General features: G+C 62.6%; 43 protein-coding genes and 1 pseudogene (1 of these 44 running past the window's edge). 11 read left to right on the top strand and 33 right to left on the bottom strand.

Going from position 1 to position 57,671, the window contains the following annotated elements:
• Positions 1-997 carry the 5' portion of a vWA domain-containing protein gene (locus ACW9IB_RS11370; protein WP_457413688.1) on the bottom strand. 665 nt of this gene lie to the left of the window's left edge, so 997 of the gene's 1,662 nt are visible here — the first part of the coding sequence; it begins with the start codon at positions 995-997; its stop codon lies off the left edge, out of view.
• Between the two features lie 395 nt (positions 998-1,392).
• Here ACW9IB_RS11370 and ACW9IB_RS11365 point away from each other — a divergent pair, with 395 nt between their 5' ends.
• On the top strand, positions 1,393-2,895 hold the full coding sequence (locus tag ACW9IB_RS11365; protein WP_457413686.1) for a M10 family metallopeptidase C-terminal domain-containing protein: 1,503 nt from the start codon (positions 1,393-1,395) through the stop codon (positions 2,893-2,895).
• Positions 2,896-2,943: 48 nt separating this feature from the next.
• On the opposite strand, the gene pgaD is transcribed toward ACW9IB_RS11365, so the two are convergent.
• From pgaD to ACW9IB_RS11275, 18 genes are all read right to left on the bottom strand, one after another.
• On the bottom strand, positions 2,944-3,426 hold the full coding sequence (gene pgaD / locus ACW9IB_RS11360; protein ID WP_457366554.1) for a poly-beta-1,6-N-acetyl-D-glucosamine biosynthesis protein PgaD: 483 nt from the start codon (positions 3,424-3,426) through the stop codon (positions 2,944-2,946).
• 2 nt (positions 3,427-3,428) lie between these two features.
• Entirely contained in the window at positions 3,429-4,769 is a 1,341-nt protein-coding gene (gene pgaC, locus ACW9IB_RS11355; RefSeq protein ID WP_457366555.1) for a poly-beta-1,6-N-acetyl-D-glucosamine synthase, read from the bottom strand.
• Between the two features lie 2 nt (positions 4,770-4,771).
• Positions 4,772-6,769 (bottom strand): poly-beta-1,6-N-acetyl-D-glucosamine N-deacetylase PgaB, encoded by a 1,998-nt coding sequence (pgaB, locus tag ACW9IB_RS11350; RefSeq protein WP_457413684.1) that lies wholly within the window; start codon positions 6,767-6,769, stop codon positions 4,772-4,774.
• Between the two features lie 12 nt (positions 6,770-6,781).
• A complete protein-coding gene (pgaA, locus tag ACW9IB_RS11345) occupies positions 6,782-9,262 on the bottom strand; it encodes a poly-beta-1,6 N-acetyl-D-glucosamine export porin PgaA (RefSeq protein ID WP_457413682.1) in 2,481 nt (826 codons plus the stop codon).
• A gap of 298 nt (positions 9,263-9,560) precedes the next feature.
• Complete coding sequence (locus ACW9IB_RS11340; protein WP_457413680.1) at positions 9,561-11,057, bottom strand: YdgA family protein; 1,497 nt, start codon at positions 11,055-11,057, stop codon at positions 9,561-9,563.
• A 148-nt stretch (positions 11,058-11,205) separates the two neighbouring features.
• Entirely contained in the window at positions 11,206-11,838 is a 633-nt protein-coding gene (locus ACW9IB_RS11335) for an NADH:ubiquinone oxidoreductase subunit N (RefSeq protein ID WP_457366559.1), read from the bottom strand.
• An 81-nt stretch (positions 11,839-11,919) separates the two neighbouring features.
• Positions 11,920-13,362, bottom strand: coding sequence for an efflux transporter outer membrane subunit (locus ACW9IB_RS11330; RefSeq protein WP_457366560.1), 1,443 nt, complete (start codon positions 13,360-13,362; stop codon positions 11,920-11,922).
• Positions 13,359-14,249: an efflux RND transporter periplasmic adaptor subunit gene (locus ACW9IB_RS11325; protein WP_457413678.1), complete on the bottom strand. Its 891-nt coding sequence runs from the start codon at positions 14,247-14,249 to the stop codon at positions 13,359-13,361. Before ACW9IB_RS11325 ends, ACW9IB_RS11330 begins: the two co-directional genes overlap by 4 nt.
• Positions 14,246-14,455 carry a DUF1656 domain-containing protein gene (locus ACW9IB_RS11320; protein WP_457366562.1) on the bottom strand — a complete coding sequence of 70 codons (210 nt, stop codon included), beginning with the start codon at positions 14,453-14,455 and terminating at the stop codon, positions 14,246-14,248. The genes ACW9IB_RS11325 and ACW9IB_RS11320 overlap by 4 nt, the downstream gene beginning before the upstream one ends.
• Positions 14,452-16,530, bottom strand: a complete 2,079-nt coding sequence (locus tag ACW9IB_RS11315; protein ID WP_457366563.1) for an FUSC family protein — start codon at positions 16,528-16,530, stop codon at positions 14,452-14,454. The genes ACW9IB_RS11320 and ACW9IB_RS11315 overlap by 4 nt, the downstream gene beginning before the upstream one ends.
• Positions 16,527-16,937, bottom strand: a complete 411-nt coding sequence (locus ACW9IB_RS11310; RefSeq protein ID WP_457413676.1) for a MarR family winged helix-turn-helix transcriptional regulator — start codon at positions 16,935-16,937, stop codon at positions 16,527-16,529. Before ACW9IB_RS11310 ends, ACW9IB_RS11315 begins: the two co-directional genes overlap by 4 nt.
• Positions 16,938-17,081: 144 nt before the next feature.
• Positions 17,082-18,563, bottom strand: a complete 1,482-nt coding sequence (locus tag ACW9IB_RS11305; protein WP_457413674.1) for a Fic family protein — start codon at positions 18,561-18,563, stop codon at positions 17,082-17,084.
• Between the two features lie 88 nt (positions 18,564-18,651).
• Complete coding sequence (locus ACW9IB_RS11300) at positions 18,652-18,906, bottom strand: DUF2789 domain-containing protein (RefSeq protein ID WP_457413672.1); 255 nt, start codon at positions 18,904-18,906, stop codon at positions 18,652-18,654.
• Between the two features lie 9 nt (positions 18,907-18,915).
• The gene (cysC, locus tag ACW9IB_RS11295; protein ID WP_457413670.1) at positions 18,916-19,527 is read right to left on the bottom strand and encodes an adenylyl-sulfate kinase; all 612 of its coding nucleotides are present in this window, start codon (positions 19,525-19,527) and stop codon (positions 18,916-18,918) included.
• On the bottom strand, positions 19,511-21,025 hold the full coding sequence (locus ACW9IB_RS11290) for a TolC family protein (RefSeq protein ID WP_457366567.1): 1,515 nt from the start codon (positions 21,023-21,025) through the stop codon (positions 19,511-19,513). The genes cysC and ACW9IB_RS11290 overlap by 17 nt, the downstream gene beginning before the upstream one ends.
• Before the next feature lie 41 nt (positions 21,026-21,066).
• A complete protein-coding gene (locus ACW9IB_RS11285) occupies positions 21,067-27,042 on the bottom strand; it encodes an Ig-like domain-containing protein (protein WP_457413669.1) in 5,976 nt (1,991 codons plus the stop codon).
• Positions 27,043-27,156: 114 nt separating this feature from the next.
• A complete protein-coding gene (locus ACW9IB_RS11280) occupies positions 27,157-28,020 on the bottom strand; it encodes a sulfotransferase family protein (RefSeq protein WP_457413668.1) in 864 nt (287 codons plus the stop codon).
• A gap of 86 nt (positions 28,021-28,106) precedes the next feature.
• Positions 28,107-29,720, bottom strand: coding sequence for a glycosyltransferase family 39 protein (locus tag ACW9IB_RS11275; protein ID WP_457413666.1), 1,614 nt, complete (start codon positions 29,718-29,720; stop codon positions 28,107-28,109).
• 199 nt (positions 29,721-29,919) lie between these two features.
• Here ACW9IB_RS11275 and ACW9IB_RS11270 point away from each other — a divergent pair, with 199 nt between their 5' ends.
• Both ACW9IB_RS11270 and ACW9IB_RS11265 read left to right on the top strand, forming a co-directional pair.
• The gene (locus ACW9IB_RS11270) at positions 29,920-30,510 is read left to right on the top strand and encodes a phage tail protein (protein WP_457413665.1); all 591 of its coding nucleotides are present in this window, start codon (positions 29,920-29,922) and stop codon (positions 30,508-30,510) included.
• A 56-nt stretch (positions 30,511-30,566) separates the two neighbouring features.
• The gene (locus ACW9IB_RS11265; protein WP_457413664.1) at positions 30,567-30,875 is read left to right on the top strand and encodes a hypothetical protein; all 309 of its coding nucleotides are present in this window, start codon (positions 30,567-30,569) and stop codon (positions 30,873-30,875) included.
• Here ACW9IB_RS11265 and ACW9IB_RS11260 read toward each other — a convergent pair.
• The 4 genes from ACW9IB_RS11260 to ACW9IB_RS11245 are packed head-to-tail and all read right to left on the bottom strand — an operon-like array spanning position 30,851 to position 35,567.
• A complete protein-coding gene (locus tag ACW9IB_RS11260) occupies positions 30,851-31,366 on the bottom strand; it encodes a GNAT family N-acetyltransferase (RefSeq protein WP_457413663.1) in 516 nt (171 codons plus the stop codon). The genes ACW9IB_RS11265 and ACW9IB_RS11260 overlap by 25 nt on opposite strands.
• 15 nt (positions 31,367-31,381) lie before the next feature.
• Entirely contained in the window at positions 31,382-33,478 is a 2,097-nt protein-coding gene (locus ACW9IB_RS11255) for an HlyD family efflux transporter periplasmic adaptor subunit (RefSeq protein ID WP_457413660.1), read from the bottom strand.
• Complete coding sequence (locus tag ACW9IB_RS11250) at positions 33,478-34,797, bottom strand: efflux RND transporter periplasmic adaptor subunit (protein ID WP_457413659.1); 1,320 nt, start codon at positions 34,795-34,797, stop codon at positions 33,478-33,480. Before ACW9IB_RS11250 ends, ACW9IB_RS11255 begins: the two co-directional genes overlap by 1 nt.
• Positions 34,794-35,567 (bottom strand): efflux RND transporter periplasmic adaptor subunit, encoded by a 774-nt coding sequence (locus ACW9IB_RS11245; protein ID WP_457413658.1) that lies wholly within the window; start codon positions 35,565-35,567, stop codon positions 34,794-34,796. Before ACW9IB_RS11245 ends, ACW9IB_RS11250 begins: the two co-directional genes overlap by 4 nt.
• Positions 35,568-35,724: 157 nt before the next feature.
• Between ACW9IB_RS11245 and ACW9IB_RS11240 the strand changes: the two genes are divergently transcribed.
• The 3 genes from ACW9IB_RS11240 (at position 35,725) to ACW9IB_RS11230 (ending at position 39,357) form a co-directional block, all read left to right on the top strand.
• Positions 35,725-37,896 carry an outer membrane assembly lipoprotein YfiO gene (locus ACW9IB_RS11240; protein ID WP_457413657.1) on the top strand — a complete coding sequence of 724 codons (2,172 nt, stop codon included), beginning with the start codon at positions 35,725-35,727 and terminating at the stop codon, positions 37,894-37,896.
• Positions 37,893-38,597, top strand: coding sequence for a DUF3142 domain-containing protein (locus ACW9IB_RS11235; RefSeq protein ID WP_457413656.1), 705 nt, complete (start codon positions 37,893-37,895; stop codon positions 38,595-38,597). Before ACW9IB_RS11240 ends, ACW9IB_RS11235 begins: the two co-directional genes overlap by 4 nt.
• A 70-nt stretch (positions 38,598-38,667) precedes the next feature.
• Positions 38,668-39,357 (top strand): hypothetical protein, encoded by a 690-nt coding sequence (locus ACW9IB_RS11230; RefSeq protein ID WP_457413654.1) that lies wholly within the window; start codon positions 38,668-38,670, stop codon positions 39,355-39,357.
• 261 nt (positions 39,358-39,618) lie between these two features.
• Here the strand turns inward: ACW9IB_RS11230 and ACW9IB_RS11225 are convergent, their stop codons facing one another.
• The 8 genes from ACW9IB_RS11225 to ACW9IB_RS11190 all read right to left on the bottom strand — a co-directional run bounded on the left by ACW9IB_RS11225 (position 39,619) and on the right by ACW9IB_RS11190 (position 48,412).
• Complete coding sequence (locus ACW9IB_RS11225) at positions 39,619-41,064, bottom strand: efflux transporter outer membrane subunit (protein ID WP_457413652.1); 1,446 nt, start codon at positions 41,062-41,064, stop codon at positions 39,619-39,621.
• Positions 41,061-42,119 (bottom strand): HlyD family secretion protein, encoded by a 1,059-nt coding sequence (locus ACW9IB_RS11220; protein ID WP_457413651.1) that lies wholly within the window; start codon positions 42,117-42,119, stop codon positions 41,061-41,063. Before ACW9IB_RS11220 ends, ACW9IB_RS11225 begins: the two co-directional genes overlap by 4 nt.
• Before the next feature lie 15 nt (positions 42,120-42,134).
• Positions 42,135-43,670 (bottom strand): MFS transporter, encoded by a 1,536-nt coding sequence (locus tag ACW9IB_RS11215; RefSeq protein WP_457413650.1) that lies wholly within the window; start codon positions 43,668-43,670, stop codon positions 42,135-42,137.
• Positions 43,671-43,787: 117 nt separating this feature from the next.
• The gene (locus ACW9IB_RS11210) at positions 43,788-44,708 is read right to left on the bottom strand and encodes a LysR family transcriptional regulator (protein ID WP_457366582.1); all 921 of its coding nucleotides are present in this window, start codon (positions 44,706-44,708) and stop codon (positions 43,788-43,790) included.
• Between the two features lie 57 nt (positions 44,709-44,765).
• Positions 44,766-45,614: an ABC transporter permease gene (locus ACW9IB_RS11205; RefSeq protein ID WP_457413649.1), complete on the bottom strand. Its 849-nt coding sequence runs from the start codon at positions 45,612-45,614 to the stop codon at positions 44,766-44,768.
• Between the two features lie 11 nt (positions 45,615-45,625).
• Positions 45,626-46,477, bottom strand: coding sequence for an ABC transporter ATP-binding protein (locus ACW9IB_RS11200; protein ID WP_457366584.1), 852 nt, complete (start codon positions 46,475-46,477; stop codon positions 45,626-45,628).
• 1 nt (position 46,478) lies between these two features.
• Positions 46,479-47,504, bottom strand: coding sequence for an ABC transporter substrate-binding protein (locus ACW9IB_RS11195; protein ID WP_457413648.1), 1,026 nt, complete (start codon positions 47,502-47,504; stop codon positions 46,479-46,481).
• Positions 47,505-47,518: 14 nt separating this feature from the next.
• Positions 47,519-48,412 (bottom strand): TauD/TfdA dioxygenase family protein, encoded by an 894-nt coding sequence (locus ACW9IB_RS11190; RefSeq protein WP_457413647.1) that lies wholly within the window; start codon positions 48,410-48,412, stop codon positions 47,519-47,521.
• Between the two features lie 369 nt (positions 48,413-48,781).
• Between ACW9IB_RS11190 and ACW9IB_RS11185 the strand changes: the two genes are divergently transcribed.
• From ACW9IB_RS11185 to ACW9IB_RS11165, 5 genes are all read left to right on the top strand, one after another.
• Positions 48,782-49,480 carry a GntR family transcriptional regulator gene (locus tag ACW9IB_RS11185; RefSeq protein ID WP_457366587.1) on the top strand — a complete coding sequence of 233 codons (699 nt, stop codon included), beginning with the start codon at positions 48,782-48,784 and terminating at the stop codon, positions 49,478-49,480.
• A gap of 393 nt (positions 49,481-49,873) precedes the next feature.
• A complete protein-coding gene (locus tag ACW9IB_RS11180; protein WP_457413646.1) occupies positions 49,874-50,632 on the top strand; it encodes a DUF3050 domain-containing protein in 759 nt (252 codons plus the stop codon).
• Positions 50,629-51,576 carry a diiron oxygenase gene (locus ACW9IB_RS11175; protein ID WP_457413644.1) on the top strand — a complete coding sequence of 316 codons (948 nt, stop codon included), beginning with the start codon at positions 50,629-50,631 and terminating at the stop codon, positions 51,574-51,576. The genes ACW9IB_RS11180 and ACW9IB_RS11175 overlap by 4 nt, the downstream gene beginning before the upstream one ends.
• Positions 51,573-54,944, top strand: a complete 3,372-nt coding sequence (locus ACW9IB_RS11170) for an amino acid adenylation domain-containing protein (protein WP_457413643.1) — start codon at positions 51,573-51,575, stop codon at positions 54,942-54,944. Before ACW9IB_RS11175 ends, ACW9IB_RS11170 begins: the two co-directional genes overlap by 4 nt.
• A 19-nt stretch (positions 54,945-54,963) precedes the next feature.
• The gene (locus ACW9IB_RS11165) at positions 54,964-55,422 is read left to right on the top strand and encodes an SRPBCC family protein (protein WP_457413641.1); all 459 of its coding nucleotides are present in this window, start codon (positions 54,964-54,966) and stop codon (positions 55,420-55,422) included.
• Positions 55,423-55,453: 31 nt separating this feature from the next.
• Here ACW9IB_RS11165 and ACW9IB_RS11160 read toward each other — a convergent pair whose 3' ends face one another.
• Positions 55,454-56,239, bottom strand: coding sequence for a methyl-accepting chemotaxis protein (locus ACW9IB_RS11160; protein ID WP_457413719.1), 786 nt, complete (start codon positions 56,237-56,239; stop codon positions 55,454-55,456).
• Between the two features lie 69 nt (positions 56,240-56,308).
• Positions 56,309-57,334 (bottom strand): annotated as a pseudogene (locus ACW9IB_RS11155) (HAMP domain-containing protein); the annotation flags it as partial.
• Positions 57,335-57,671: the final 337 nt, after the last annotated feature.

Below are 57,671 nucleotides of genomic sequence, written 5' to 3'. Positions count from 1 at the left end.
CCACGCCAAACCCGAGGGTGGTCAGGGAAACCCCGCTTTTGCGCTGCCGGGCGGCCATCTGCTTGAGGCTGTCGAAGTCGCTGACCCCCACGTTGAAGTCGCCGTCGGTGGCCAGCAGAATGCGGTTGATGCCCTTGTCGATAAACCCTTCGCGTGCCATCTGATAGGCCAGTTCGATACCGGACGCACCCGCTGTGGCACCGCCGGCGGTCAGTTGATCGATGGCGTTGCGGATCACGGCCTTTTCGCGACCCGAGGTGGGTTTGAGCACTACCCGCGATTCGCCGGCGTACACCACCAGCGACACGCGGTCCTGGTCGCGCAGTTGATCCACCAGCAATTTCAGGGTGCTTTTCACCAGCGGCAAGCCTTCGCGACGATCCATGGAGCCGGACACATCCACCAGGAACACCAGATTGGCCGGTGCCAGGTCGGCCACGGCACGGTCGGAAGCCTTGATGCCAATGCGCAGCAGCCGGGTGTGCGGGTTCCAGGGCGTGGCGGCGACTTCGGTGGTCACGCCAAAGGGCGAGCCGTCGGTGGGCAATGCGTAGTGGTAGGGAAAGTAGTTGACCATTTCCTCCAGTCGCACAGCACCGTCAGGCGGCAGGCTGCCTTGGTTGAGGAAGCGTCTGACGTTGGCGTAGCTGCCGGTGTCGACATCCACGCTGAAGGTCGACACCGGCGTTTCGGCAACGCGATGAACCGGGTTGTCCGGCAGGTTTTCGTATTGCTCGCGAGGTTCGCTGCGATAGTCCATCGCCACCGAGTCCTGCGCCATCAGGCGCGCGGTCATCGGTGCAGGCATCGCCGTGCGCTTGGCCAGTGCGCCTTGCACTGGCACGCTGCTGAGTTCGTAGAGAGGCGCGGCAGGGGCCGGTTCGGCGGGCTTGGCTACATCGCGGGAAGATGACAGCCCGCAACCGGTGAGCGCCACGAGCAAACTAACGGCAAAGCCCTGGACGGCAGGACGCAGAAAGAGCAAGGAACGGGACATGGGCTGAACCTCGTGAATGAAGAGTCTGTTCATGGGTTCAGACGGAGGACGCTAAGACGGCGGGTTAACCGCGTGGATTTTTTCTGGTCAATGTCCGAGAAAAGCTCAGGCACTGTCGGACAGAAGAAAGAACCTTTCAAAACATAAGCAAGCCCATATTTCATGAGCGCCTGGCACTACCGCTCAATACACAGCCGTTGGAGGAAGCGGCCACGCGATGAACATTCCAGCGTCACATCAAAAAATTTCCACACCCTGCCGGTTTTTGCCTGAAAAACCTCTGTCGTTGCAGGCCCGAAGCTCGGGATGCCAGCCTTTCAACCCTGCAAACGGAGCTTGCCTGCACGACACCAACACAAGGAATGCCACGCTAAAAACAACAGGACAATCCTCGTATGTTCATACCCTTTCGGGCCTTCACGCCGTTTCTGCCCATCCTGCAACCCTTCATCCGACCGTTTATCAGCCATCCGGTCTTCCGGCCCTTTATTCAGCCGTTTATCAGCCACCCCTTTGTTCGCCCGCTCGCTCAACCTATAGCCGAGCGATTTAAAAGGGACATCAGTGCCGATCAACCGGCAGTGCGCAACTGGGACGGCCGAGACATCACCCTGCGCCCCGACGACCCGCACATCACCAAAGCCAACCGCAGGTCCTTCGATGAAGAGGGCGCAATCAGGCAGCTCTCGCCGTCACGCACCAAATGGCAGGACCACAATGGTGACGGCAAAACGAGCATTGCTTACTCGTTCCGCAACGGCGGTTTCAATCCTGAACAGCAACGGCAGGCGCGCCTGACGATGCAGTCATGGGCGGACGTGGCCAACCTTGAATTCAATGAAGGGAATGGGCGCGGTGAAGGCCGTCTGTCATTCGGTATTTCCAACTGGGTGCATTCTGCCTACGGAAATGGGCCGGGCAAACACCCTGACGCCGGCGATACCGTCTACAACCCCAACCGCGTCACCCGCCACGACATGGCCCATGAAATCGGCCATTCCCTGGGCCTGGCTCACCCGGGACACTACGATGGTCGGGCTAACGATAACGCCCGCGTCTATGCCCAGGACTCCGTCGCACATACCGTCATGAGCTATTTCAATCCTGAGGTCAGCGGCAAAAAGTGCGGGAATGGCTGGGCAAAACCCGACGCCCCAATGATGGATGACATCGCCGCCATCCAGCGGCTGTACGGCATCAACAAGCAAACCCGCAACGGCGACACCACTTACGGCTTCAATTCCAATACCGAGCGTGACTTTCTCTCGCTCAAAAGCCGCCAGGACCGGGCATTCTTTTGCGTGTGGGACGGCGGCGGCAACGACACCCTGGACTTCTCCGGCTACCACGCCAACCAGACCATCAACCTGAGGGCCGGCTCGTTCTCCGACGTGGGCGGGCTTGAAGGGAATGTATCCATCGCCAGGGGCGTGACGCTGGAAAACGCAATCGGCGGCAAAGGCAACGACGCGCTGATCGGCAATGAAGCGAATAACCGGCTAACGGGCGGTGGCGGCGCCGATCGATTACGCGGCGGCGGCGGCGCCGACACCTTCATCTATGAACAGGCCAGCGACTCGACGCCCGACAAGCCCGACACCCTCATGGACTTCACCAGCGGCACCGACAAGATCGATGTGTCAGGCGCGATGCAGCGCGCCAATACGTCCACCCTCACCTTCACTCAAGCACTGAGCGGCAAGGCCGGTGACAGTGTGCTGGCCTTTGACGCAAGTACAGGGCGCGGCAGCCTGTCCATCGACCTCACCGGAAACGGCCAGGCCGACCTGCTGATCCACACCCACGGGGAGGTGAAGGCCGAGGATATCATCCAGGCCAAAACCGCCTACGCGCGCTTTCGCAGCAGCTATCGATTGAGACGCCCTTGGTGGGCCTGAAAGGCTGACCCGCCTTTCGACGGTCAGGGCTGGGGGCGCAAGCCCGCCTTAGCTGGCATCCTTGTTGCGATCCGGGCCTGGGACCAGTGTCAAACCGGGCTTCTCCACGTCGCGGGACACATGGGATTTCACCTCCGCCACACCGCCCTCCTCGTCGTTGTGGATGACCAGCACACCCGGGCGGCGCAGTTGTTCAAGGTCGCCCTCACCCAGGCTGAAGCTTTCACTCAGGTGCTTGTCGCTGAGCGCCTTGGCCTCGGCACGCCGCTGGGCGAACTTGCGTCCCCGGCGTTGCTGGTAGCGCGCCCAGCTCACCAGGATCACGGCGTTGAGCAGCGCGATCCACAGGTACACCTGCAGGGTATTGAGCGCGGCGAAGATCGGCGCTTCGATGCGCGGGCCACCATGGGTTTCCAGCATCGAACCGATCCCGCGTACCAGCAGCCAGATGAGCCCGGCCCAGGCCATCAGGGTCAACAGCACGTCGATGAGCCACATCACCTTACGTTGGCGAGTTCTGACCAGTTTCATGATCACGCGTCCTCTTCAGCAGGTTTGATGCCACGGTCGGGGCTGACCCAGCGCGCGCGTTTCTGATGCTGGTTGAACAGCACCTTGGGAAAACTGACCAGGGTAGTAAACAGGCTGACCAGCCAGAACACCATCGGATACCACACGGTCCAGAACAGGGTTTTCCACAGGTCCTTTTCGTAACGCCGGTCAATCAGGATGCTCACCGCGAACTGCACCAGGCACACCATCGCCAACACCAAACCGGTGAACGCCGGCGGCACCAGCGAGTCCACGGCAATCGCCTGGGGCAGCGGGATGAATTTGCCCACGCCCCAGAAAATCACCGACAGCAGGAACGTGAAGGCCCACCCGGTGGACAGGCAGTATTCGAACAGCAGCGGCCACAGGTAACGGTGACGCCACTGCCAGATACCGCGAATGTTCTTGAACAGCACTTCGGCGCCGCCCTGGGCCCAGCGCAGGCGCTGTTTCCACAGGCCGCCGACGGTTTCCGGCATCAGGATCCAGCACAGGGCGCGCGGCTCATAGAAGATCGCCCAGTGATCGAGCTGCAGCTTCCAACTGACATCGATGTCCTCGGTGATCATGTCGGTGCTCCAGTAGTCGATGCGGTCCAGCGCCTTTTTACGGAACGCCACCACCACACCGGACACCGTGAAGATCCGCCCGAACACCCGCTGGGTACGCTTGATCAAGCCGATGATCGACGAGAATTCACCCACCTGCACCCGGCCGATCAGGGTCGAGCGCGTGCGGATGCGCGGGTTGCCGGTCACGGCGCCGAGGCGCGGGTTATCGAGCATCGGCGCGACCATATAAGCCGCCGCGTTTTTATCCAGCAACGCATCGCCATCGATGCACACCAGGTACTCGCTGCGCGCCGCCACCGCGCCCATGCGCAGGGCTACCGCCTTGCCCTGGTTCTGCGCCAGGTGCAACACGCGCAGGCGCGGATTCTCCAACGCCAGGGCATCGAGTACCGCAGCGGTGTTGTCCTTGGAGCCGTCGTTCACCGCGATCACTTCGACGTTCGGGTACAGCTGGCCCAGCGCTGCATGGATGGTGTCGGCGGCGTTATCGCCCTCGTTGTAGCAAGGGATGATGATCGAGATCAGCGGGTTGCCGGCCAGGGTCGGCGCCGGGGTGTCTTCTTTCCAGGGCCAGTGGCGCTCCCAGTGCAGCCAGAAGTACAGGCCACCGGCAATCCACAGCGCCGACATGAACAACGGGTAGAAAAACACGAAGTCCATCAGGAACTGCCCGGTCACCAGGAAGATCAGGCCCAGCGGCACACCCAACACCAGGGCCAACACGAATAAAGCCAGGATTCTGTCGAACATGGTCATGGGTTCCATTGGTTGGAAAGGGCCGGACGCACTGTCTTCAGGTCCGGGGAATTTTCCAGGAAGTTATCCGGGTAGTAGCCGAAACTCCTGACCCCCTGGCGTTTGAGCACACCCATCCATTCAGCCATTTGCCTGGCATCGATATCCGGCGCCGCTTGGGTCCGCCAGTCTTTGGCTTGCAGTTCGAAGACCGTACGTTCCATCGCGCCCGGACGCTGTTTGACCGTCGCCACCAGGCGCTCCAGCCAGGCATTGGAGTTGCTGTACTCCTGACCTTCCATCAGCGGCATGGCCATGGGCGCGGTCCAGTCGTAGGTCTGGAGGAAATCATCCAGGTTCTGCGCGAACCAGGTTTCGCTGCCGGGGTTGAGCATCGGCTCGGCGAAGATATTGCGCGCCGTCTGCACCTGCGGCCCACCGATGGCGCGGACCTTGGCGGTCAGCTCATTGGTGAAGTCGATCAGGTAGCGACTCTTGAAGCGGGTCCAGCGTTGCATCACGGCCGGGTCAGCGCGCAGGGCCTCGATGGTGCTCGGCAGGCCGTTGGCGGCATAGGCCTTGAGCGCCGCCGGGCTGGCATCTTCAAAGTCATTGAACACCGCATCGTCGTGGTACAGCACTCCGTCGATGGCGTTGTTGCGGGCCAGGTCCTCGTAGATCTCGCCGATGATCTTGCGCACCTGCGGATCAAACGGTGACAGGCGTTTGTACTGGTCCGGGTCGAGGCCGACCTGGCCGGTCTGCGGGTCCCAGCGCGTCACGCGTGGCAGCTTGGGGTCGAGGGCGAAACTGAGCACCGGCATCCAGGCATACACCGCAGCATGGGCGCGGGTGTGCAATTGCCAGGAGACGCGGTTGAACAGGTCGGCGCGTACCGGCAGATGGCGGTTGGGGAAGTACAGTTCATGCACCAGGCCATCCCCCTTGGGGTCGGCGAAGGCTTGCAGGAACACGGTGCCCGCGCCCATGTCCACCACGCGCTGCACCAGTACGTCCAGGTTGCGCGCCTGTTGGGCCGGGTCCGGATCGTAGACGTTGTCCAGGTCCACATGCAGCACGCGCAACGGGGCCTTGGCCTGTACCACCACCATGCTGTTGGCGAAATGCTCGCCATCCGGGTCGGAGGCCACCAGGAAGCGTGGGCTGTTCATCAGGTCACTGGAACTGTCGAGGCCGTCTTCCAGGGTCAGGGCCATCTGGTAGCCCTGCTCGCCCACGATCGCCAGCGACGTGCCCTTGGCGGCGCCGTAAGGCCATACCCACACGCGGGGTTTCTTGCCAGTGACGTTCTGGATTTTTTGAGTGATCGCCACCACATCGGCACGCATCCGCGCATCGAACTGGGCCTGGCTTTCATAGCGCCCCGTGGCCGGGTCAAACCGCAGCGACGTCGCCGCCGGTTCCAGGTTGCCCTGGGGGTTGGCCAGGATGCCGGTGTGACTGGCATCGGTGTGCGCGGCGATTTCCACCAGGCCCGACTGAGACACCTCGCGGATCTGCTGCCAGGTCAGGAACTCGCCACGGGGCCGAGGCTGGCCGGCGAAGTCCACGGGTTTGTTCAGGGGCGTGTCGATCCAGTACCCCACCGGCGCCAGCAAGGCCGGCCAGTGGTAGGCGCGCAGGATCGGCATCACCCGGGTGTAGAAGCTCGAATAGCCGTCGTCGAAGCTGAGCATGATGGCTTTGGGCGGCAGCGCCGGACCACCGTTGCGGGCCGCCAGGATCTGGTCGACGCTGACCGCCTGGTAGCCGTTTTCGCGCAACCAGGCCAGTTGCTCGATCAGACGCTCGGTGCGCACCGCTACCACCGCCTGATCGGGGTCGCGATCCTCGACGTCGTGGTAGGCAATGCCCAGGAAATGGTTTTTCGGCCACGCCAGTTCGTTGGCCGGTGTGGGCCGCTCGGCGGGAGGCGTGAAAGGCGCGGGCTGCTGGGCACAGGCACTGGCCAGCAATACGCCCAGAATCAACAAGCAACGGCTGAGGACGGTCATGGTCAGGCTCTTCTAGAAACGGTAAGTGAGGTCGACGAGCAGGCGCAGATCGCGTTCGCGATCACCGTCGTAGGGTCGGCTGATCAGGCTCAGGTTGGCGCCGGCTTCCAGTACATCGTTCCACCGGAAGCGCTGGCCGTAGCCCACCAGGCCAATGCCGCCCGTGGAGTAATCCTGCTGGCTATACGTCCCCGCGCCGATCTGGAACTGCTGACTCCACTGGGTCTCGTAGCGGTGATAAAGCACATGGTTGACGTTGATCACGGGCAGCACGGTGAAGTCCGACTTCGGATTGAAGTACACCGTGTCTTCCTTGCTGTTGCGGCTAGCCCCCACTTCCAGGCCCAGGTCCACCTGGACTTTCGGCGAGCTGTAGAGGCCCTCGCGGCCACTGAGCAGGGCTTCGAAGCGGTCGTTGCCGTCACTGAAATGGGAGGGGCTGAGGGTCAGTTTCCACTCGCGGCTTTCGTTGGCGCGCCAGCGGATGAAAGCGCTGCCGCCGTTGGCCGTGACACCGTCATTCAACGCCCGCAGCGGTGTGGTGGACAGCAGGTAGCCAAGGCTGCCGCCGTATTGCCAGTTGTCGTTGATGTCGCGGGCAATCGACACCGCAGCGCCTTGTTTGGAGCCATCGCCATAGGAGTGGTTGGACACCTCGGCTTCAATGGTCATGTCGCGGGTGCGCCGCTCCACGCCCACCGTCTGCCAACGGTGCTGGCCGGTGCCTTCTTCGAAATCGGCACGGGCATAACCGGCGCCGGCGAACAGGCGCCAGTCTTCGTCGATGGGCGGCGTGTAGATCCGGCTTTCGATGCCCCAGTCGCGGCTGCCCGAGACGGCGCCCGCATCGCCATTGTTGCCGCCGCCGAAGCTTTTGCCGGTGTAGGCCTCGACACGCAGCTCAGCCATGTCGTGCACGTCGCGCAGACGGCTGAGGCGTTGCACCTGGCGGTTGTCCGGGTTGCGGGCGAGCACGTCATCGGTGAGCAGGTCGAGTTGGCGCCACTCCTGCAGGTCCATGGCGGTGTAGGCCTGGTTCACTTCCAGGCCGATATCGCGCGGGGCCTGGGCTTCGGTTTCCTTGAGCACACCTTCGGCGCGCCGTGGCCAATCGCGGGCGCGGTACATGTCGGCCTGGGCCAGGCGCAGGCCAACGTTACCCGGGGCCTTTTGCACCAGCGCCTCCAGCCCCGCTTCGCTGGCGGGCAGGTCGGCGCCATAGGTGCCGGCCTGGGCGGCCAGTTGTTGGGCGTCCATCCAGTTGTCATTCGGGTTGCCGATGGGCAGGCCCTTGAGTTCGACGCGGGGTTGCTGCTCCTTGGCCAAATTGTTGGCCACTTCACGGGCCTGCTCCACCTTGTCGCTCTCCAGCAAGGCGTAGAACAACGCCGTGCTGTCATCGACCCGGTAACTGGCGTCGGCATCCGGGGCGGTCAGCACCTGGCGGTACAGCGGCTCGGCTTTTTCCGGTTGACGCTGGTCCAGATAGGACGCCGCCACCCAGCGCAAGGCGTACGTGGGCAATTGCACGCCTTCGCCGTTGAGGGTCTGGTACTCGCGAATCACCTCGGCAGTGCGCGCCCGTGCCTTGAGGGCGCCCAGGCGGTCGATGCGCCAGCGCACCACGTCGTCATGGGCGCTGGGGTCCGGGGTCCAGCGGGCGAGCAGCTTGTCGTAGTCTTGCAGGGCGCGGTCGGCGATCACATAGCGCTCCTGCTCGGTGCGCGTGGCGAACTCGGCCATGCGCACACGCTCGGCCGCCAGGTCGCCTTCCAGGCGGCGCTGGGTGACCGCATCTAGCAGGCCCGGGCGCTTGGCCGACAGGCGCAGCGCCGGTTCCGGCAGGCGGGCCTTTTGCAGCGCGACGATGTATTCACGGGCGACTTCGGGTTTATCGCCGGCCCGGATGAAGGCCTGGTCGAATTCGAACAGCGCGTCATAGTTCAGGCCCGCGCGGGTCAGGGCGTAGCCCAGGGCCATGCGCCGGTTGGGGTCGTTCGGGTTGGCCGCCACCAACGCACGGGTGCGTTGCACGGCTTCATTGGCCTGGCCGCCGTCGGCCTGCGTGAGGGCCAGGCCCAGTTGCAGGTCGACATTGTTCGGTTCACGCAACAGCGCCTGACGATAGACCGCCGAGGCCTGGGCCCACTGCTTCTGGTTGCGATAGGTACGCGCGACCGTGGCAAGCGCCTGGGTGCTCAAATTGCGATGTTTACCCTGGGCCTCGTACACCTTCAGCACTTCGGCGTCCTGGCCCGCCCAGCCGGCAATCACCAGATGATCGCTGATCTGGCCGGGCGTCTGGCGTTCCGGGGAGAGCTGGCGCAGTTGGGTCAGCGCGGGGGTGTAGTTGCCGTTGCGCGCCTGAATGATCAGGGCGTCATAGGCGGGATCGGCCGAAGCGAAGGCGGGCATCAGCAGCTGGCTGCACAAGGCTGCCCCGATGAGCAGTCGTAACCGGCCTGTCGCACTGAGTGGTAGGTTTCGCAGCATCGTGAGCTTCCTTACACACGGAAAGCTGTAACGATAGGTGGTCCTGAGCGATTTGCATCAGGGCGTCGGCGTCTCGTGACCCGACCCAGCTTTCCTGTAGGAACTATCCCCGATGAGCGTGCGAAAAAGGTCAATTCAGAACAATTGTTCAGAATTGACCAGCCGGACGAAAAAACCAATGCGGGAGCGCAGTTGCCGGCGATAACGGGGCTGCAACCGACGGCCTCGTCGGTTACTTGACCCTTATCGCAGGCAGCTGCGCTCCCGCATTATTTATTTCCGGAAGATGGCGAAATCCTTACTGCGCGCCGCCCACCGCACCCGCCTTGGCCATGACAAACCCGATGAATTGCTCCACGGTCATCTTCTGGCCGTTGAACGTCACCTCATTGTTGGCGTAGTGCAGCTTGGAGACGACATCGTTGCCGACCACGGTGGCCAACTGCGTGCCCACGGCAACACCGCTGACCATTTCACTGGCCATCTTCGATTGCTGTTCGATGGCTTTAGGGTCGGTGACGCCACCGGCCTGCGCTTGCAGGGCCGCCACGTCGGCGATCATCGGTTTGGACAGGGTCAGGTTGGCATCCAGCAACGCGATGACCTGCTTGCCCAGCTCGACCGGAGGCAGTTCCATGGTCGCCGGCTTGGTCAGGTCCACCACCAGGTTGAACTTGCTTTCACCGTGGGCGGTTTTCAGCGACAGGTTTTCCAGGTTCACCTGCGGCTTGGCGGCCAACAACTGGTTGATATTGGTCTCGGCCAGGGTCTGCTCGGCTTCGGTCAACTGCAATTCCGGCACCGGCTGACCCGCAGCGGCAGCGGCTTGCACCGGCTGCATCTTGTCCTGATAAAGCTTGGTCAGCACCAGGCCCGAGGGCACATCGATGTTCTTCACGCTGACCGACAGGGCGGCCGACCCGACCGGCTTGCCCTGGTAACCGATCTCGTCGATCTTGTAGTCGACGCGGCCAGCCATGGCGTTGTCTTTGGTTTCGCTGGAGTCCTTCTGTTCGAAGCCCTTGAGCGAAATCACGTCTTGCTTCACGCCGACGGTGAATTTGGCGTCGGTGAGTTCAACGGTGTTCTGCCCGGTGTAGAAGCCGAAGGTGGATTTTTCCAGGTTGCTGGCGATGGTCAGGCCGGCCAGGTCTGCGGCGAACGGCACACCTTCAGCATCGACCGCGCTCACTTTGAGGCTGTTCATGTAGCCGTCGGCCTTGACCTTCTGGCCTTCGGCGGTGCTGTCGAAGTCCAGGTTGGCGCCGGAGAAGCTCACGCTGGACTTGTCGTCCTTGAACTCCAGCGGCAGCAGTTCAACATTGCCGGTGACCGAGCGGCTGTAGCCGATATTGGCCACGCCCTTGAGCGGCGACACGTCTTTGCTGGCGGCGAACCATTTTTCGGTGGTGGCGTTCTTTTCCAGCGAATAGTGACTGGTAGCCATGACCGGCAGCCACTTCAGCGACACCAGACGCGAGAACGGCAGCGGACCGTGCTCGATATGGTCGACGAACAGCAGTTCCGGGTTCGGGTTATCTGCGCCGAACACCGACCCTTGCGCCTTCACCCGGTAGTGGGCAGTGCTGCTGAACAGGCCACGGTCCAGGGACACCAGTTCCAGGGTCACGCGGCCGTCGACACCGGCCATGGAGCGTTGCAGCTCCTTGTTGGCATCCTGAACCGCGTTTTGCAGTACCGGTTCCAGCTGCTTGCCGGTGTACCAGGCACCGCCTGCACTGACGACGCCCACGGCGACAACAAAACCCAAGAGAACAACGGCTGGCTTATTCATGAAGTGACCTGATCAAATCCTGTGAGAAGTGGGCTGTCTTCCTTGAACCCCCGAGGAGGTTGGCTCAAGCCCGCCAAAAGCGGAGGAAGATTAGCACTGGCAGCCGCGAACGGCCCAGCTTTTCAGAGGGGTCAGGTCTATCGTTGGTTCACGAGTATTCCAATTCGATTTCATCGAGCTGGTGATCGAAACTCTTCAGGCGCGCCGTCCAGGTGTACACCAGCACCTCAAACTCGCGGTGTATCACGGCATTGCCCGGGGTATCGGCCTTGGGGTCGCAGAAGTCGAGTTGATAGCGCTCGCGGGCCATTTGCGTGGCAACGTCAGACAACTCCCGCGCGTTATTCAGCCAATGCCTGCCGTCGGCGACTTGCTGGTCCAGGGCCACGCATTGTTTTTTCAGGGCTTCGAGACTCTTTTCCAGGGGCGTGCCGGTGAGCTCGCCCATGACTTCCTGGAAGGTGCGCCCAGGCTGCCAGTAACTGCCCCAGAAATAGCGGTCGAACACGGTTTCGACACGGCGCAGCGCGACCTTGGTGTCCCAGATCGCCACCCGCGTCTTGCCTTGTTCGAGGAGTTTTTTCTTCACCCGTTGGTTTTGGTACGACGCCCAGGCCACCACACCGATGGACAGGGTGCCGATCACTGCGCAGGCGCTGTCGAGAAACACCATCGCCTTGTCGATTTGATGCGCCAGCATGACGCCGTAGAAATAAGTCGCCGACAACAACACCAGTGCGAAGAACACGCACCAGAAAGCGGGAGCATAAGGGTTTTTCATTATTGGAATCCCCATGAGCAAACGCGAACGTTGACCGACGGGCCATCACGGGAGCCCGCCAGTCAAAGCATAGCCATTTGCTCAGGGTTTGCTGGCCGGTGCGGGTGGCGTTCGTCCGCTTTCCCAACCGCCGCCCAGGGCGAGGAACAAATCGATCTGGCTCATGGCGACCTGGGTGTTGGCCGCCGCCAGTTGCGCCCGCATGCTGGTGTGGGTGCCGGTGGCTTGCAGGTCGGCCAGGAATGAGGCGCGACCCGCCTGGTAGAAGCGGTGCGTCTGCTCGGAAGCCTGCTCGGCGGATGCTTCGGCCTCGGCCAATGCATCGCGGCGCTGCAACAATGCGCTGTATTGCGCCAGGCCGGTCTGGGTCTCGCGGATCGCGTTGAGCACCACCCCGTCGAAATGCGCCAGGGCGCCCTGGGTCGCGGCTTCGGCCTCGTGGATGCGCGCGCGGGCGCCGTTGGTCGGCACCGACCAACTGATCAGCGGGCCAAAGCCCCAGCGATTGGTCGGCGCAGTGCCCAGGTCATCGAGAATACCGACGGTCGCCACCGTGGCGCCGATGCTGATGTCCGGGTACAGCGCGCCGGTGGCTACGCCGATGCGCGCGGTGGCGGCGGCGAGCTGGCGTTCGGCCTGGCGCACGTCGGGGCGACGCTTGAGCAACGCGGCACCGTCGCCCACCGGCAGCAATTGAGCGATGTGGGGCAATTCGGCACACGCCCCGGTGCCCGCCGGCAACTGATCCACCGGCTTGGCCAGCAGCATCGACAAACGGAACAAGCCGGCCTGGCGCTCGGCTTCGTAGCGCGGCATATCGGCAAGCAGGGATTTGTATTGGGTCTGCGAGCGGGTGACCTGGGTTTCATCGCCCCGCCCGGCATCGCGCAGGCGCTGGGTGAGGCGCGTGCTTTCGGCTTGCAGGTCCAGGGAGTGCTGGGCGATGGCCCGCTCTTCGTTGGCCGCGCACACCTGGGTGTAGGCGCGTACGACATCCGCCACCAGGGTGATACGCGCTGTATCGGCGGCAGCCTGGGTCGCATCGGCACTCGCCTGAGCGCCTTCGATGCCGCGCTGCAAGGTGCCGAACAGATCGAACTGATAGGAGGTGGTGATACCGGCGCTGCCAATGTTGGTGACCGGGACTTTTTCCGAAAGCAAAAACGCCTCGCCGGATTCCTGCAGGCGCTGCACTTCGGCCTTGGCACCGGCGCTCCAGCCGCCGGCGGACTCGGCCTGCTGCACTTGGTAACGCGCGCGTTGCAGGTTGGCGGCGGCCACACGCAGGTCGGTGTTGGACGCCAGAGCCTGGCGCACCAGCTCATCCACACGCGGGTCGTTGTAAAGCTTCCACCAGTCCGCCGGGACCGGCGCCGACACCACGTTTTTGCCGTCGACCGTCAGTTGCCCTTGCAGGTCGCCGCGCTTCACGGCGGCCTGCTGCGGCAACTGATAGTCCGGGCCGACCACTTGGCACGCCGACAATAACAACCCCAGCGCGGCGGTTGCCCAGAGTTGTTTCATGGCTGGGCTCCGTCGTTGGCCTTGTCGCCGATGATCGACACGGTGGCCGTGCGCCCGGCAATCATGCGGAAGTCTGCCGGCACGTCGTCGAATGCGATGCGCACCGGAATCCGCTGGGCCAGGCGCACCCAACTGAACGCCGGGTTGACGTTGGGCAGCAGGTTGGAACCGCTGCTGCGGTCGCGGTCTTCGATGCCGGCGACGATGCTTTGTACGTGGCCGCGCAGGCGGGCATTGTCACCGATCACGCGGATATCCACGGCCATGCCGACGTGAATGCCGTCGAGCTTGGTTTCTTCGAAATAGCCGTCGATATGGAAGGAGTTGCTGTCCACCACCGACAGCACCGGGTGCCCGGCGGTGACGAACTCCTGGGCGCGCGGCGCACGATCGTTGACATAACCGTCCACGGGGCTGCGGATCACCGAGCGGTCGAGGTTGAGTTGGGCGGAATCCACAGTCACCTGGGCCTCGGCCAGGGCCGATTGTGCGCGGGCAACCCGCGACTGGCTTTCTTCCAGCTGCTCACTGGGCACCAGGTTGCCCAGGCCCCGGTTGCGCTTGTACTCACGCTGGGCCTGGGCCAGGGTTTCCTGGCGATCGGCCACGGCAGCCTGGACCTGACGCAGCGCCAGCTTGAAGCGGTCCTGGTCGACGGCGAACAGCACCTGGCCCTTGGTCACCGGCTGGTTGTCGCGCACGTCCACTTGCTGGATCAGCCCGGACACGTCCGGGGCGACTTGCACGATGTCGGCACGGATGTGCCCGTCACGGGTCCAGGGCGCGAACATGTAGTACATGACCATGCGCCACACCACGACCACCGCAAAGATCACGATCAGCAGCGTGAGGACCACACGGCCGATGGTCAAAAAAGGTTTTTTCATGTCATCAGGTATCGACTGAGTGAGTCCACGGCGCCCAGCAACAGCGCGTAGAGCCCCACATTGAACAATGCCCGGTGCCAGACCAGGCGGTAGAAGTGGACGCGGTTCAACAACCCGTGCACCACCAGGAACAACACGTACGTAATGCCCATCAGCACCAGCAGCGTGGGCAGGAACACCCCGCTGATATCCAGATCACCGATCATAAAGGCGCTCCATCGGGTAGCGGCGCTTGCACCTCGGCGCCGCCAATAAACTCCACGCCCGGCAACAACGACAGGCGCAAACCGGCCAGCGCGTGCAGCAGGTGCAGGCGGGTATCGTCTTCGTCTTGCAAGCCCTGGCCGTTGAGGGCGCGGCGTGTGCGGTCCAGGGTCATCAGCAGACCGCCAGGCGCGGGCAAGCGTTCGCCCGCCTTGAGGCACGCCTTGAAGTAGCCGCCCACCCCTTCCACCACCTGGTTGAGCAACACCCGGGGCACACCAAGGATACGAGGCGAGTAGGCCAGCAGGTCGAGCAGGTTCAGCGCCACGCGCAAATCGCGCAGGGCGGTGCCGGTGTCCTGGTTGATGAGGGCCAGGCGCGGCAAATGCTGCATCAGGCGGTCGAGCATCTGCGCGGCCAGGTGCCGGTGTTCGGCCAGGGTCGCAGGCTCGGTGAGGCCGACGATGTCGTGCCAGCTGAACCGGGTCAGGCGCTTGGCCGCCAGTTCGGCGCCGAAGGGCCGTGCGATGAGCGTCCACACGAAGGCGAACAACAGGCCCACCGGCCCGGCCAGGTTGACGTTGGCGAAGTTGAGGAAGTCCGCGTCATAGGCGCCCTGGATGCTGATGAACGACGAGGTGTTCACCAGCGTCAGCAGCATGCCCAGGTAAAAACGCGGCTGTACCGTGAGCGTGCCGATGCAGATGAACGGCACGGCGAACACCAGCACCAGCATCGGGAAATCGTGCAGGTTGGGCAGCACCAGGAACAGATACAGACTGGCGAATACCACTGACATCGCGGTCCAGAAAAAGAACCGGTAGATCTGCGGCGCGGGGTCGTCCATGGTCGCGAAAAAACTGCAGGCGATGGCGGCGAGGATCACGGCGCTGCCGCCGTCGGTCCAGCCCAACAGAATCCACAGCACCGAGGCGACGATGATGGCGCTGACCGTGGAGAACGCCGAATAGAACATCAGGCCACGGTCGAGAAACGGCGTGAGCCGGCCCAGCCGCCAGTGGCGATACACCGCGCGCCAGGTGTCCTGGCTTTCGCACTGGATGGCGGCTTGCAGGCTGCGGCAGTCCTGCCACAGGTCGATCCATTCGCCCAGGCGATAGAGCGCATTGGAGAACAACAGCGTGTGGCGATCATCCAGCGCCTCGCCCTCGGGTTGCAGGGCATCGACCTGGTCACGCAGGGCGCGCCAGCGCTCCAGAGGTGCTTGTTCAGTGGTGCTTTCCAGCCATTGGGCGGTCGCTTCCAGCAGCGGCGTGATCCGCTCCAGGAACTCCGGCGCGCGGTGCTCGATGGCGAACAGCGCATCGTCGAGCGCATCCACTACCGGCAGCAGGTGGATCATGCGCCCGCGCAGTTCCTTGGTGTTGCGTACCGTCTGGGGCCGCGCGCCTTCGTGGGGCAATTGGCCGATCATCAATTCGAGGGTGTTGAAGGTCGCGACCATGCCGCTGCGCAAGGTGCTGATCTCTTCGGGCGCCACATTGCGCGTGATGAAGCGTTGGCTGTAGACCTGGGCGTCGGCAAACCACTTGGTCACCGAGTCGTCGAACACCGGCATCAGGCGACGCGGCCAGAACATCGCACCGACCACCGCCGCCACGGCGATGCCGAGGAAGATTTCTTCGGTACGTGCTTCGGCCACATCCCACACAGCCAACGGGTTATCCACCACCGGCAAGGCAATCAGCGGCAAGGTGTAACCCGCCAGCATCAGGGCGTAGTTGTTGGCGGTGCGCAGGTGCATCGACAGGAACAGCAGGATGCCCGTCCACAACGCAATCACCACCACCAGCACGTAGGGCGACTGCACGAACATCGGCACGAAAAGCACCGCCGCCGCCGCGCCCATCAAGGTGCCGGCGGCGCGGTACAGCGCCTTGGAACTGGTGGGCCCGACAAACGGGCTGGAGACGATGTACACGGTGGCCATCGCCCAATACGGACGCGGCATTTGCATGAGCAGGGCGATATACAACGCGATCATCGACGCGGCGAATGTACGTACCCCGTAGAACCAGTCGCGGGCTGGCGGCATGCCGGTAAAAAATCCGTTCACAGCATTGCCGCCTCGAACGCACGCAGCACACGCAGAGCGGCTTCCAGATCGGCAGGTGCGATGTCCGCCAGGACGTCCTTGCGCAGGCGCACCAGCTGCACTTCCACCGCCTGCACCAACTCACGGCCACGTTCGGTGAGGCTCAAGGCCTTGGCGCGACGGTCGTGGATATCTTCGGTGCGGCACACGTAGCCGCCGGCGCAGAGCTGATCCAGCAGACGCACCAGCGACGGGCTTTCCATCCCCGACGCCTGCGCCACTTTCACCTGATGCACACCGTCGCCCAGGCGGCCGATCATCAACAACGGCACGGCGCAGGCTTCGGAGATGCCATAGCTCACCAGCGTGGTCTGGCAGATTTTGCGCCAGTTACGGGCGCCCACCACCATGCTGCTGCTGAGGTTCATCTGGAGTTGTTCGAGGGTCTGAGGCACTGGATAGTTCGCATACAGTTAGTTTGCTAACTATCAATATGGTGCATGGATCCAATGCCGTCAAGTTTTGAAACAAATTTGCGGATGGGTGGCTCGAGTGTAGAAAACGATTGGGCATCACGCCTTCTGCTCGCCAATCACTCGTGTGGCCTCACGCTCGATAAACTCAAAAACGTCTTGCGCCACGCTGTACTGAAACTGCTTGCGTCGGTGTTTCGAAACCTTGCCGTCGTTATCCAGGCACATCATCACCAGCTTCGACAGATCACTGCCGCGCACGTCATAGCTCTGGTTAACGGCCTTGATCACACGGTCGTAGCGGTCGAGAAATTCGGTTTCTTCACGCAGTTCCACTTCCAGCGCCCGGCGGGCCATTTGCAGAGTGAATTCGACGCAGCGGGTCGCATCCCAGTAGCGATAGATCGACGGATGGCCAGTGAAGTCAAACGCCATCTGATCGCCGTCCAGCCAAGTGACGTCCCAGAAATCCCGGGTCGGGCGAGAGAACGCCTTGAGCGTTTCCAGATAGGCCGGTTCTTCGTGTTTCATCGCAACCGAAACCGGCAGCAGCAGGCCGTTCGCCAAGGCGCCGTGATGGCAGAGCGTCTGATGGATCAGGAAACGCGACAGGCGCCCGTTGCCATCCATGAACGGGTGCAGGAACACAAAGCCGAAAGCAGTGACAGCTGCGGCAACAAGAGGGTCTATTTCCCGCTCCGGTTGATTGGCGAAAGCCATCAGCTCTTCCATCAATTCCTGACACAACTCGGGCGCCGGCGGTACGTAGCTGACGCCTGCCGCGCCACGCAGGCCATTGTGCAGATGGTTTTGCTCATGGCGGAACGCGACGGCCTTGTCGAAGGGATTGGAGACGGTACTGTTTTGTAGCTCGACCAGATAGTCCTCGGTCAACAAGCGGCCTTCGTGTGCCTGACGCAGCAGCTGGACGAACCGACGGGACTTTTCCTCACTGGGCTGTTCTTTTTCGATGGCAAATGAATCGCGGGTTTCGTGAAGGTAGGCCCACTGGATGGCACGGTCCATCATTTCGGGTGGGAGGGTGGCCATGAAGGATTTGGCGCGGCCCAGAATATCCAGGTTCAACAGAGCATCGATTTCAGGGGTTCGCTCGACGGTCGCGCAATACGCCAAAGAACCTAACCCGTTGAAGTCGATACGCCAACGGGAATTACGAGTAGACGGCCCCGTGACGTAGCGTTGGGGATCAAACAGGGGTGAAACGCGACTGTTGATCGACTTGTTGTAGTCCAACCTTTGAAGGGTCAAACCCTCCCATAGATAGCAAACCTTGCGGATGAATAGGCCGTTCGGAGCATTTTCCAGTTCTTTTAGCAGGTCCTCCGCGCTGACCGCTTCAAGTGCCGGAGCCAGAATGCCGAGATTGATACCTTCGTGTTTGAGTGCGAAAAGAATATGGTCGAGTACTGAATGGGCCGAAGGCGCAACGGCCTGAGGAACCGCCAGGCAGTCACCAATCATCGAGACTCGCGTCACAGGCTTGACCATGGCAGCCCGAACAGGAGGAATCGCTTTCAAGCCAAGAGATTGGTGGAGATAGGCATAACCAACCAGGGACATCGCGCCACCTCAGAAAAAGTTCACTTGCGCGATTAAAGCCCAGTTTTTTTCAACCAACATCTGTTTTTTTCAACTTTTCCCGTTTTTCCTAATTTTTTTGCACCCCTCTCCCGCTGTGCAGCAGGAGGTTCAACTCATCGACCACTTCAGCCCAATCCGCATCTTCCAGAATTTCATTACGCAAAAACTTCTTCTGGTTCTCTGTCCAAAAAAACGCATCAGCCAATTTCAGGTCAGGTTTGAGGGGCGAATGAACGGCCACAAACTTCTCGATGCTCACCGGGTCATCCGGCAGCCCAAGCTGTTTGAACAAGGAGGACAGGCTGTGCACAGGCGATTCCATGGCGGGCTCCTAAGAGGGCGAGTCCTCCGAGTCTAGACCAGGCGTCAGCCAGGCCAATAACCGCCCGACGCTCTGTTGCACCGACAGCTCACCGGTGTCCAGTACCAGCGAAGCCTGGGGTGGCGGTTCGTAGGGTGAGCCGATGCCGGTAAAACCCGGCAGCTCACCGCGCCGCGCGCGGGCGTAATGGCCCTTGGGATCGCGCCGTTCGCACACGGCCAAGGAGGCATTGCACCAGACTTCCCGATAGTCGGCGCCCAGGCGCTCGGCAAACATCGCGCGCAGCTCGACCAGCGGCGCGATCATCGCCAGGATCACGATTTGCCCGTTCTGCACCAGCAGCGCCGCCAGTTCGCCGGCGCGGCGGATGTTTTCCAGGCGGTCGCCGTCGGCAAACCCCAGGTCGCTGTTCAAGCCGCCGCGCAGGGCGTCGCCGTCGAGCACGATGCTCTGCCGGCCTTGCTCGAACAACACGGCTTGCAGGCCCTGGGCCAGGGTCGACTTGCCGGACGCCGGCAAGCCCGTGAGCAGAATCGCCACGCCTCGATGCCCGTTACGCGCCTCACGTTGACGGCGCGTGACGCTCGCCGTCGGCGCGACCAGATTACTGGGCAACGGCACGGGGCGCAGGCGTCGCGATATTGCCGGCAGCCCACGCCGATTCGCGGCTGGCCAATGCGGTGGCGATGGACTGCACACGGTCCGAATCCACTTGCTCGGGCAGCGGATCGAGCCCGGCGCTGGCGAAGATCTGGCCGTAGGCATTACGCAAATCGGCATAGGCCAGGTCACGGCGCAGGTCGGCTTGCAGGGTGTTGAGTTCGCCCTGGATCAAGTCCAGTTCGCCCAGGCCCGCCGCCTGATGGCGGTTGCGCAATTGGGTGAGGATTTGCCCGTCGATGTTGGCCAACTGCTCGTTGGTCTTGAACTGACGCACAGCGTCCTGGTAATTGGCGTTGGCCACGTAGATCTGTGCCAGCACCGCAATCGACATCGCCTGGCGGCGGGCGGTGGCGACTTCTTCACCGGCCTTGGCCACATCGATGGCGGCAGGGGCGGAGATCACGTTGAACAGGTTCCAGGTGATCTTGGCGCCGTAATCGGCCCAGCGGTTGTCCACCAGGAACGAGTTGCTGTCGTAGTGCCCGCCGGCCGAAAACTCCAGGCCCGGCAGCAAGCGCAACATGGCCTTGCGGGTTTCGGCGGCGCTGATGCGGGTCTGGTAGTCCTGCTCACGCAGTTCCGGACGGTTGGCCAGGGCCTCCTGTTCCAGGCTGGCGAGGTTGACCTTCAGCTGCGGCACCGCGTAATCGTCCGACGTCGCCAACTTGAGGTCCGTGCCCATGGGCAGGTTGATCAGGGTGGCCAGTTCGGTCTTGGCCAGGGACAACGCTCGGCGCTGCTCCTGCAACTGACGCGTGGCTTCGATCAGCGAACGCTGGTAACCCAGGGCCTGGACCGGATCGCCAATGCGCTGCTCGCTCATGCTCTGGCTGTTGGTCTGGGCCTGGTCGACCCGCGCCATCAGGCTGTCGATCTTGGTCAACAGGCGTTCCGCCGCCACCGCGCGCCAATAGGCCGAGCGCACGTCCTGAACGATGGTGTTGATCACCTTGCGCCGACGCTCCTGCACGATCAGGCGCTGGTCGCCCTGCTGCTTGGCGCTGATGTAGCTCACGCCGAAATCGAGGACGTTCCACACCATGGTCAGGTCCGCCACGCGGCGGTCGCGGTCCTGGGACGTGGACGGTTCCAGGGACTGGTTGCCGCTGAGCACGCTCTGGCTGCTGGAGGCGTTGGTGTTGTTGCGCCCGGCGTAGCCGGCGGACAGCGCCATGCGCGGCAGCATGTCAAAACTGGCGAGGTCGAGTTGGCGCTTGGCCAAGGCCTCTTCCATGATTTTCAAACGACCTTCGAGGTTGTACTTCACCGCACGGGCCATGGCCTGGTGCAGGGTCAACGGGCCGCTCAGAGGCTCCTGGTCCTTGTACATGCCCTGCAGATCGCTGCGTGCCCGCTGCTCACTGACACTGCGTTCAATCGGTTCGCTGGTGACCGCACAACCGCTGATCGCCAGCGCCAGCAAGCTGGCACCGAACAACTTCTGACCTGTTTTCATCCGTGGATCGCCCCTGTTACTGCGCCTTGATTTAAGTGTGTTCAAGCCGGCATTTCGCTGATGCCGACCTGTTGCAGTGCCTGCGCCAGCGCGACGACCTGGCGCTGTTCCGTTTCGTTGATCTGTTGCAATTGCTGGCCAAGGCTGGGTGCGCCGAACACGCCGCGCAGCCCCTGGGCCGGATCGCCCACGCCTTTGATCGAGTGGCTGTCGAACGCCTTGAGGCCGGTGTCTTCTCCCGGTGCACGATCGAACAGGCTCGACAGGGTACTGGCGCCGAACACACCGCCATCGCCCCCACCAAAACCCAGGAAGCCCTTGCCACTGCCATCGCCGCTGTCGCTGTTGAACACCTGGGCGATGAAGCTGGGCGACAGGGCGCCGTTGTTGATGAAGATGCTGCCGACCGGCGGCAGCCCGCCGCCTACTTCACGCGGCGCAAACAGCGGCGGGAAGCTCAACGGTGAGCCCAGGTCGCCACTTGGCTGACCGTGGATGATCGGTTGCAGCGGTACGTTCGAGACAACCTTGGGCACCACCGGGTCGGTGACGCGGAACAGCGGATCGCCCGTCAGCGAGATCGTGCTGATCGCGTAATTGTTGGAGTTGGCAAACCCGCTGCCGGCGTTGCCGGCCAGGTCGGTGACCAGGCTGGTATCGAGGGTGATGAAGTTGCTCGGATCATTCAGGTTGGCCGTAGGCGTGAGTGTGGCGGTCCAGGTCTTGCCGCCATCGCTGCTGGCAAGGTTGGACAAGGTCCCGTTGGCCACGCTCAAGTCAGACAGGTCGAAACCGGTGACCTTCTCGCTGAAGGTGAACGTCACGGTGGTGGTCTGGCCCGCGCTCAGGTTGGGGTTGGCCACCGAGATGGTCGCGGTGGGCCGGTCGGCGTCCACGCCATAGTTGTTGGAAATGGCAATGCCCGAACCGCTGTTGCTCGCCAGGTCGTTGACCAGGCTGGTATCGAGCACGATCAGGTTGGTCGGGTCGGTGAGGCCGGCGGTCGGGGTCAGCGTGGCGGTCCAGGTTTTGCCGCCGTCGCTGCTGGCCAGGTTGGACAAGGTGGCATTGGCCACGCTCAGGTCCGACAGGTCGAACCCCGTCACCGCTTCGCTGAAGGCGATAGTCACGGTGGTGGTCTGGCCGATGCCCAGGTTCGGGTTGGCCACCGTGATCGTCGCGGTCGGGCGCTGGGTGTCGATGCTGTAGTTGTTGGAGCTGGTCGTACCACTGCCGGTGTTGCCCGAGGCGTTCTGCACCCCGGTGTTATCCAGGACGATCACGTTGCTGGTGTCGCTGATGTTGTTGGTCGGCGTGAACGTCGCGGTCCAGGTGATACCGCCGTCGCTGCTGCTCACCGCACTGAGCGTACCGTTGGCGATGGTCAGGTCGGCATTGGTGAAGCCGGTCACCGCTTCGCTGAAGGTGATGGTCACCTGCGAAGTCGCACCGACGTTCAGCGTGGGGCTGGCGACCACGATGGTCGCCGTGGGCTGCATCGTATCGATGGTGAAGTTGGCCGAGTTGGTCGTCCCCGTCCCCGTGTTGCCTGCAAGGTCGGTATAGCCGGTGTTGTTGAGGATGATCAGGTTGCTGCTGTCCTGCACGTTGATATTGGGCGTGTATGTGCCGGTCCAGGTGATCCCGCCGTCGCTGCTGCTCAGGGTGCTGAGCGTGCCGTTGGGCACGGTCAGGTCACCGTTGTTAAATCCGGTCACCGCTTCGCTGAAGGTGATGGTCACGGTGGCCGTCTCGCCAACGGTGAGGTTGGGGTCCGAGATCACGATGGTCGCGGTTGGACGCTGGCTGTCGATGACGTAGGCATTGGAGGTGGTGGTGCCCGAGCCGCTGTTGCCGGCCACGTCGTCCACCCCGGTGTTGTCCAGCACGATGTGATTGTTGCCCTGGGAAATCCCGGCCGCCGGGGTCAGGGTGGCAGTCCAGGTGATGTTGTCGCTGGTGGTCAGGTTGCTCAACGTGCCGTTGTCGGTGGTCAGGTCAGCCAGGCTGAATCCGGTCACCGCTTCACTGAACGTAATGGTGACCAGCGAGCTGCCGCCCACGCCCAGCTGCGGGTTGCTCACCGAGATGGTCGCGGTCGGCCGCTGGGTGTCGATGGCGTAGTTGTTGGACACGCTGCTGCCGCTGCCCGCGTTGCCGGAAGACACGGCCTGCACGCCGCTGTTGTCCAGGGTGATCTGGTTGGTAGGGTCGGCGAGGCCGTTGGTCGGGGTAAACGTCGCTGTCCAGGTGATGCCGCCATCGCTGCTGCTGAGCCCGCTCAGCGTGCCGTTGGCCACCGTCAGGTCGGCATTGGTGAAACCGGTCACCGCCTCGTTGAAGGTGAAGGTCACCTGGGACGTGCCATTGATGTTCAGTGCCGGGTTCGCCACCACGATGGTCGCGGTAGGCAGCACGGTATTGATGACGAAGTTAGCCGAGCTGGTGCTGCCCGCGCCCGCGTTGCCGGCGATGTCGGCAATGCCGGTGTTGGCCAGGGTGATCACGTTGGTCGCACTGTTGGTGTTGGCGCCCGGGGTGAACGTGGCGGTCCAGGTGATACCGCCGTCGCTGCTGCTGAGCCCGCTCAGGCTGCCGTGGCTCGCGCTCAGGTCGGCCAGGGTGAAGCCGGTGATGGCCTCGCTGAAGGTAATGGTCACCAGCGAGGTTTCGCCGGCGGTCAGCACCGGGTCGGCGACCACGATGGTCGCGGTGGGGCGCTGGGTGTCGATCGCGTAGTTGTTGGAGTCGGTGGTGCCCGTGCCGGTATTGCCGCTCAGGTCGGTGTAGCCGGTGTTGTTCAGGGTGATGAGGTTGGTGGTGTCGGTGACATTCGCCAACGGTGTGAAGGTGCCGGTCCAGGTCACGCCGCCATCGCTGCTGGTCATGGCGCTCAGCGTGCCGTTGGCGACGGTCAGGTCGGTGTTGCTGAAGCCGGTCACCGGCTCGCTGAAGGTCACCGTCACCAGCGACGTCTGGCCCAGCGCCAGGGAGGTGTTGGCGACGACCACCGTGGCGGTTGGGCGCACGCCATCAATGGCGACGTTGTTGGAGTCCGTCGTGCCGCTGCCGGCGTTGCCCGCCGCATCCTGCACGCCGGTGTTGTCCAGGGTGATGTGGTTGCTGGCGCTGACGATGCCCGCCGTCGGGGTGAACGTGGCAGTCCAGGTGATGCCGCCGTCACTGCTGCTGAGGTTGCTCAGGGTACCGTTGCTCGCCGTGAAGTCGGTCAGCGTCAGGCCGGTCACCGCTTCGTTGAAGGTGATGGTCACGGTAGAGGTCTGGCCGATGCCCAGGTTGGTGTTGCCGAACACGATGGTCGCGTTGGGCCGCTGGGTATCGACGGAGTAGGTGTTGGAGTTGGTGCTGCCCGTGCCGGCGTTGCCCGCCGCGTCGCTGACCCCGGCGTTGTTCAGGGTGATGACATTGCCGGTATGGCTGATCCCGGCGGTCGCCGTCAGGGTGGCGGTCCAGGTGATGTTGTCGCTGGTGGTCAGGTTGCTCAGGGTGCCATCGGCCACCGTCAGGTCAGCCGTGGTGAAACCGGTGACGGCCTCGCTGAAGGTGATGGTCACCAGGGACGTGCCGCCGATATTCAGCGCCGTGTTGCTGACAACGATGCTCGCGGTGGGCCGCACGGTATCGACCGAGTAGGTATTGGAGAGGGTCGTCCCGGTGCCGGCGTTGGTCGACGTATCGGTATAGAGCGTGTTGTCCAGCGTGATGACGTTGCCCGCACTGTTGTTGCCCGCGGTGGCCGTGAGGGTCGCGGTGAAGTGGATGTTGTCGCTGGTGGTCAACCCGCTCAGGGTGCCATTGGACGCCGTCATGTCGCCCAGGCTGAAACCGGTGACCGCCTCGCTGAAGGTGATATGCACCTGGGACGTGCCGCTGATGCTCAGCGCCGGGCTGTCGACCACGATGCTGGCGGTCGGCCGAACGGTGTCGACGCTGTAAGTGTTGGACAAGGTGGTGCCGCTGCCTGCGGTGCCGGTCGCCGCGCTGTTGACCCCGGCGTTGTTCAGGATGATCTGGTTGGCGGCGCTGGTCACGCTGGCGTCCGGGGTGAACGTGGCGGTCCAGGTGATACCGCCATCGCTGGTACTCACCGCGCTCAGGCTGCCATTGGCAATCGTCAAATCCGCATTGGTGAAGCCCGTGACCGCCTGGTTGAACGTAATGGTCACCACCGAGGTGCTGCCCAGGCGCTGGGTCGGGTTCGCCACCACGATGGTCGCGGTCGGCGCCGGGTTGTAGGCCGTGTTCAGCGTGCCGCCGTCGTTGTAGATGCCATCCACCGACGCCGGGGTCGTCCCCGCACCGCCGCCGCCCGCACCGCCGATACCACTGGCGGCTTTGTTATTACCGCTGCCGAGTGCCGAGAAGTTGGCCGCAGTGATCAGCAAGGTGCCCTTGTTCCAGATCGCGCCGACGCCTTTGCCGCCCACGCCACCCGGGTCGCCAGATGCCCCGGCACCACTGCCGCCGCCACCGCCGCCGCCGCCACCGGCCGCAACGTTATTGGAGATGACCGAGTTGCCGACGATGGTCAGGGTGGCGTTGCTGGCGTTGTAGATACCGCCACTGGCCGCCGCGCCGCTGCGTCCGGTGCTGTCCCAGCCCGAACCGCCACCGCCGCCACCGATGGACAGGCTGCCGTTGTTCGCCGTGCCGCCGGCGCCACCGTTGCTGTAGCCAAACGCACCTGCCGCACCCGCACCGCCGGTGGTGCTGCCACCCCGGCCACCCATGACCGTGAGGTTGTAGCCGCCGCCGTTGCCACCGGTGTTGGCCGTACCGCTTTTACCAGCGTAATAGCCTTGGCCGTTGCCCGCGTCACCGCCGCGACCGCCGGCCTGCCCGCCCAACGCGCCACCGCCGCCGCCGCCCCCGCCGACAGTGCCACCTCTGACACCGCCACCGCCGCCGCCGCCCGAGGCCGCGTTGCTGGTGACCGTCACATTGTTGAGGGTCAGGTTACCGGCGTTGACGATACCGCCGCCCATGGACGCCGCCGCGTCTGAACCGCCGTTGCCGCCCTGGCCGACGGCCAGGCCCTTGGTGATGACCAGGCCGTCGAGGGTCGCGGTGACCCCGGAATTCACCTTGAGCACTTGGGTTTTGTACTGCCCGCTGAGGGTGACGTCAGCCACACCGTCATTGTTCAGGTCGCCATCAATGGTGACGTTTTTGGCAATCACCAGCTGGGTGTTGAGGTTGATCGTCATGCCGGCGTTGAAGGTGACGGTATCCCCCGCCTGCGCCTGAACCAGGGCATCACGCAAGCTGCCGCCGCCCGTGTCGTCGTTATTGAGAACCGTGATCGTGGCCAGCCCGTACTGGTAAGCCGACATGGCCTGGTACGACAGCGCCGTGTGGCTCTCGATGGAGCCGGTGGCGATTTCCAGGGTCCAGTCGCCGCCCGCGCCCGTACGGTTGGTGGACGCGGCGATATCGCGCCCGGTCAGTTGTGCCAGGCTGTCGACAAAGTTGATGCCCTTGTCGCCCGCCGCCGTGTTGCAGGCGTAGATCAGGATATCGCCGCCCACGTTCATGCCTTGGCCGATCTGTGCCAGCACTTCGCTGCGCGCGCCGATGTTGTCCGCCGACAGGTAGCTGTTGCCCAACCACAAATCGCCGGCGTTGCCATGGGCGATGATCTGCACGGAGCTCACGCCCTGGTGGCTGCTCAGGTAATCGGCAATCTGCTGCAAGCCGTCTTTGCTTGCATCGAGTTGCACCACCTGGGTGCCCGGTGCGACGCCCTTGAGCAGCTCGGCGGAATCCTTCACCCGTGCGTCGACAAACACCACACTCTGCCCGGGCACGGCGACCGGTGCCGGGGTGGGCGGCGCATCGGATTGCGGGTGGCTTTCATTGCCGGCGCCCGCATGCTCGGTGGTGGGCGCCTGGGCATCGGCGGTGGGTGTGGCATGGCTGTCGGCTTGCGCCACATCGGCCACGGTGGCGGCGACCGCGCCGTCGAACAGCATGCGCGGCTCCAGAGGCATGATCATCGGCGTCGCCAGGGAGGTGGCGTGACTGGTTGTGTGCCGTGCCTTTGCTTTGCTCCACCACATGCTGCTCACCCGCTTGTCGAATGTTGATACCCGCAATGAAAAAAACCGCGATCAACTGATCGCGGCATCGGCTTTGGTGCGAATCACATTGGCGGCGCTCGAAGCGCCATCGCGCCAGAAATCCATGTGCGCGAACTGCTCGAACAGATCGGGCGGCAGGATCGTGCGCCGAGGTTGCAACGCTACACGCGGCTTGACCCGGTGCAGGCCGGTCACACCCAGCGCTTCGTCGAAATCGGGGGCGTCGTAGCTGAGGTTGTCGAAGTCATGCTCGAACCACGGCTCGCCGATGAATCCATAGACCAGACGCATCACCATCTCGGGGGCCTGGGACAGCAGGTCGTAGTCGACGACCAGCAGGTTGTCGGCGTTTTCGCCGTAGTAGGCTTCTTTGAGCGCCGACCAGGCGTAGCCCACCAGGCGGTTGCGCTGGGCCAGGGTCTCGACACGGCTGTACACCGTGTTGCGCTCGGCGCCATCGTTGAACAGCTTGGTGTTTTCGAAGGGGTTGGCACGGTACAGGCGCTCGACGCTGTCCATGATCCACGCCACGTTGCGCACGCAGGCGATGACTTTGGCCTGGGGAAACAGGTCGTGCAGCGCCGGCATGCGTGCGCACCACTGGCGGTTGGTGTCGAACACCACCTGGGTGGACGTCTTGTCGGCGTAGTAGGCGTCAAACAGCCCGCGCAGCAGGCGCCGCCGAGTGCCGGGGTCGATGACCGAACCGAATTCGCTACCGGCACTGCATTGCTCGAGCACACCGTTGAACAGCGTGCCGACCGGGCTGCTCATGCCCGCGTGGAAACGGGGGTTCTGCAACAGGATTGCGGCCAGCAGGGTGGACCCGGAACGGGGCAAACCGGAAATAAAGTGATACTGCAATCCCTTCACCACTTGTAGGACAAAATCCATTTGTGCCCGTAGCGTAGTTCAGGATTGCCGCGTGTACTAGTGGGCATTTGCCACTATTTTGATATTCGCCCAATACCGATTGGATATTAGCGGCAGCCCTCGGCCTGCAAGGGCTCTGGCCCGTGGCACAGGACAAAAAGACGGGCCCGCGCCCCGCCGCCGTCCTGTTGCAGCAACAGTCGCCAACCGTCGGGCAACGGCGCGAAATCGTCCGGCGCTTCGTTGCTGCTGATCAGCCACACGCGCCGCGTATCGGCGGGCAACGCCGACAAATGGTCGAGGTAAATGCGTCCACCGTCCTGGTCCACCAGGGTGCCGAACCCATAGGCGTTCGGTCGCGTCGGCGTGCCGTCGGGCCTGGGCGGGGTATAGAGCTGCAACTGGGCGTCGGTCTGGTCGTAATAGACGTAGCTGAGGTACCACATCATGTCGCTGAGGACGATGCGGTCGTCTTCCTGGTAATTGCGGTTGACGAACTCCACCGGCACGTTGAACTGGTCATGCTCGTCCACGGTGAAGTTGTTCTTCAGCCCCACCAGTTCCACGCCGGCGAACAGCACGAACAGCGCCGCCCCCAGCAGGGAAAAACGCGCGGGCAGGCGGTCGATCGCCAGGGCCACGAGCATCGGCAGGCCCAAGGCGTACACCGTGAGGTAGCGCTCGATGAAGACCGGCGAGATGAACGACACGCCGTACACCAACAGCAGCGGCAACAGAAAGAACAGCGCCAGCAGGCCCGCCGGGCGATAACGTTCGCGCTCGCGCCAGGCGGTCACCACCACCACGCCCACCAACAGTAAGGGGAACAGCCAGAACAGCGGGGGCCAGAAGCCCGTGCCTTCATCCTGGAGCATGAACTGCCAGATCATCGACGGCATCGACAGCCAACCGACCGGGTCTTCCCAGCCGATATCCCCGCCCACCTTGAGCTGTTCGACGTGCTGCACCAGGTCCAACAGACCCGGTAGCCAGGGCAGGTACAACAACACAATGACGGTATTGGCGGCCCACCAGGCCGGGCGCGTGATCAGGCGCTGGCCCGACGCCTGGGACGTGCACAAAAGCCCCAGGTAGGCCCAGTGCACCAGCACACACAGCGCGGTGAAGTAATGGGTATAGAAACCGGCGCTCATCAACAGCACATAGGCCGCCAGGTAGCGTGTGCGTTCCGGCTGGCGCACCCAGTACACCAGCGCCAGGGTGGCGCCCACCAGCCACACGGCCAGCAGCGAGTACATGCGCACTTCCTGGCTGTACCGCACGGCGGACGGCAGCAACGCCAGCAGGATACCCGCGAGCAACGCTGCCCGTCGGGTGGACAACTGCCGCACCAGCCAGATGCCCAGGCCCACCGCGACCACGCCCGGAATGGCGCTCATGCCGCGAATCGACCAGATGCCGTCGCCAAAGATCTCGATCCACCCGCGCAGCATGAAAAAGTACAGCGGCGGATGCACATCATGGGCTGCGTGAAACCACAGGTCGGCCACGGCATATTCGCTGAGCAGCAGGCTGGAACCTTCGTCGCCCCAAATGGCGGCGGACGTCAGCCCGTAAAACCGCAAGGCCATGGCCAGCGCCAGGATCGGCACCCACCACAGACGGCTCAGCCAAGCCGCGCCTTCCCAGGCCTGCGTGAGGCGGTTGACGGCGGGAAATGCCTCAACCTTGTCGTCTTGCTCTACCACAGACCGTCGCACCTCTGTTTCCTCACCACTGCCCGTTTCCCGGGCAAAACCTGCGCCTGCGCAAACAAGCGCCACTCTAGGTCAAAAGCCCTCGGTTCGCTCGCTGTTTCGCAACCGCCGGGCAACCCGCAAGACCTGCGTCTACGCTCTGCGATGACGTCAGATCGATTGGCGTCACACTCCGTATAGCCCATACAAGGATGAGCGATTCATGGAAGTATTCATCGGCACCATTCAACCCTTTGCATTTAACTTTGCCCCGCAGGGCTGGGCCTTGTGCGCCGGCCAGATCGTTTCCATCAGCCAGAACCAGGCGTTGTTCGCCCTGATCACCACCACCTACGGCGGCGATGGCGTGCAAACCTTCAAGTTGCCGGACCTGCAAAGCCGGCTGCCCGTCGGCCAAGGCAACGGCGCGGGCCTGACCCCGCGCGTCATCGGCGACTTTTCCGGCACCGAATCCGTGACCGCCACCCTGGTCAACCTGCCGGTCCATACCCACACCGCCACCGCGATCACCGCCACCACGGCCATTCAACTGACGAGCGCGACCAGCAACCCGGTGACAATACCCACCGCCACCAACTCCTTTATCGGCGCCTCCGGCAGCGGGCCGGGCAGCGCTACGATCTACTCGGACCAACAGGGCCCCAACCCGGTGCCGCTCCAGGGTGTGACCACCACGGTGACAAGCCCGACAATCGGCCCGGCCGGCCAGGGCCAACCCATGGCGTCCATGAACCCCTTCCTGGCGATCAACTTCAGCATTGCCCTCAACGGCATCTTTCCGTCACGCGGCTGACGCACTGCCTTGGCCGAGGCTCGCGAGCCTCGGCACTTCTGACGTGGAGCTTTCCTATGCTGAACCTGGTCACCCTCGAACACTTCCGACCTTTGCTGGCGCGCACCAGCGTGCTGTACCTGCCGGACGGCTCGGCGCTGCCGATCCAGGTCCAGAGCCTGCGCGAAACACCGGACGCCACCTTGCCGGGCAGCCCGCGCGAGGCGTTCAGTGTGCAACTCAACAGCCTGGGCCCGACGGACTTCGTCGATGGCTTATGCCGCCTGCCGCTGCCCGGCGCCACCCTGGAACAGGTGTTCGTCTCCCGCGAACCCGCCATGGGCCGCGACAGCGAGCGCGGCTACTTCTGCATCGTGTTCAACTGAGACGGGTACCACACCAGCCGTTGCGCGGCGGGTGTCTGCTCTTGCACTTGAAACCCCAGCGCCAGGTAATGCTGGCGCGCATGGGGGTTGCTCGCCCACACCACCGTGGCCACCGGGCACTGCACCTGCGCCGCCGCCTGCTGCACCCCTTGCAACACCGCGCGCCCAAAACCCTGGCCGCGCGCAGCGGGAATGAACGCCAGGTACAGCACGCGAATCTCGTTGGCACCGAAGTCGGCACTCAAGGCGCCGATGGCCGTGCCCAGTTTCTCGATCACGTAATGCAGGGCGCCGGGGAAGTGTTCGTCCATGCCCTTTTCCTGCACCTGGAACTGCTGGGCAATCACCTCTTCCACCAGCGCCCGCTCGCCGTCGATCCACTGTAAATCCGCACGCGCCGAGTGATACAGCGCCTGCAAAAACGGCTTGTCGCTGTCCCGTGACGGGCGCACCACCAACCCCTGCGCCAGGGCGCCTTCCTTGTTCAACATCGCTTTCAACTCCTGTCAGAACCCGCTTTCACGCACCCCCAGCGCCGCCGCCCGGCGCCAGGTCACACCCAGCACCGACTCGCTGCGCCCCTGCAACACCACCACACCGCGCAGCGGCTGACGGGGCGTCGGGATCGGTTGCACACTGTTCAATCGCGCGCCGTACTGCGCCTGCACCGGTTCCGGCCGCTGGTTTTCGTCGCGACGCACGGCAATCGGCCCATGGTGATCAGAGGTCAGCGCCTCCTGATCCAGGTAGGCCACACCGTTGGTATCGATCTCCGTCAGTTCCACCGGGATGGCCGCATGCATCGGATCGTCAGCGATAAACCGCCCGGTCGCACCCGGTGCCACGCGCCACAGCTCGGCTTCAGCCAGGTAGCCACGCAGCCGCGCACCGTCTTCGACGATGCGCGCCAGCGATTCCCTGGGTGACACCCAGCGCCCCGCGCTCAGTTGCGGCGACAGATCACGCACGGTGCCGGCATGGGGCGCGCGCAGCAGCAGTCGCTCACGCTGGGCGGCCAGGCCACGGTATTCGGCCAGGGCCTGGGACAGGCGCTGGTCATTGATGCCGGCATCCGCCGCCGTCTCGCTGCGCCCTGCCTGGCGGCGCATCTGCAACTGCAGGATCTCCACTTCACGACGCACGATGCCTTGCCGCGCGGCCAGGTCCGGGGACTCGAGTTCGATCAACACCTGCCCCTGGGTCACCACCTGACCGTCGACCACGCGTAGCTGCTGGATGCGCGCCGCCACTGGCGCATGCAACGCACTGGAGCGCCCCGCCTCCAGCATGGCCGGCAACTCCACGGCGCTGCGCCACGGCACCACCAGCGCCAACAGGATCAGCACCAGCCCCAGGCCACTGAGCCATACGCGGGGGGCATACGCCTGGCTGCGTCGGCTCCACCATTCGCGCCATTCCTTGAAGATCGGCAGGAAGATGAACCACACCAGTTCCACCAGCATCAGGAAGATCCCCAGTAGCTTGAAGAACAGGTGATACACCGCCAGCGCGATTCCCAGGAACAACGCCGCGCGCCACAGCCACGCCAGGTAGCCCCACCCCAGCAAGCGCCGCTGCATGACCGGCGACCACGGCTCCGGTGCAGGCTCGCCATAACCGAACAGGGCCTCGCGCAAGCGCCAGCGACACAGAGCAAAGGCGCGGCCTTGCAGGTTGTCGACGCCCCATAGATCGCTGATCAGAAAATAACCATCAAAGCGCATGAACGGGTTGAGGTTGATCGCCAGGGTCGTCAGCCAGGTGGCACTGGCCAGCATGAACGCAGCCGTGCGTGCCGGGCCGTCCGGCAACAGCGACCAGGCCAGCAGCGCCAGGCAGGCCAGCAGCAGTTCGGCCATCACCCCGCCGGCACCGATCATCAGCCGCGCGCGGCGATCATTCACGCGCCAGGCGTCACTCACATCGGTGTAGAACATGGGCAGCAGCACCATGAATGCCACCCCCATGCTCTGCACCCGGCAGCCGGCGCGCTTGGCCATGAACGCATGGCCGAACTCATGGCACAGCTTGGCGAAGAACAGCGCGGTGCCAAACGCCAGCGCGCCACCCAGGCTGAACAGGTGCGGGAAGGTCGCCAGAAAACGCTGCCAGTCCCGCGCCACCAGAAACACCCCCAGGCCCAGCACCAGCGGCAGACCATAGCGCAGCAATCGCGGCCCGAACCGCGCCAGCCACGGCCAGGTGCGATTGAGGAACGCGTCGGGCCGCCACAGCGGGATGCGGAAAAACAGGTATTGGTGCAGCAGGACTGTCCACAGACCCTGCTTCTGGGCGCGGGCCTTGTAGAGGTAGCTGGCGCGCTGCTGAGGGTCCAGCGCCGCGATCAGGTCGTGGGTGCGCAAAAAGCCCAGCAGTTCCTCCACTTCGTGCTCGCCCAGTGGCAGGCCCGGCTCGCGGTTGGCCGCTTGCAATACTTTCTGCGGGTCGCCCAGGGACCAGTGGCGCAGCAAGCGGATCGCGGTGGCGCCCAGTTTGAAATAGCGCCCGCGCACCGGGTCGGCCAGGGTCCAGCGCGGCGAGCCGTCCAGTGCCGCGCCGGCGCTGGACAGTTGCAAGTCTTCACGCAGCCCGGGCAGGTTCATCACAGACCCACGCTTTGGCGCAGGCCCGCCAATGGCCGACGCAGCAGGTACAGGGCCAGCGGCGCGCGTTCGCCGAAGATTTTTGCGGTGCCCCGCAGCCCGATGCGCGGGGGAGGCTCATTGAACTGCGCGTCGAGGCGATACGCCAGTTGGCCGCCCGGCGTGGGCTGCGCCTCGTAGGCGACGCGTTGCAGGGTGGCCAGATGACGCTTCAACGGGTCGCTGTCGAGGAACAACGCCACCTGGGCATCGGGCTCCAGGGCGATGGCGTCGCCCACCGCCAGCTCGATGCGTAATTCGGCCTGGCCGGGGTCGGCGATCTGCAACAGGCGCTCGCCGGTCTGCACGGGCTTGCCGGTCCAGCGCTCGGCGTCGGCGAACACCGCAATGCCATCTCGCTCGGCGCGCACCTCGCTGCGTTTGAGCAGTTCCCGGGCGTAATCCCGTTCGGCGCGCTTTTGCTCGACGCGGGCGGCCAGCAAATCGATGCGCGAGTTCGACTCGGCGTCGGCAAACGCACGCTGCGCATTGGCCTTGAGTTCGGCTTCGGCAACGCCCAGGGCGCGCGCGGCCACATCGGCCTGGGCCGTGAGGGTGGTGCTTTCAAAACGCAGCAGCAGGTCGCCGGTTTTTACCGTCTGGTTGGGCTTGACCAGAAACTCGGCAATCACGCCGTCCAGGGGCGCGGCCACCACTTGCCCGGCCAGCGGCACCACTTCAGCGGGCGCCAGCACCGATTGACGCACCGGAATCAACAGCATCAGCAGCAAGGCGATCACCGCCAGCACCTGGCGTTTGCGGGTCAAGCGCAGTCGCCACGGCTGGCGCGGTTGCAGGGCCCGCCAGGCATGGCTGTAGGTATCACCCAATTGGGCCAGCAATACCTGTTCGGGAGGGTTCCACGGGGTCTCGCGCGCCAGCCATAAACCACCGAACACACGGCCCTGGGGATCGATCAGCGGCAACCAGAACACCTGCCCAGTCGACAGGCTTTGCCAGTCAGCCTGCACCTGGTCGCTCAGTGACTCGGTCGACACCACGCGTGCCGTCTGCGCCAACGACTGTTTGTGCAGTTGCGCCACCGCCTGCTCGACGAACGCTACGAACGGCGCATTCGGGTCAACGCTGCTCACCGCCGTCACCGCCTGCACCTTGCCGGCGATCAGCAAAGCGGCATGGCGATAACCGAACAGCGACTGCCCGTCATTGACCAGGCTGTAGGCCAGTTGCTCAGTGCTGCGCGCGGCGCGGGTCTGGCGTTCCAGGTCGAGAAACTGCGCGAACACTCGTTCTGTGTTGCCCAGCAGCGGCGCGTTCATTGCAGTTGCGCAAAGTGGGCGGTGCCGCTCATGCCGGCCATCAGCCCGGAGGCGTTGGACACGGTGGCGACCAGCAGCAGCGTCTGGCTGCCTTCATCGATACGCGCACCCAGGCGCTTGACCGTGGCATTGAACGCCTGACCGGTTTCATCCGGGGTGAAATTGAAGGTCTGGCCCGGCTTGAGCTTGCTCATCCAGCGCGAAGGCACCAGCAGGTGGATCTCCAGGCTGCGGTTGTCGACGATCTCCAGCAAAGGCGTGCCGACCGAAACGCTTTCGTAGCGCTGGACCTTGCGCTGCACCACTTGGCCGTCATACGGCGCCAGCACGCTGCACCGCTTGACCTGCACCTGATAGACCTGGGACTGGGCCTGGGTTTCGGTGAGCTTGGCTTCAGCCCGCGCCACTTCAAAACGCCCGACCGAGTTCAACGCCGCCAGTTGTTTGTTGTGGGACAGTTCCTCGCCGGCGCCCCGGCTGGCCGCCTGGGCGGCATTGAGTTGGGCCTGATAGGCCGAGCAATCGAAACGCGCCAGGGTGTCGCCCTTTTTGAACGACTCGCCCTCGCTGAACGGCAGGTCGACGATCCGCCCCGACAATTCGCTGGCCAGCACTGCCTGGTCGCGGGCGCGCAAGACGCCACGCGCCTCACCTTCGCTGCTGGTGGTGGCTGCGGGTGGGTGGTCCAGCAACGGGTCATCCGCCAGTACCGGCGGCGCCATTGCCATCAGGCAGGAAACTCCGAAAATCCATTCACGTAACTGCTTCATACGACCTCCCTGACGATGGCTCAGTCTAGGGCAGCGGAGTTAAATTGCCACTACCCTCAATCGGACAAATCGGTAATTTGTGTGGGCCTTCACCTACGCCCCGGCGGGATCACGCTATGATTGGCGCCTTCCAAGGACTCAGGATCAAGGACACGTCATGCGCATCGGTTTTCTGCCGCCCCTGGCACTGGCATTGCTCGCCGGCACCTCCCTTCAGGCCCAGGCCAGCTCCGACGACTTCTGCTTTCCCGACTGGAGGGTTTCGCGTGACACCCTCGACACGTGCAACAACCTGCCGTTCCTGAGTCCCGGCAACGACAGCCGCACCAACCTGCGCCTGTTGCTGGCCGACCAGAAAGCCGCGCCCCTGAGCCCTGCTGCACTGGATGAAGATGACCTGGCCCAGGGTTTCGGCCCGGTGCCCTTCCCGGTCTATCGCCTGGCCCGTCACGCCGATTCGAGCACCGAGCCCGACAACGGCGCCGACGACTCGCGTACTGCCGAACTCGATACCCTGCTCAAGCCCCTTGGCATCCAGCGCGAGGAATACAAAACCGCCGGCGAAGCCTTCCTCAGCGGCGAAGGCAGCCGTTGCCGCAGCAACGACGATGACAGTGCCACCGCGTTTGTCCGCCAGGTGGTCAAGGCCGACATGCCGACGCCCGAGCGCGAGCTGCTGGTGAAGGCGCGGCTACAGTTGCTCACCACCTGCAGCTGGGAAGGGCCGATCGTGGCAGACCCGCAGCAGATCCAGTCCAGCGACGGCCAACTGTTTCGTACCTACCTGCAAGCCGCCGCCGATTTCTACAGCGGTCGTTTTGCCGAGGCCGGACGTGGCTTTGCCGCCGCCGGCGCCTCCAACGTGCCGTGGCTGAAGGAAACCGCGCTGTACATGACCGCGCGAAACGCGCTCAACCAGGCGCAGGCCAACACCTATGACGACTACGGCGTGCCGCAACTGGAGCGTGTGGACAAGCCCGCACTGGCCGAGGCCCAGCAGGCTTTCGACCACTACCTGAAGGCTTATCCACAGGGCGAATACACCGCCTCTGCGCGCGGCCTGCTACGGCGCGTGTACTGGCTGGCGGACGACAACCCCAAACTCGCCGAAGCCTATGCCCGGGAGCTGACACAAACCGCTGACGCCCAGCGCAACGTGTCCGTGGATGAGCTGGTGGAAGAAGCCGACACCAAGCTGCTGATGGTCAGCACTGGCGCCATCGACACGCCGATGCTTCAACTGGTCAGCGACCTGATGCTGATGCGCGCGCACACGCCCCCTTCCCTCACCCGCGAAGCACTCGACAAGCGCAAAGCGGTGTTCGCCAACAACCCCGCGCAATACGACTACCTGCGCGCGGTGTATGCCCTGTACGTGGAGCATCAGCCGGACAGTGCCTTGAAGCTTCTGCCCCACGAAGTGCCGGCGAACCTGGACTACTTTGCCTTCAGCCAACAGACCCTGCGGGCGTTGGCACTGGAAGATAAAAAGGACTGGCAAGGTGCCGAAGCCCTGTGGCTCAAGCTGTTGCCGCTGGCGAAACTGCCGTTGCAGCGAGACCAACTGGAGCTGGCCCTGGCGCTGAACTACGAGCGCAGCGGCCAGTTGGCCAAGGTGTTCGCCACCGACTCGCCGATCAGCGCCCCGCAGGTGCGTTACATCCTGCTGCGCAACGTTGCCGGTCCGCAGCTGCTGCGCCAGCAGAGCGCTCAGGCCCACGACCCGCTGGAACGCGAGACCGCGCAATTCGTGCTGTTGTACAAAGACCTGCTGCGGGGGCAGTTCGCCGCGTTCGCCGACGACCTCAAACAGCTGCCGACGCCACCCCCCGAGGACAAGCTCGGCACCAGCCTGGGGTATGTCTACAGTTCCAGCCAGACGCTGAAGCTATTCCAGTGGAACGGCGACAAGGCCGAATCCGGCTATGCCTGCCCGAGTATCGTGCAAACCGCCGCCACCTTGCAGGCTGAGCCAAAAAACCCGCAGGGTCTCAATTGCATCGGTGAATTCATCCTGCGCAACAACCTCGACGGCATGCCGCTTGAGCAGGCGCGCGCCGCCGGCAGTCTGGGCAGTACCGCGTCCAATTTCGAAGGTGACACCTTCTCGCGGCTCGACGGTTACAAACAGGTGATCGGCGATAGCAAGGCGCCGAAAAATGACAAGGCCTATGCGCTGTTTCGTGCCATCAACTGCTACGCGCCCGCCGGCTACAACAGTTGCGGCGGCGTCGAGGTGGAACCGGCCGTGCGCAAGGCCTGGTTCCGTCAGCTCAAAACCAGTTTCGCCGACACCCAGTGGGGCAAATCACTGCAGTACTACTGGTGAAACACCTGTGGCTCGGCGTGCTGTTGCTGACAAGCCCGGCCTTCGGCGCCGTCGACGCCCGCGACTATGACGCGTTCTGGCTGTGGAGCGGTGTGACGCCGCAGCCGGTGCTCGAACAGGCGAAAACCCTGTACATCCTCCAGGGCCAGATCAACGCCAGCCGCCGCGCGCCGCAACAGGGCGTGCGGCTGATTGCCCAGGGCATGGGCGTGCCGCGCCTCACCCAGGGCGACGTGTGGGTGGTGTACCGCGCCCACACGCTGCGCTGGCCGGAACCGGTCTACACCCAACTGCTCGGCCAGGTGCAACGCTGGCGCGACGCGGGCAACCCGGTGGTCGGCATCCAGATCGACTTCGACGCCCGCACCCAATACCTGCACGAATACACCCACTTCCTGCGCGACCTGCGCCAACGCCTGCCCACCGACCTGCGCCTGAGCATCACCGGCCTGCTGGACTGGAGCAGCAACGCCGACCCGACCGCCATCGCCCAACTCAAAGGCGTGGTGGATGAAGTGGTGGTACAGACCTACCAGGGCCGGCACAGCATCCCGGACTATGCGGCATACCTGCCCCGGATGAACCGACTGGGGCTGCCGTTCAAGATCGGCTTGATACAGGGCGGCACGTGGGATGCACCGGCGTATTTGAAGGAAAGTGAGTGGTTTCGAGGGTATGTGGTGTTTTTGCAGAATCGTTGACATAGGTGTCAACTCTGTGCAAGAAAGTGTCCTCCGTCCGCGGACAGAGGACACTCGCTTTCGGAGCCCCATGAAAAGTCAAGATATCGTCATTCTGTTCAAACTGATCAGTCTGGAATTACAGGCCAAAGGGGATCGCATTAAAAAGCGCGTGTTCTCTGTGGAGAAGGAGAACGCCGCCCTTGGCTTTCAGAGCATTCCGGACTACAGCCAAAACTTCGAGACCGTGCGGCTTTCGTCAATTGATGACTGGCGGGGCTGGGATGACTTAGACGAAGAGTTTGAAGAGCGTCACTCACAGATTTATTCGGTGAGAGCCCTGTCCTCCGCACTGGGCCTTAGCAAAACCGAGGTGTCCTCATCCCTGCAGCGCTGCAAAGAAATTGGGCTGATTTATTCGAGCCCTATCGATGCAATACCTCAAGTAAGGAGCAAGGCGCTGCTGGATTTGGTCACGTACAGCATCCGCTATATTTTCCCCGCCAAACCCGGCCCTATCGTTCGTGGCATTCCAACAGCCTTCGCAGCACCAGTCCTGGCGGGCAAGCTGATGAGCGGCGGCGATCTCATTCCCGTCTGGCCGGACGCATACGGAAAAAGCAAAGGCCAGGAAGTCACGCCGCTTTATAAAACCGTTCCCGGCGCGGTCAAGAAGGATGAGCTGCTCTACCACTTCCTTGCCCTGGTTGACGCCATTCGCATCGGAGGCCCGCGCGAGGCCAAGGTGGCCGACGCCATGTTGCGGGAGTGGATCCTGTGACTCCAGCCGCAAAACGCTGTTCAACTGCATGAGCCACCGACGGGCACACGAGCCTCACGTTCAGTCCATGCCAATCGTCCAGGACACCACCTGGATACTGGCAACCGATGGTTTCTGGGCCGAGCTCTCGATTCAGAAACAACTCGCGAGTCTCGCAACGCAGAGCCTTGATGGCGTCTCTACGGAAGACGACGTCACCTTCATGCTATTGCGAGCGTAGACACTCGACCCCTTTCATAAACGGCCATAACACTGTGTCGCTCAGCGACCCGCCGCTTGCAACGGATACACCGACTCCCACCCGCCACCCAGGGCCTTGTACAACCCGACCATGGCCAGCGACACGCCGGTGGAGCTTTCGACCCACTGTTCCTGAGTGGCCAGCAGCGCGCTTTGCACGGTGAGGACGTTGACGAAATCCACCACGCCTTCGACGTATTGATGCTGCGCGGTGGTCAGGGCGATCTGGTTCTGGCGTACGGCTTCGGCGAGGCTGTCGCGGCGCAGTTGGCTGGCGTTGTAGCGGGTGAGTTGGTCGTCGATTTCGTGCCAGGCGCGCAGCACGGTTTGCTGGTACGCGAGGGCCGCTTCCTGCTGTTGGGCCTCACGCAGGTTCAACATGCCTTGCAGGCGTCCGCCATTGAACAGCGGCAGGCTGAACTGCGGGCCGAAGGCCAATGTGCGGGAGCCCCAGGTGCCGAAATCCGACAGTTGCAAGGCCTGGGAACCCAGGCTGCCGGACAGGGTGATGCGCGGGTAGAAATCGCCCTTGGCCACACCGATGCTGGCGGTGGCGGCATGCAGGCGGGCCTCGGCCTGGCGGATGTCCGGGCGGCGTTCGGCCAGCTCGGACGGCAGGCCGATCGCGACCTGGCGCCGGGTCTGCGGTACGGCGGCATCCTTGGACAATTGCGCGTGCAGGGCTTGGGGCGGCTCGCCCATCAACAGGCTGAGGGCGTTGATCAACTGGTCCTGGCGCTGTTGCAGGTCTGGCAGGCGCGCTTCGATGGCCGCGACCTGGGCGGCGGCCTCGGCCACGTCGAGGTCAGTGGCCACACCGTCGGCCAGGCGCAATTGCGAGAGTTTGAGGCTGTGGTGTGCAACGTCGAGGTTTTGCTCGGTGACGGCACGCGTGTTCTGCACGCCGCGCAATTGAATGTAGTCCTGGGCGGTCTCGGCCAGCACCGAGAGCAGTACCGCGCGACGGTCGTTTTCGGCCACTTGCAGGGTGGCATCGGCGGCTTCGGTTTCGCGTTTGACCCGGCCCCAGAAGTCCAGCTCCCAGGACGCCGAGAAGCCCGCGTCCCATTGGTTGTACGCCGAGCGGCCATTCTCGCCAGACGGGTCGCTCAAGCCTTTGCCGCTGTTGCGCTGGCGCAAGTAGTCGCCGGTTGCGTTCACCGTGGGGTAACGCTCGGCGGTGGTCACCTGGCGTACCGCGCGGCTCTGTTGCAGGCGGCTGCTGGCCAACTTGAGGTCGAGGTTATCGTTGAGCGCACGCTGTGTGAGGGCCGTGAGTTGCGCATCGTGAAACACTTCCCACCAGCGCTCCTGCAAAGGGTCGCTGACGGCACGGCTGGCGGCTTGCCGGCCCTGGGGCTCACTCCAGCGGGCCACGTCCGGGTTTTGGGGCGTGTGGTAATCCGGGCCGACCGTGCAGGCACTCAGGCTGATAAGGCTCAGGGTGAGCCATGCCATGCGTTTCATTGCTGGGCCACCTCGCGCTGTTGCGCCACAGGCTGGGTGTCGACGCTGGCTTCCACCGACATGCCGACCCGCAGGCGCTCGGCCAGGGGCTGGCCCGGTTCCAGCACGATCTTCACCGGAATACGCTGCACTACCTTGGTGAAATTGCCGGTGGCGTTGTCGGGTCTGACCGCGGCGAAGGTCACGCCGGTGGCCGGTGCCAGGCTTTCCAGATGCCCCTGGAGCAGCTCGCCGTCGAGGCTGTCGACACGCACTTGCACAGCCTGCCCGGCGTGCATGTGGGAAAGCTGGGTCTCCTGGAAGTTGGCCACCACGTAGGCGTCGGTCAACGGCACCACGGCGAGCAGCTTGCTGCCCGGGGTCACATAGGCGCCGACGCGCACCGCGCGCTCGCCGACCATGCCGTCCACCGGCGCCACGATGCGCGTGTACGACAGTTGATAACTGGCCAGCTCCAGCGCCGCCTGGGCACGTTTGAGCCCGCCCTCGGCCGCATCGCGCTGGGCGGTGAGGATTTCCACCTGTTTGCGCTCCGCCGCCAGCACGGCGCTGGCATTGGCCAGGCGCGCGGTGGCCTGGTCGATGCGCGTCTTGGCTTGCTGGGCGTTCTGCACGGTGCCGGCACCCACCCCGGCGAGGTGGTTGTAGCGATTCAATTCGTGTTCGGCGAAGGCCATCTCGGCGCGATCCGCTGCGACGGTGGCCTGGGCCTGGGCGATCACCGAGCTTTGCCGCTCCAGGGTGGCGTTGGCGTTCTTCAACTGGGCCTGGGCGACCAGGGCATCGGCGTCGGCGGCCTGGGCGGCGGCGCGGAAATCGCGGTCGTCGATCAGCGCCAGCAGTTGCCCGGCCTTGACGCGCTGGTTGTCGTCCACCAGCACCTCCTTGATAAAGCCCGCCACGCGCGGCGCCACCTGGGTGAAATCGGCGGTGACGAAGGCGTCGTTGGTGGTCTGGCGCTGGCTGCCCAGCAGGCCCGGTGCAGCCAGGTAGACCAGCGCGCCGACGGCAAACACCGCGATAACGGCGACGGCAATTTTGTCTTTGCGTTTCATGAGCAGTCCTTTTGGCTAGGTCGGTGCGCGCGGTGGAAAGATCCGCGTCGGCATCCAGAAAATCAGCAGGATCAACGCCACCGCGACGGCGGCCATGACGAGATAGAGATCCGAAGAGGTGAGCACCACGGCCTGTTCGTGCAGGCGGTGGGCCAGACCGGGCGTGTCGCCATCGATTTGCGGCGAGTTGCCCAGGCGGTCCACCAGCATGCTGGAGTGAAAATGCAGGCGCCGGGTGGTCAGCACATCGAGCACCGCAGTGGCGATCACGGCGGCCAGGCCCTTGATGGTGTTGAACCACGCCGAGGCGAACGGCCCGTCCATTGGCTGGATGCTGCCAGTAGAGAGCATCAGCAACGGCAGCACGGCCATCGGCTGGCCGAAGATCTGTAGCAGGTACAGGCCGTAGAAATCATCGCGAATCCACACGGAGGTCAGGTGCGAACTGCCCACGCAGCACAGCACCAGCATGCCCAGGCCGATGCCGAGGACCCAGCGACAATCGACCCAGCGCAGGTTGCACAGCGCCGCCACCAACGGCAGTGCGATCAACTGCGGCAGTGCCATCAACAACATCACCGGCGCGGTTTGCAGTGGACGATAACCCTGGATCTGGGCAAGGAAACTCGACGGAATGAGGATCACCGAGGTCAGCACCATCAGCACGCCGGCCAGCACGATCAAGGCAAACGACAAGTTGCGCAGGCCGAGCATTTGCAACTTGAAGAACGGGATCGGCTGCGACCATTCATTGAGCATGAACAGCACCAGTAACAGCATGCCGCCAACCAGCAAGCAGGTGATCAGGTCCGATTCGAACCAGTCCAGGCGATTGCCCTGCAGCAGGCCGATCACCAGCATGCAGATCGCCGGGAAACCCAGCAGCAGGCCGCGCCAGTTGAAAGCCTTGAAGCGCTCCAGGCGCAGCGGGTCCTGCGGCAACCCGTAGGCCACCATCGCCATTGCCAACAGGCACGGGCCGACGATCTGCCAGAACGCCCACTGCCACCCGACGTATTCGGTCCACAGTGCCGCCAGCGGCGTGCCGAGGCTCGGGCCGAAGGTGGCGGTGAGCGCGTAGCCGGCCAGGCCATAGAGCTTGACGTTGGCCGGCAGGAAACGCAGGGCCACGGTCATCAGCATCGGTGGCAGTGCCCCCCCGGCCAGGCCTTGCACGGTACGCAGTACCAACAGGCTTTCGTAGTTCGGCGCAAACGGGCACAGGATGCCCAACAGGGTGAACAGACCGATGGCGCACAGGGTGAAGCGGCGCAGGGAAAACGTCACCGAACACCAGGGCGCGAACGCCATCGCCGCAACGGAGGTCGCGGTGTAGGCCGCGACCAGCCAGGTGCCTTCGTCAAATCCGATGAACAGCCCGCCGCGAATATCGGCAAGGGCGACTTTGGTCACCGTCTCGTTGAGACCTGAGACCAGCACCGCCAGTAGCACACCGACCAGGCCGATGATGATGCGTGGGCCAAAGGCGGGCGGGCTGATGCTGACGGGTTTGGCTGCGGCCTCAAGGGTGGGGGCAGCGAAGGAAGTCATGAACGGGTAGCTCGGAAGAGGAAGTACCCGGGCAGTTTAATAAGCCCTAAACATGACAAAAAGTTACTTATTGACAGCTTATAATTACGCTGGACGCAACGATCAACCGTTTGATTGTTAGACGGGCTGGGCTTCCAGCCAAGTGGCGTGGCAACTCTCGCGCATGGTCTCGCGCAGCCATCTGTGCGCCGGGTCTTTGTCGAAACGCGGGTGCCAGGATTGCGCCAGGATCAGGGTCGGCAGGGAAATTGGCAGCGCGAAGGCGCGCAGCGGCAGTTTCAGGCGGTTGGCACTCAACAGCGCTTCCTTGGGGACCGGCAGCAGTAAATCGGAGTCGGGCAGCATGAACATCGCACCGTGAAAACCCGGAGCGATCATCGCCACGCGGCGCTCCAGGCCGAGGGCATTCAGGGCCGTATCAATCGGCCCGCGCGCCTTGCCGCGCCGGGAAATGCTGATGTGGGAGTAGCTGGCGAAACGCGCCGGGGTGATTTCCTCATCGAACAACGGATGGTCTTCGCGGGCCAGGCCGACAAACGTGGTGGAGAACAACGTCTGCACCTTCACTTCCGGGCTCGGCGGCATCGTGTTGCTGACCCGCAGGTCCAGCCGGCCTTCACGCAGGGCATCGTCGTCGGTGTCGGCTTCGGGTACGAAACACAGTTCGCACAACGGCGCCATGCGCTCCATGGTGTCGAACATGCGACCGCCATACACACCGATGAAAAAGTCGTTGGCGCGCACGCTGAAACGGCGGCGCAACGTGCTCAGGTCAACCTGGTCGGCCGAACGAAACAGCAACGCCGCCTGCTCGACCACGTTGCGCACCTGGCCCTGCAACTGCAAGGCCTTGGGCGTCGGCACCAGGCCGCGACCGGCACGCACCAGGATCGGGTCGCCCACCGCTTCGCGAATCCGCGTGAGGGTACGGCTCATGGCCGCCGGGCTGAGGTTCATCCGTCGGGCAGCGCCGACCACGCTGCCCTCGTCGAGCAAGGCGTCGAGGGCGACCAGCAGGTTCATGTCCGGTAATTGCATGCCAGGCACTCGTGATCAATGGGCAGTGAACTGGGCGCAATCGTAACAGGGATGGGATCAGCGCTGCATGCCCCAGCGCTTCACGGTAAGCCGCTCGAAGGTGTCGAACACCAGGTTTTCCACGAGCAGCCCGATCAGGATCACCACTGCCAGGCCGGCGAACACTTTGTCGGTGTACAGCTCGTTACGGTTCTGGAAGATGTACCAGCCCAGCCCGCCCTTGCCGCTGGTGGCGCCGAACACCAGTTCGGCGGCGATCAACGTGCGCCAGGCGAACGCCCAGCCGATCTTCAACCCCGCAAGGATCGACGGCAGTGCCGCCGGGATGAGGATGAACAATACGAAGCGCATGCCCTTGAGGCCGTAGTTGCGCCCGGCCATGCGCAGGGTTTCGGACACGCCGAGGAAGCCCGAATAGGTGTTGAGCGCCAAGGCCCACAACACCGAGTGCACCAGCACGAAAATCAGGCTGTTCTGGCCCAGGCCGAACCACAGCAGGGCCAGCGGCAACAGTGCGATAGCCGGCAACGGGTTGAACATCGAGGTCAGAGTGCTGAGCAGGTCGCGGCCCAATTGAGTCGACACCGCCAGGGTGGTCAGGGCAAACGCCAGCACGATGCCGATCAGGTAGCCCTTGATCAGCACCACCAACGAGATGCTCACCTTGCTCAGCAGTTCACCACTGAGTAAACCATCGTAGAGCGCGTGAAAGGTCTGCATGAAGCTGGGCAACAGCAGGTCGTTGTTCTGATACCGCGCGACCGCTTCCCAGAGGATGGCGAGCACGATCAGGATCAGGCCTTTGCGCAACCAGCCTTGTTGCCACAGGCGTTGGCGCAGGGGCAGTTCGCGCTCCACGGGAACGCTGAGCAGCGGTTCGAGGGTAACTTCAAATTCCTGGCGCATGCGTCGGCCCCTTAGTAAGCGATGCGGATATCGGCGAAACCCAGCTCTTGCTCGGCTTCGGGCGCTTCATCGAACAGCAGGCGATGGATCCGCCGCGCCGACGCCTGGAACTCCACACCGCCGAGGCTGTGCAGGTCGTATTGATGGCTGTGGATTTCGGCACGAACGCGCCCCGGGTGGGGCGACAGCAACAGGATGCGGTTGCCCACCACCAACGCTTCTTCGATGGAGTGGGTCACGAACAGCAGGGTGAAGCGTACTTCTTCCCAAAGCAGCAGCAATTCCTCCTGCATCTTGCGCCGGGTCAACGCATCGAGAGCGGCGAAGGGCTCGTCCATCAGCAGGATTTTCGGTTGCATGGCCAGGGCGCGGGCGATGGCCACGCGGGCCTTCATGCCGCCGGACAGGGTATGGGGGTACGCATCGGCAAAGGCGGTAAGGCCGACTTTGTCGAGGTAGTGCAATGCGCGCGCTTCGGCTTCAGGGCGCTTCAGGGTTTTGGACGCCAGCAGCGGAAACATCACGTTCTGTTTGACGGTCTTCCACGGTGGCAGTTGGTCGAACTCCTGGAACACCACGATGCGGTCCGGACCGGGTTGCTCGACTTTCTGCCCAAGCAGACGAATCTCGCCTTCGCAGGGCTTGATGAACCCGGCGATGGACTTGAGCAATGTGGATTTGCCGCAGCCCGAAGGGCCGAGCAAAACATAACGGTCGCCGGGATCGATCTCGAAACTGACCTGGTGCGTGGCCCGTACCACCCGCTCGGGAGTGCGGTATTCAAGGCTGACGTTATCCACCGCCAGCAACGGGGCGGTGGCGTGCGGGTTGCTGGCCGTGTGGCCTTGCAAAGGCGCGTTCATTTCAACTTCCTTGCAGGGGCTTGGCGTCCTGGAAGAAGTAGTCCTTCCACGATTCAGGCTTGTGCTTGATGGCGCCGACGCGGTAGAGGAATTCCGCCAGCGGGTAGGTGCTCTTGGGTGTGATGCTGAATTCGAACTGCGGGTTGTCGATGATTTTCAGCAACTCGGCGCGATCGATTTTGGCCTTGGTCACCCGCAGGTAGGTGTCGGCGGCGGCGCCTTTGTCATGCTGGACGAACTGCGCGGCTTCGGTCAGCGCCTCGATGAACGCCGTGTAGGTTTTCGGGTTGTCGTTGCGGAATTTCTCGGTGGCGAACAACACCGTCGGCGAATTGGGTCCGAGGATATCGTAGGAGTTGAGCACCACATGCACGTTGGGGTTGGTCAGTGCCTGGTCCTGGAACGGCGGGTTGGAAAAGTGCCCAGTCAGCTCGGTCCCGCCGGCGATCAACGCCGCTGTGGCGTCGGGGTGCGGGACGGCGACGGTGTATTTGTCGAGGCGGTTGAATTCCTTGTCGCCCCATTGTTTGGCGGCGGCGTATTGCAGGAAACGCGACTGTACCGAAACACCCACCGCCGGTACGGCGATGCGGTCTTTGTCGGTGAAGTCGGCAATGGTTTTGACGTTGGGATTGTTGCTCACCAGGTAGTACGGAAAGTTGCCCAGGGAAGCGACGGCCTTGACGTTCTGCTTGCCACGGGTGCGGTCCCAAATGGTCAGCAGCGGACCAGTACCGGCACCGGCGATATCGATGGAGCCGGAGAGCAGCGCATCATTGACCGCTGCGCCACCGGAGAGCTGGGTCCAGTCAACCTTGATGTCGACGCCTGCCTGTTTGCCGTACTTCTCGATCAGGTGCTGATCGCGCACCACGTTGAGCAGCAGGTAGACGACACCGAACTGTTCGGCGATGCGGATCTCGCCTTCGGCCTGGGCAGCGGCGGGTGCAACCAGGCTGCCGGCCAACAGGCTGACGCCCAGGCCGACGGTCGCCGCCAGCCGTGCAAATGCAATGCTCCTGGACATGCTCATGCTCCGAATCAGAAAGGCGCGTCGCCCTGGATAGTGGTGCGAAACAATTTGCGACGCAGGTGGCTCGGGCAACCGGCGGCCAGATGGATCAGCGAGCGGTTGTCCCAGAACACCATGTCGTGGGGCTGCCATTGATGGCGGTAGATGTTTTCGGGCAGCACGCTGTGGGCATAGAGCTGGGCCAGCAGGTCGCGGCTTTCGTCCTCCGGCAGGCCGACGATGCGCGTAGTGAAACCCTCACTGACGAACAGCGCCTTGCGGCCGTTTTCCGGGTGGGTACGCACAATCGGGTGGACCACTTCGGCCACCTGCGCGAGTTGTTCGGGGGTGAGCGTCGGGCGCCAGTTGCCTTCGAACTTGGTTTCACTGTAGCGCGCGGTGTAGGAGTGAGCGGCGCTACGGCCCTCGACGGCGCTGCGCAGGTGGGCGGGCAGTTGGTCCCAGGCTTTGTGCATGTCGGCGAACAGGGTATCGCCGCCTTCGGAGGGCAGTTCCTGGGCGTGAAGCATCGAGCCCAGGCTTGGCAGTTCTTTATAGGACAGGTCCGAATGCCAGAACTTGCCGGCATCGCCCAGGCCGATGGATTGGCCATTTTCGATGATGTTGGAGACGATCAGGATTTCCGGGTGATTGGCCAGCAGAAACTGTTTGAGGACGTGAATTTGCAAGACGCCAAAGCGGCGGCTGAAGGCGATCTGTTGTTCGGGCGTGATGCGCTGGTCACGAAAGACAACCACGTGGTGATCCAGATGCGCGCGGTGAATACGCGCGAAATCCTGGTCGTTGACCGGACGCGACAGGTCCAGGCCGATGATCTCGGCACCTACGCTGCCAGGAAGCGGGCGAATGTCGAACGCTTGGGCTGGAGAGGTCGCTGTTGGAACAGTAGAGGTGGCGGACATGAGGTCACTCCCGATCAGTCAGGACAGTGACTTTATAGATATAAGAACGGCAGTTTAAATACCGTTAATGAATATTCATATGCGGGAATGTTCCGGCGAAAAATCAGGCCTTTTCACGGACAGGGAATAAACAGTCACCACAAAGCGTTCAGTTTGCAGTAAGACTATTGTGGCCGGAAAGGACTCTGCAGAGGGCTTGTTGAACCCGTCCTGTAAGACGCTTAAATGCCTTGTGTCAGCGCGCGGAGTCGCGTGTTGAACCGCTTACAAGCCGAAACCGTAGGCGTTTGACAAGCGTATGGGCAGTCTCTAGTGTGCATTGGATCCAATTGGCCACCCCCTATTCCAAACAAGGAGGATAGCGTAACCGTGACGCAGAAGCCGACCCCTTTGAACTGCATCAAGATCAGCGAACCCATTCCCGCTCATCTTGCTCGCTCCGTGATTGAAGAAACCCTGCGCAATGCCATTCTCGACGGGCGGCTGCCCTGTGGTACTGCCATGCGCCAGCAGGAATTGGCCAGCCTGTTCGGCGTGAGCCGCATGCCGGTGCGCGAGGCGCTGCGCCAGTTGGAGGCTCAATCGCTATTGCATGTGGTGACGCACAAGGGCGCCGTGGTCGCGCCGTTGATCGAGGACAACTCGGCAGAGACCTACGGCCTGCGCATGTTGCTGGAGTCTGAAGCGCTGCGACTGTCGATTCCGCTGCTCACCGAGGCGGATATCGCGCAAGCGGACGCCTGTATCAGGGCTCTCGAACAGGAAAAGGACTACAGCGAGATTGGTCGCCTCAACCGCCTGTTCCATATGTCGCTGTATGGCAAGGCGCCCAACCAGCGGCTGCTCAAACTGGTAGAGCACGGGCTGAACGAAGAGGAGCGCTTCCTGCGCTACAACCTGGAAGCGATGGGATTGGGCGAAACCTCTCAGGAAGACCACCGCGAACTGCTGAATCTGGTGGCGCAAAAGAAAGTCGAAGAGAGCATCCTGACCTTGCGCAACCACCTGATGCGCGGGATGGAGGTGATTACGAACTACCTCAGCAGCCAGAAAGCCATCACGCCGTAAGCACCCTCGGCTTATATCGTTAACGTTATGAGCCTGCGGGGAGCCTTATTCATTGAGTAAGCCCCCGCCTTCAACACGCTTTATCAAGTGCATGTTAGTTACTTGCAGTGAGCTTGATACCGCCTGCTTTTCAAAAAGAAATGTCCGACTATTTATAAACCCTTTGCTCACAACTCATATTATTTAGAAAAACTTCTAACATATTTCTATACCCGCCCGCATTCTTGGGCGGCTTATTATCCTTGCCTACTCAACCAGGCACTTCAACTACCTGCGCGGCCCGCCGTACAGGCGCAAGACGCGCGAACGCCTGGCTACTACCTGCACATTCATTTATTGATCGCAAACACCGTCGCTGTTTAAAAACAGATGCGACAACGGATAGGCATCACCATGTATCAACACTTACTTGAACAAAAAGAACGACAACTGTCTCATCACCCCCTGTTCAGGGAAATAACTTCACTGAACAAATTAAAACTATTTATGGAACGTCATGTATTTGCCGTCTGGGACTTCATGACACTCGCCAAGCGCCTGCAACAGGATTTGACCGGTACGCGCCTGCCCTGGCTTCCGCCTGCCAATTCGCACGCTGCACGCCTGATCAATGAAATCGTGCTGGGTGAAGAGTCCGACGCTCATCCCGCAGTCGGCCATTGCAGCCATTTCGAGTGGTACCTGGAGGCAATGGCCGAAGTAGGGGCCGACACGCTGGCAATCACGCGCTTCATTGCACTGCAGCGCGAAGGCGTTGAGGCAAGCGAAGCACTGCAAAGGCTCGATGTGCCGATCGGCGCCGCCCGTTTCGTCAGGCACACCCTGGACATCGCCCTGAACGCGCCCGTCCACTGCGTGGCGGCCGTTTTTCTGCATGGGCGCGAGAGCGTTATCCCCGCAATGTTCGAGCATTTGCTGCAACACAATCGGGTTATACAGCGCCAGGCGCCTCTCTTGCGCCGCTATCTTGAACGCCACGTCGAACTGGATACCCAGAACCACGTCCCGGCGGCAACGCGACTGCTCGAACACCTGGTCGGTGCAGACCCTGTCCGCGCACAACAGGCTCATGAGGCGGCGCTTGGCGCCCTGAACTGTCGCATCGCGTTGTGGGATGAGGTGAGGGACTCGCTGCAAAGGGAGCGACCATGAACCTCGATGAGTATCGCTCTGTCGCTGATGACTGGGAGCACCGCGCTACCGTCCGTACACGCCCGCGCCGCCTGTTGGAAAACGATGACAAGCTGATTTATCCCCTGTGCCGCCAACCCTTGGTGCTGTGTGCAACCTTTCTGGAGCATTGCCCGCAATGGCGCGACTTTGTGCTGCTGCAGAGCTTCTACAAGTTCCTCAACGATGTGGTGATTTTCGAAACCGAGATCGTCGACAGAACGGCACGCAACATCGCCAAGAATCGCTTCTTGCCCGCCTTCCCTCTCGCCTGCCGCTACGACGCGATGACGGTAGTGGTGGACGAGGACTATCACGCGTTGGTCGCACTGGATTTCCTGAAACAGACAGTGGCCATGACCGGCATACAACCGCTCGAATTGCCTGGGCACATCGAACTGAACCGTGCGCTGCCGGCGGCTCAGGCCCTGGTGCCTGCCCATCTGCGTGATGCCGTGGAGTTGCTCGGCGTGGCGATAGCCGAAAATACCGTGACCCACGAGGTGGCAGCGTTTTCAAAAGACACCCACGTCAAATCTTCGATCCGCGGCCTGATGGCCGATCACCTGTTTGACGAGGGCCGTCACGCTCTGTTCTGGACACGCCTGGTGCGCCTTTACTGGCAAGCGGCGAGCCCGGATGACCGCGACAGCATCGCCAGTGTTCTGCCGACGTTCCTGGCGCAGTACCTGACGAACGACCTGCAACAACGCTTCGATCGGCACCTGATCGAACACCTCGACCTCAGCACTCACCTGCGTGAAGCGCTGCACGCAGAGGTCACGGCACTGGCGTTTCCCATCACTCGCCAGCACCCGCTGATGAGCAACATCATCACTTTTTTGCAGCGCAGCGACTTGCTGCAGACGTCGAGCGTGGCCGACGCGCTGGACCGTTTCCTGGCGGTCCCCCGGAGGGTTGCATGAAGCAATTGAGGATCGGGTGGCAGGGCACCAGCAGGGCGCTGGCGGCCGTCAGGCAGGTACTCGAACAATACGGGCACATCGCGAGTGACGATGCCGTCGATCTCATGATCGAGGACGGCAGCCGGCACCTGCCCTCTCTTATCACTGCAATCCCGTGCATGCGGCTGCGTGTGGGGGTGGGTCCTGTGGCCGATGACGGACTGCCTGCGCTCGAGCTGCGTTGCTATGACCGGGATCGACGGTTATGGGCGACACAAGGCATTGCCCGGGAGCCCGAAGGTAATGGCCAGCGACTGTGCCAGATGGCGACCAACACACTGACGGACTGGGTGGCGATGCTGGTCAGCAGCTTCGCTCGCGACCCGGGCTGTTTCACCGGATCGGCGACCGCCAGTGACTTTGCCGAATGGGGCCTGCTGGAGCTGGACGCACTGGCTTACCTTCACCGCTTCAATCGTACGGCAGACCCGACGCTGCTGCGCCAGGCCCGCGTCCCGATCATCGAGCGGTTGCAGGCGTGCCTCACCACCTTCGCCGAGCGAACCGCACTGAATATCTCGGGAAGCACGGTGAGCTACCGCCAGTTGCTGGACCACGCGCTGGCCATCCAGGCGCAACTTCATCCCTTGCTCGAACAGACTGAAACCTTGCCGGTGGTCGGGGTGTGCCTGGAAAAATCCACCGCGTTATATGCCAGCATTCTCGCCGTACTGGGGTGCGGCGCGGTGTATCTGCCGTTGGCACCGGACCACCCGTCCAAGCGCCACCAACTGATGCTGGACGGTGCGAAGGCGCGTGTCTTGCTGGACGATGGCAAGCACCCGTTGCGCAGTCAGTTCAGTTCGCTGGATGTGAGTATGGCCGGCCCAGGCAGCATTGACCCGGCGCATTCGCTGATGCGCCACCGCCCCGCCATGGACGCGCCCTGCATGGTGCTGTACACCTCGGGCACCACGGGCCGGCCCAAAGGGGTGATGCTCAGCCAAAGTAACCTGGCGCATTTCACGGCCTGGTTTGGCGCCTGTATGGCGCTGGATGAACAGAGCCGCGTTTTGCAGTTCTCATCCTTGAGTTTTGACGCCTCGCTGATTGATATTTTTCCCAGCTTGATGGCAGGGGCCGAGTTAATCATCCCCAGTGAAGAACAGCGGCGTGATCCACTCGCCCTGGTGGATCTGATTCACCAGCAACACATCAGTCATGCATTCCTGCCGCCAGCGGTGCTCAGCACCTTGCCAGCGGATCAACCTCTGGGGCTGCAGCATCTGTTTACCGGTGGAGATGCCTGTGAGCCCTCGGTGATCGAGCGACTGGCGGGCGAATGCCAATTGCATAACCTCTATGGACCTACCGAAGCCACGGTGCTGGTGACGCATCGGGTCATGCAGCCTGGGACCGGCAATCGCAACCTCGGCCTTCCCGTTGCCAACAGCCAGGTGCTGATTCTGGATGATCAGATGCGGCCCGTGGATGAGCAGGTGATGGGCGAGCTTTATATCGTCGGCCCGGGGGTGAGCCTGGGGTACATCACCAGGACCGAACAGGCCTGCGACGCGTTTGTCGATCTGGCCCTGCCAGGCAGGCAGCCGCTGCGAGCCTACCGCACCGGGGATCTGGCCAAGTGGACAGATGACGGCATCGAACTGGGAGGACGGCGGGATCAACAGGTCAAGATCCGTGGCTATCGCGTCGAACCCCAGGAGATCGAACAGTGCCTGCGCGACAGCGGACTGTTTCGCCAAGTGGCGGTGGTGATTGATCACAACCATCGTATTGGCTGCTTTGTTACCCAACCCGAGCCCGGTGCCACGGTAGCGCTGTTGGAACAACATGCACGGCAGCGGTTACCGGACTATATGCTGCCTCGACTATGGCGTGAGCTGCCGAGCCTGCCGCACTCCTGCAACGGCAAGGTCGACCGTCAGGCGTTGCTGGCATTGCCCTGCATTCCAGGCGGGGTTTCTGGCGGTGTGCAAACACCGCTGCAATCACGGCTGATCTTACTGTGGAGCGAATTGCTGGACCTGTCGACGGATCGCCTGTCCGTGGATGAAAGCTTTTTCAACCTGGGTGGCCATTCCATTTTGCTGTCGATGCTCCTGCTGCGCGCACGCAAGGAGTTTGGCCGTAGTTTCGCCCTTAGCCGCTTCATTGAAGAACCCACTGTCCGTAGGCTCGCGATGCTGCTGGGGGATGAGTCGACCCCGTTGACGCACTCTGGCCCTGCGATACGGGATGCTCAACGAGAGTGGGTCGCCCCAATACTGGGTGAAGACCGAAGAGGTGATCCACGCATGATCATCGTGACCGGTGCCAATAGCTTTGTTGGCGTGCATATTGTCCAGGCGTTGCTGGAGGGAGGGGCCACGGAGATGGCCTGCCTGGTGCGCGAATCTCCCGGGCACTCGGCGATGGCACGCTTTACCCAGGCGCTGCACGAGTATCGCCTGCAACACCTGGACCATAGCCGAGTGCAGGTGTACGCCGCCGACATCAGCCTGCCGCAATTTGGGTTGACCAATAGGACCTACGAGCGTCTGGCCCGGGACTACGGTGTGTTGGTGCACAATGCCGCGCGGGTCAATCACGTGATGGACTATGCGTCCCTGGCACAGGACAACGTCGAACCGATATTCGAGTGCCTGCACCTGTGTGAGACCGGCGCCAAGAAGGTGTTCAATTTCGTCTCGACACTGTCGGCCTCCAGTGGGGTCGATGTTCTGGGGCATGTCCTCGAGGCGCCGGCGGCGGCCTCACCGCCGCTGTACATCAGAAACGGCTACAACCTGTCCAAGTGGGCCGCGGAACGCCTGCTGGGGCGAGCGGTCGAGCGTGGCGGCTGGGTGAATATCCTTCGTCCGGGAAACGTCAGTTTCAATAGCAAAAATGGGGTGTGCCAGCCGCAGAAAAATCGCTTGATGCTGATGCTCAAGGGCTCGCTGCAATTGGGTCTGGCCCCCCGACTGGAGGGTAACTTTGATCTGATGCCCGTGGATTTCCTCGCCCGCTTCATCGCGTTTCACTGCGCCCGCTTTGACATTGATCACCGTGTGTTCAACCTGCACAACCCGCAGCCCTTGAGCTGGGAGCGTTATCTTGATGTGTTCAGTCAGGCGGGGCACCGGTTCGAACGGGTGAGCATCCAGCAGTGGCAAGACGCACTACGTACGGTAGGTCCCGAAAATGCGTTGTTTGGCGTGCTCGGTTTTTATCTGGACCGCCTGGAAGATGATATTGGCGATACCTCAAGGATTCGCCACGACAATGCCCAGCGAGGCGTCTGGCAGATGGGCGAGTCCTATCCCGAAAAGAACCTGGCGCTAATGAACCGTGGCTGTCGCTATCTCAAGCACATTGGCTTTCTCTGAACCGCTTCAGGACAACTTCATGCAACCGCTGCAACCCGATACGTTAATTCGCAATCCTGAAGGCATACCCGTGGTTGCTTCAGTGATCGTCTCCTGCCACACCAGACGTCTGTGGGATATGGTAGGCCGGTTCGAGGGTTTCGATACCTTCATTCCGGCACTGGCACGCATCGAAATGACCGGCGTTGATGTGGGCGCCTTGCGCACCAAGTTTTTCCACGACGGCAATTGTGTGGTGGAGCAACTCAACAGCCGAGACGAAGGTGCCATGACCATGACCTGGACCACGATCTACAACACGCTCGGAGTAGCCAGGCTATGGTCGGCCATGCACGTGGAGGCGGTGGGGACGAATACTTCCAGGGCAACCTGGACCATCATTGCCGAACCCCTCGATGACAGGCAGGAGGGGTTCCGACAGTTTGTACAAGGTTTTGCCAACGATGCCCTGGACAACGTGTGCCGATTGCTCGAATAGGCCTGAAAGCACCTGCTCGAGTGCCTTCCGGTCAGATTCGGAAGCTGTCCACCAACTGCTTCAACCGATTGGCCTGTTGTGACAAGGCATCACAGTCCTTCAACGTTTCGTTGAGGTTGGCCACGCCCTGCTGGTTCAGCAGGTTGATCTGATTGATGTCGACGTTGAGGGTTTCCACCACGGCCGTCTGCTCTTCGGTGGCTGCGGCTACAGATTGGTTCATACCGTCAATCTCGACGATACGTTGCGTCACACTCACCAGGCGTTCGCCAGCCTGGTTAGCCACATGAACACTTTCTTCGCTGGACGCCTGGCTGGCGTTCATGGTGCTGACGGCTTCACGCGAGCCCACTTGCAGTGAAGTGATCATCTTGTGGATCTCCTCGGCGGACTCTTGGGTACGGTGCGCAAGGTTGCGTACTTCGTCGGCCACCACGGCGAACCCACGACCTGCTTCACCGGCGCGTGCGGCCTCGATCGCCGCGTTGAGCGCCAACAGGTTGGTTTGTTGGGAAATACCTTTGATGACATCAAGAATGTGGCCGATGTTATCGGTACTGGCATTCAGGGTTTCGATCTGGGTACACGACAAACTGATCTTTTGCGACAACGCTGACATGGCCAGGATGGTGTCCTCTACCACCTTGCGACCATCGTCAGCCTGCTCGCTGGCACCGCTTGCGTGCAATGAAGCATCGGCCGCGTTGCGAGCGATTTCCTGGGTGGCGGCACCGAGCTGGTTGATCGCCGCCGCTACGCTGTTGGTACGCGCGCTTTGCTCGTCTGAGCCGATAATCGACGCATTGGACGACGCCATGACGCGCTGGGACAGATCATGCACGTGACGTGTCGCCGACGACACTTCGGAAATGGAAGCGTGGATACGCTCGACGAATTGGTTGAACGCGCTGCCCACCTCGCCGAATTCATCCTTGCTGGTCACGGTCAGGCGCCGGGTTAGATCGCCCTCGCCTTGAGCGATATCTTGCATCGCTCGTCCCATGGTGTTCAGGGGGCGTAGCAGTACTTGAATCAGCAGGCTCAGCAGTACGGCAATCACTACCACCGCAATCAACATGGCAACCAACGCGGAAGCTCGGAATTTGCCCAGTGGCGCGTAGGCTTTGTCTTTATCGATCGACAAACCAATGTACCAGTCGGCACCCGGCAAGCCATTGATCGGGGTGAAAGAGAGGATGCGGTCCTGACCTTTGAGCACAACGTTTTGACTGATCTTCTCGATACGCAGGTTTGTGCCTGGATAGATGTCTTTGAGGTTTTTCATCACCTGGTCCTGATCAGGACTGACAATGACCTGGCCATCGCCACTGACCAACAGGGCATGGCCAATACCGCCGAAGTCTACCGAGTTGATGATCTTCACCAGGGATTGCAGGCTCAGGTCACCACCGACCACGCCCAAGAGCTCGCCATTCTTCTTTACCGGCATGGCGATCGTCACGATCTGACCACCCACCGCGGCCATGTAAGGAGGGGTGAGTGTGGGTTTATCGGCGGCTACCGCCTGTTTGTACCAAGGGCGCTGACGTGGGTCGTAACCGTCGGGCATTTTGGCGTCCGGGCGTTGAGTGAAGACACCGTTGGTTTGGCCCACGTAAGTGAACTGGAAGTTTGCGGTGAAGGCCGGTTGATCGACCAGGCCGGGAAGGTCGGCATCATTGCCTTGATGAGCAACGTTTTGCGCCAGACTTTCGAGTACCAGTACCCGGCCGTTGAGCCAGTTTTGCACGCTGCTGGCGGTGAGCTCGCCGGATTGCTGGATGGAGGACTCAAGGTTCTGCGTGATGGTATTGCGCTGAAGGTAGTCGTTGTAGAGGGTAAATAATGCGAAGGCGAGAACAACGACACCTGACGCGGCCAGCAAAATTTTATGACTGAACTTTAGATTCATTTCATCGACTTCTTTTTGCCAAAGGGGGTGAGCGTGCTGAGGAAACATTCCATGTAAGCAATACTGCGGAAATCCTTCCGCTCTATTTTGGTGCACGCAGGGCTCATCAGGCTTTCGGCCGCATTTGGACAAATCTTAGTGATTTGTGAGAAGCCTGTTCATTTTCTGACGGAAGCCGACCAGCGGTAGAGGGGGATGCTACAGAGTAGACGCTAAGGTTTTATTGCTTGTGAATTTTGCGCTGCCCTAAAACGACAAAACCCCTGTCTGCATTAGCAGACAGGGGTTTCGGAATTTAATCTTGACGATGACCTACTCTCACATGGGGAAACCCCAC

This window comes from Pseudomonas sp. SDO524_S393 (assembly GCF_054071875.1).
Note: the sequence above shows the minus strand (reverse complement) of the source record. Positions and strands in the feature narration are given on the sequence as shown.

Excerpts from the sequence above, each read along its gene's own strand:
- ACW9IB_RS11365 (WP_457413686.1), top strand. The coding sequence starts at position 1,393 with ATGTTCATACCCTTTCGGGCCTTCACGCCGTTTCTGCCCATCCTGCAA.
- pgaD (WP_457366554.1), bottom strand. The coding sequence starts at position 3,426 with ATGAAACTGGTCAGAACTCGCCAACGTAAGGTGATGTGGCTCATCGAC.
- pgaC (WP_457366555.1), bottom strand. The coding sequence starts at position 4,769 with ATGTTCGACAGAATCCTGGCTTTATTCGTGTTGGCCCTGGTGTTGGGT.
- pgaB (WP_457413684.1), bottom strand. The coding sequence starts at position 6,769 with ATGACCGTCCTCAGCCGTTGCTTGTTGATTCTGGGCGTATTGCTGGCC.
- pgaA (WP_457413682.1), bottom strand. The coding sequence starts at position 9,262 with ATGCTGCGAAACCTACCACTCAGTGCGACAGGCCGGTTACGACTGCTC.
- ACW9IB_RS11340 (WP_457413680.1), bottom strand. The coding sequence starts at position 11,057 with ATGAATAAGCCAGCCGTTGTTCTCTTGGGTTTTGTTGTCGCCGTGGGC.
- ACW9IB_RS11335 (WP_457366559.1), bottom strand. The coding sequence starts at position 11,838 with ATGAAAAACCCTTATGCTCCCGCTTTCTGGTGCGTGTTCTTCGCACTG.
- ACW9IB_RS11330 (WP_457366560.1), bottom strand. The coding sequence starts at position 13,362 with ATGAAACAACTCTGGGCAACCGCCGCGCTGGGGTTGTTATTGTCGGCG.
- ACW9IB_RS11325 (WP_457413678.1), bottom strand. The coding sequence starts at position 14,249 with ATGAAAAAACCTTTTTTGACCATCGGCCGTGTGGTCCTCACGCTGCTG.
- ACW9IB_RS11320 (WP_457366562.1), bottom strand. The coding sequence starts at position 14,455 with ATGATCGGTGATCTGGATATCAGCGGGGTGTTCCTGCCCACGCTGCTG.
- ACW9IB_RS11310 (WP_457413676.1), bottom strand. The coding sequence starts at position 16,937 with ATGAACCTCAGCAGCAGCATGGTGGTGGGCGCCCGTAACTGGCGCAAA.
- ACW9IB_RS11305 (WP_457413674.1), bottom strand. The coding sequence starts at position 18,563 with ATGTCCCTGGTTGGTTATGCCTATCTCCACCAATCTCTTGGCTTGAAA.
- ACW9IB_RS11300 (WP_457413672.1), bottom strand. The coding sequence starts at position 18,906 with ATGGAATCGCCTGTGCACAGCCTGTCCTCCTTGTTCAAACAGCTTGGG.
- ACW9IB_RS11290 (WP_457366567.1), bottom strand. The coding sequence starts at position 21,025 with ATGAAAACAGGTCAGAAGTTGTTCGGTGCCAGCTTGCTGGCGCTGGCG.
- ACW9IB_RS11285 (WP_457413669.1), bottom strand. The coding sequence starts at position 27,042 with ATGATCATGCCTCTGGAGCCGCGCATGCTGTTCGACGGCGCGGTCGCC.
- ACW9IB_RS11280 (WP_457413668.1), bottom strand. The coding sequence starts at position 28,020 with ATGGATTTTGTCCTACAAGTGGTGAAGGGATTGCAGTATCACTTTATT.
- ACW9IB_RS11270 (WP_457413665.1), top strand. The coding sequence starts at position 29,920 with ATGGAAGTATTCATCGGCACCATTCAACCCTTTGCATTTAACTTTGCC.
- ACW9IB_RS11265 (WP_457413664.1), top strand. The coding sequence starts at position 30,567 with ATGCTGAACCTGGTCACCCTCGAACACTTCCGACCTTTGCTGGCGCGC.
- ACW9IB_RS11260 (WP_457413663.1), bottom strand. The coding sequence starts at position 31,366 with ATGTTGAACAAGGAAGGCGCCCTGGCGCAGGGGTTGGTGGTGCGCCCG.
- ACW9IB_RS11255 (WP_457413660.1), bottom strand. The coding sequence starts at position 33,478 with ATGAACCTGCCCGGGCTGCGTGAAGACTTGCAACTGTCCAGCGCCGGC.
- ACW9IB_RS11250 (WP_457413659.1), bottom strand. The coding sequence starts at position 34,797 with ATGAACGCGCCGCTGCTGGGCAACACAGAACGAGTGTTCGCGCAGTTT.
- ACW9IB_RS11245 (WP_457413658.1), bottom strand. The coding sequence starts at position 35,567 with ATGAAGCAGTTACGTGAATGGATTTTCGGAGTTTCCTGCCTGATGGCA.
- ACW9IB_RS11240 (WP_457413657.1), top strand. The coding sequence starts at position 35,725 with ATGCGCATCGGTTTTCTGCCGCCCCTGGCACTGGCATTGCTCGCCGGC.
- ACW9IB_RS11230 (WP_457413654.1), top strand. The coding sequence starts at position 38,668 with ATGAAAAGTCAAGATATCGTCATTCTGTTCAAACTGATCAGTCTGGAA.
- ACW9IB_RS11225 (WP_457413652.1), bottom strand. The coding sequence starts at position 41,064 with ATGAAACGCATGGCATGGCTCACCCTGAGCCTTATCAGCCTGAGTGCC.
- ACW9IB_RS11220 (WP_457413651.1), bottom strand. The coding sequence starts at position 42,119 with ATGAAACGCAAAGACAAAATTGCCGTCGCCGTTATCGCGGTGTTTGCC.
- ACW9IB_RS11215 (WP_457413650.1), bottom strand. The coding sequence starts at position 43,670 with ATGACTTCCTTCGCTGCCCCCACCCTTGAGGCCGCAGCCAAACCCGTC.
- ACW9IB_RS11210 (WP_457366582.1), bottom strand. The coding sequence starts at position 44,708 with ATGCAATTACCGGACATGAACCTGCTGGTCGCCCTCGACGCCTTGCTC.
- ACW9IB_RS11205 (WP_457413649.1), bottom strand. The coding sequence starts at position 45,614 with ATGCGCCAGGAATTTGAAGTTACCCTCGAACCGCTGCTCAGCGTTCCC.
- ACW9IB_RS11200 (WP_457366584.1), bottom strand. The coding sequence starts at position 46,477 with ATGAACGCGCCTTTGCAAGGCCACACGGCCAGCAACCCGCACGCCACC.
- ACW9IB_RS11195 (WP_457413648.1), bottom strand. The coding sequence starts at position 47,504 with ATGTCCAGGAGCATTGCATTTGCACGGCTGGCGGCGACCGTCGGCCTG.
- ACW9IB_RS11190 (WP_457413647.1), bottom strand. The coding sequence starts at position 48,412 with ATGTCCGCCACCTCTACTGTTCCAACAGCGACCTCTCCAGCCCAAGCG.
- ACW9IB_RS11180 (WP_457413646.1), top strand. The coding sequence starts at position 49,874 with ATGTATCAACACTTACTTGAACAAAAAGAACGACAACTGTCTCATCAC.
- ACW9IB_RS11175 (WP_457413644.1), top strand. The coding sequence starts at position 50,629 with ATGAACCTCGATGAGTATCGCTCTGTCGCTGATGACTGGGAGCACCGC.
- ACW9IB_RS11170 (WP_457413643.1), top strand. The coding sequence starts at position 51,573 with ATGAAGCAATTGAGGATCGGGTGGCAGGGCACCAGCAGGGCGCTGGCG.
- ACW9IB_RS11165 (WP_457413641.1), top strand. The coding sequence starts at position 54,964 with ATGCAACCGCTGCAACCCGATACGTTAATTCGCAATCCTGAAGGCATA.
- ACW9IB_RS11160 (WP_457413719.1), bottom strand. The coding sequence starts at position 56,239 with ATGGCGTCGTCCAATGCGTCGATTATCGGCTCAGACGAGCAAAGCGCG.